Annotated in this window: 51 protein-coding genes, 7 tRNA genes and 2 pseudogenes (1 of these 60 running past the window's edge); 27 read left to right on the top strand and 33 right to left on the bottom strand. The window is 72.1% G+C overall.

Translation table 11 applies throughout. From position 1 onward, the window contains the following. A protein-coding gene (locus ABD352_RS56745; RefSeq protein WP_344621017.1) for an HAD domain-containing protein crosses the window boundary here: on the top strand, positions 1–377 show its 3' portion. It extends 172 nt beyond the left edge of the window; the window shows 377 of its 549 coding nt (coding positions 173–549); its start codon lies beyond the left edge, outside the window; its stop codon occupies positions 375–377. Here ABD352_RS56745 and ABD352_RS56740 read toward each other — a convergent pair. Beyond that, a complete protein-coding gene (locus ABD352_RS56740) occupies positions 352–1,791 on the bottom strand; it encodes a fibronectin type III domain-containing protein (protein ID WP_344621016.1) in 1,440 nt (479 codons plus the stop codon). The two genes, ABD352_RS56745 and ABD352_RS56740, sit on opposite strands and share 26 nt — an antisense overlap. Positions 1,792–1,906: 115 nt before the next feature. Here ABD352_RS56740 and ABD352_RS56735 point away from each other — a divergent pair, with 115 nt between their 5' ends. From ABD352_RS56735 to ABD352_RS56725, 3 genes are all read left to right on the top strand, one after another. Further along, entirely contained in the window at positions 1,907–2,386 is a 480-nt protein-coding gene (locus tag ABD352_RS56735) for a GNAT family N-acetyltransferase (RefSeq protein WP_344621015.1), read from the top strand. A gap of 88 nt (positions 2,387–2,474) precedes the next feature. Further along, entirely contained in the window at positions 2,475–3,233 is a 759-nt protein-coding gene (locus ABD352_RS56730; protein ID WP_344621014.1) for a hypothetical protein, read from the top strand. Positions 3,234–3,330: 97 nt separating this feature from the next. After that, a protein-coding gene (locus tag ABD352_RS56725; protein WP_425554019.1) for an IS5 family transposase occupies positions 3,331–4,211 on the top strand; the annotation gives its coding sequence in 2 pieces (ribosomal slippage) (positions 3,331–3,666 and positions 3,669–4,211; 879 coding nt in all). A gap of 19 nt (positions 4,212–4,230) precedes the next feature. Here the strand turns inward: ABD352_RS56725 and ABD352_RS56720 are convergent. The 9 genes and pseudogenes from ABD352_RS56720 to ABD352_RS56680 form a co-directional block, all read right to left on the bottom strand. Continuing rightward, a complete protein-coding gene (locus ABD352_RS56720; RefSeq protein ID WP_344621013.1) occupies positions 4,231–4,626 on the bottom strand; it encodes a VOC family protein in 396 nt (131 codons plus the stop codon). Positions 4,627–4,865: 239 nt separating this feature from the next. Continuing rightward, positions 4,866–5,054, bottom strand: a pseudogene (locus ABD352_RS56715) (transposase); the annotation flags it as partial. A gap of 44 nt (positions 5,055–5,098) precedes the next feature. Further along, the gene (locus ABD352_RS56710) at positions 5,099–5,536 is read right to left on the bottom strand and encodes a hypothetical protein (protein WP_344621012.1); all 438 of its coding nucleotides are present in this window, start codon (positions 5,534–5,536) and stop codon (positions 5,099–5,101) included. A gap of 41 nt (positions 5,537–5,577) precedes the next feature. Then, a complete protein-coding gene (locus tag ABD352_RS56705) occupies positions 5,578–6,582 on the bottom strand; it encodes a transmembrane transport protein (RefSeq protein WP_344621011.1) in 1,005 nt (334 codons plus the stop codon). Positions 6,583–6,587: 5 nt separating this feature from the next. Then, positions 6,588–7,394 (bottom strand): ABC transporter ATP-binding protein, encoded by an 807-nt coding sequence (locus ABD352_RS56700; protein ID WP_344621010.1) that lies wholly within the window; start codon positions 7,392–7,394, stop codon positions 6,588–6,590. A 78-nt stretch (positions 7,395–7,472) separates the two neighbouring features. Continuing rightward, a complete protein-coding gene (locus tag ABD352_RS56695; RefSeq protein WP_344621009.1) occupies positions 7,473–7,730 on the bottom strand; it encodes an ATP-binding protein in 258 nt (85 codons plus the stop codon). 15 nt (positions 7,731–7,745) lie between these two features. Next, positions 7,746–8,642, bottom strand: coding sequence for a septum formation family protein (locus ABD352_RS56690; protein WP_344621008.1), 897 nt, complete (start codon positions 8,640–8,642; stop codon positions 7,746–7,748). Next, positions 8,597–9,211, bottom strand: a complete 615-nt coding sequence (locus tag ABD352_RS56685) for a thioredoxin-like domain-containing protein (RefSeq protein WP_344621007.1) — start codon at positions 9,209–9,211, stop codon at positions 8,597–8,599. Before ABD352_RS56685 ends, ABD352_RS56690 begins: the two co-directional genes overlap by 46 nt. After that, positions 9,208–12,120 carry a DEAD/DEAH box helicase gene (locus ABD352_RS56680; RefSeq protein WP_344621006.1) on the bottom strand — a complete coding sequence of 971 codons (2,913 nt, stop codon included), beginning with the start codon at positions 12,118–12,120 and terminating at the stop codon, positions 9,208–9,210. Before ABD352_RS56680 ends, ABD352_RS56685 begins: the two co-directional genes overlap by 4 nt. A gap of 130 nt (positions 12,121–12,250) precedes the next feature. On the opposite strand from ABD352_RS56680, the gene ABD352_RS56675 reads away from it, so the two are divergent. Further along, positions 12,251–15,397: a penicillin acylase family protein gene (locus ABD352_RS56675; RefSeq protein WP_344621005.1), complete on the top strand. Its 3,147-nt coding sequence runs from the start codon at positions 12,251–12,253 to the stop codon at positions 15,395–15,397. Here the strand turns inward: ABD352_RS56675 and ABD352_RS56670 are convergent. Both ABD352_RS56670 and ABD352_RS56665 read right to left on the bottom strand, forming a co-directional pair. Then, complete coding sequence (locus ABD352_RS56670) at positions 15,394–15,579, bottom strand: hypothetical protein (protein ID WP_344621004.1); 186 nt, start codon at positions 15,577–15,579, stop codon at positions 15,394–15,396. The two genes, ABD352_RS56675 and ABD352_RS56670, sit on opposite strands and share 4 nt — an antisense overlap. Positions 15,580–15,592: 13 nt before the next feature. After that, on the bottom strand, positions 15,593–16,117 hold the full coding sequence (locus ABD352_RS56665; protein ID WP_344621003.1) for an AAA family ATPase: 525 nt from the start codon (positions 16,115–16,117) through the stop codon (positions 15,593–15,595). A gap of 85 nt (positions 16,118–16,202) precedes the next feature. Here ABD352_RS56665 and ABD352_RS56660 point away from each other — a divergent pair, with 85 nt between their 5' ends. The 10 genes from ABD352_RS56660 to ABD352_RS56615 all read left to right on the top strand — a co-directional run bounded on the left by ABD352_RS56660 (position 16,203) and on the right by ABD352_RS56615 (position 27,718). After that, entirely contained in the window at positions 16,203–16,586 is a 384-nt protein-coding gene (locus ABD352_RS56660) for a response regulator (protein WP_344621002.1), read from the top strand. 301 nt (positions 16,587–16,887) lie between these two features. Then, the gene (locus ABD352_RS56655; protein ID WP_344621085.1) at positions 16,888–17,898 is read left to right on the top strand and encodes a LacI family DNA-binding transcriptional regulator; all 1,011 of its coding nucleotides are present in this window, start codon (positions 16,888–16,890) and stop codon (positions 17,896–17,898) included. A gap of 19 nt (positions 17,899–17,917) precedes the next feature. Continuing rightward, the gene (locus ABD352_RS56650) at positions 17,918–18,733 is read left to right on the top strand and encodes an exodeoxyribonuclease III (protein WP_344621001.1); all 816 of its coding nucleotides are present in this window, start codon (positions 17,918–17,920) and stop codon (positions 18,731–18,733) included. A gap of 492 nt (positions 18,734–19,225) precedes the next feature. After that, complete coding sequence (locus ABD352_RS56645; RefSeq protein ID WP_344621000.1) at positions 19,226–20,227, top strand: ABC transporter permease; 1,002 nt, start codon at positions 19,226–19,228, stop codon at positions 20,225–20,227. A gap of 174 nt (positions 20,228–20,401) precedes the next feature. Next, complete coding sequence (locus ABD352_RS56640; protein WP_344621084.1) at positions 20,402–22,165, top strand: ABC transporter substrate-binding protein; 1,764 nt, start codon at positions 20,402–20,404, stop codon at positions 22,163–22,165. Between the two features lie 151 nt (positions 22,166–22,316). After that, complete coding sequence (locus ABD352_RS56635; RefSeq protein ID WP_344620999.1) at positions 22,317–23,318, top strand: ABC transporter permease; 1,002 nt, start codon at positions 22,317–22,319, stop codon at positions 23,316–23,318. Between the two features lie 52 nt (positions 23,319–23,370). Further along, the gene (locus tag ABD352_RS56630) at positions 23,371–24,450 is read left to right on the top strand and encodes an ABC transporter ATP-binding protein (RefSeq protein ID WP_344620998.1); all 1,080 of its coding nucleotides are present in this window, start codon (positions 23,371–23,373) and stop codon (positions 24,448–24,450) included. Between the two features lie 104 nt (positions 24,451–24,554). Further along, complete coding sequence (locus ABD352_RS56625; RefSeq protein WP_425554018.1) at positions 24,555–25,589, top strand: ABC transporter ATP-binding protein; 1,035 nt, start codon at positions 24,555–24,557, stop codon at positions 25,587–25,589. Between the two features lie 81 nt (positions 25,590–25,670). After that, positions 25,671–25,916 carry a ribosomal protein L7/L12 gene (locus tag ABD352_RS56620; protein WP_344620996.1) on the top strand — a complete coding sequence of 82 codons (246 nt, stop codon included), beginning with the start codon at positions 25,671–25,673 and terminating at the stop codon, positions 25,914–25,916. Between the two features lie 98 nt (positions 25,917–26,014). After that, positions 26,015–27,718 carry a S8 family serine peptidase gene (locus ABD352_RS56615; protein WP_425554014.1) on the top strand — a complete coding sequence of 568 codons (1,704 nt, stop codon included), beginning with the start codon at positions 26,015–26,017 and terminating at the stop codon, positions 27,716–27,718. Positions 27,719–27,747: 29 nt separating this feature from the next. Here ABD352_RS56615 and ABD352_RS56610 read toward each other — a convergent pair whose 3' ends face one another. After that, on the bottom strand, positions 27,748–28,146 hold the full coding sequence (locus ABD352_RS56610; protein ID WP_344620995.1) for a response regulator: 399 nt from the start codon (positions 28,144–28,146) through the stop codon (positions 27,748–27,750). A 17-nt stretch (positions 28,147–28,163) separates the two neighbouring features. Between ABD352_RS56610 and mgrA the strand changes: the two genes are divergently transcribed. Further along, entirely contained in the window at positions 28,164–29,168 is a 1,005-nt protein-coding gene (gene mgrA / locus ABD352_RS56605) for an L-glyceraldehyde 3-phosphate reductase (protein ID WP_344620994.1), read from the top strand. A 40-nt stretch (positions 29,169–29,208) separates the two neighbouring features. Here mgrA and ABD352_RS56600 read toward each other — a convergent pair whose 3' ends face one another. Then, complete coding sequence (locus ABD352_RS56600; protein WP_344620993.1) at positions 29,209–29,799, bottom strand: hypothetical protein; 591 nt, start codon at positions 29,797–29,799, stop codon at positions 29,209–29,211. A 77-nt stretch (positions 29,800–29,876) separates the two neighbouring features. Between ABD352_RS56600 and ABD352_RS56595 the strand changes: the two are divergent. After that, positions 29,877–31,088: pseudogene (locus tag ABD352_RS56595) on the top strand (MFS transporter); the annotation flags it as partial. 1,339 nt (positions 31,089–32,427) lie between these two features. On the opposite strand, the gene ABD352_RS56590 reads toward ABD352_RS56595, so the two are convergent. Further along, positions 32,428–32,898 carry a DUF2334 domain-containing protein gene (locus ABD352_RS56590; RefSeq protein WP_344620991.1) on the bottom strand — a complete coding sequence of 157 codons (471 nt, stop codon included), beginning with the start codon at positions 32,896–32,898 and terminating at the stop codon, positions 32,428–32,430. Continuing rightward, a complete protein-coding gene (locus ABD352_RS56585; RefSeq protein WP_344620990.1) occupies positions 32,844–33,746 on the bottom strand; it encodes a DUF2334 domain-containing protein in 903 nt (300 codons plus the stop codon). Before ABD352_RS56585 ends, ABD352_RS56590 begins: the two co-directional genes overlap by 55 nt. 642 nt (positions 33,747–34,388) lie before the next feature. On the opposite strand from ABD352_RS56585, the gene ABD352_RS56580 reads away from it, so the two are divergent. Further along, complete coding sequence (locus ABD352_RS56580) at positions 34,389–37,148, top strand: collagen-like domain-containing protein (protein ID WP_344620989.1); 2,760 nt, start codon at positions 34,389–34,391, stop codon at positions 37,146–37,148. Between the two features lie 314 nt (positions 37,149–37,462). Beyond that, entirely contained in the window at positions 37,463–38,371 is a 909-nt protein-coding gene (locus ABD352_RS56575) for a glycosyltransferase family 2 protein (protein WP_344620988.1), read from the top strand. A gap of 16 nt (positions 38,372–38,387) precedes the next feature. Here ABD352_RS56575 and ABD352_RS56570 read toward each other — a convergent pair. From ABD352_RS56570 to ABD352_RS56515, 12 genes are all read right to left on the bottom strand, one after another. Continuing rightward, positions 38,388–38,473: transfer RNA gene (locus tag ABD352_RS56570), tRNA-Ser, on the bottom strand. Between the two features lie 4 nt (positions 38,474–38,477). After that, a tRNA-Arg gene (locus ABD352_RS56565) sits at positions 38,478–38,550 on the bottom strand. Between the two features lie 25 nt (positions 38,551–38,575). Then, a tRNA-Ser gene (locus ABD352_RS56560) sits at positions 38,576–38,660 on the bottom strand. Between the two features lie 10 nt (positions 38,661–38,670). Further along, positions 38,671–38,743: transfer RNA gene (locus ABD352_RS56555), tRNA-Leu, on the bottom strand. A 1-nt stretch (position 38,744) separates the two neighbouring features. Next, positions 38,745–38,817 (bottom strand) — tRNA-Ala (locus ABD352_RS56550). 48 nt (positions 38,818–38,865) lie between these two features. After that, positions 38,866–39,309, bottom strand: a complete 444-nt coding sequence (locus ABD352_RS56545; RefSeq protein WP_344620987.1) for an HNH endonuclease — start codon at positions 39,307–39,309, stop codon at positions 38,866–38,868. Positions 39,310–39,363: 54 nt separating this feature from the next. Then, positions 39,364–39,437, bottom strand: a tRNA-Leu gene (locus ABD352_RS56540). Positions 39,438–39,471: 34 nt separating this feature from the next. Beyond that, positions 39,472–39,544: transfer RNA gene (locus ABD352_RS56535), tRNA-Trp, on the bottom strand. A 57-nt stretch (positions 39,545–39,601) separates the two neighbouring features. Next, positions 39,602–39,727 carry a hypothetical protein gene (locus ABD352_RS56530; protein ID WP_344620986.1) on the bottom strand — a complete coding sequence of 42 codons (126 nt, stop codon included), beginning with the start codon at positions 39,725–39,727 and terminating at the stop codon, positions 39,602–39,604. 97 nt (positions 39,728–39,824) lie between these two features. Continuing rightward, positions 39,825–40,445 (bottom strand): hypothetical protein, encoded by a 621-nt coding sequence (locus tag ABD352_RS56525; RefSeq protein WP_344620985.1) that lies wholly within the window; start codon positions 40,443–40,445, stop codon positions 39,825–39,827. A 93-nt stretch (positions 40,446–40,538) separates the two neighbouring features. Continuing rightward, complete coding sequence (locus ABD352_RS56520) at positions 40,539–40,949, bottom strand: response regulator (RefSeq protein ID WP_344620984.1); 411 nt, start codon at positions 40,947–40,949, stop codon at positions 40,539–40,541. A gap of 52 nt (positions 40,950–41,001) precedes the next feature. Continuing rightward, positions 41,002–41,697, bottom strand: a complete 696-nt coding sequence (locus tag ABD352_RS56515) for a hypothetical protein (RefSeq protein ID WP_344620983.1) — start codon at positions 41,695–41,697, stop codon at positions 41,002–41,004. Between the two features lie 321 nt (positions 41,698–42,018). Here ABD352_RS56515 and ABD352_RS56510 point away from each other — a divergent pair, with 321 nt between their 5' ends. Together ABD352_RS56510 and ABD352_RS56505 are read left to right on the top strand one after the other, a co-directional pair. Continuing rightward, positions 42,019–42,984 (top strand): sodium:calcium antiporter, encoded by a 966-nt coding sequence (locus tag ABD352_RS56510; protein ID WP_344620982.1) that lies wholly within the window; start codon positions 42,019–42,021, stop codon positions 42,982–42,984. A gap of 35 nt (positions 42,985–43,019) precedes the next feature. Then, entirely contained in the window at positions 43,020–43,409 is a 390-nt protein-coding gene (locus ABD352_RS56505; RefSeq protein WP_344620981.1) for an STAS domain-containing protein, read from the top strand. On the opposite strand, the gene ABD352_RS56500 is transcribed toward ABD352_RS56505, so the two are convergent. The 3 genes from ABD352_RS56500 to ABD352_RS56490 form a co-directional block, all read right to left on the bottom strand. Continuing rightward, positions 43,406–44,110, bottom strand: a complete 705-nt coding sequence (locus tag ABD352_RS56500; RefSeq protein WP_344620980.1) for a hypothetical protein — start codon at positions 44,108–44,110, stop codon at positions 43,406–43,408. The two genes, ABD352_RS56505 and ABD352_RS56500, sit on opposite strands and share 4 nt — an antisense overlap. A 527-nt stretch (positions 44,111–44,637) precedes the next feature. Then, positions 44,638–45,294, bottom strand: a complete 657-nt coding sequence (locus ABD352_RS56495) for a hypothetical protein (protein ID WP_344620979.1) — start codon at positions 45,292–45,294, stop codon at positions 44,638–44,640. A gap of 122 nt (positions 45,295–45,416) precedes the next feature. Continuing rightward, on the bottom strand, positions 45,417–46,700 hold the full coding sequence (locus tag ABD352_RS56490) for a citrate synthase (protein ID WP_344620978.1): 1,284 nt from the start codon (positions 46,698–46,700) through the stop codon (positions 45,417–45,419). 234 nt (positions 46,701–46,934) lie between these two features. Here ABD352_RS56490 and ABD352_RS56485 point away from each other — a divergent pair, with 234 nt between their 5' ends. Together ABD352_RS56485 and ABD352_RS56480 are read left to right on the top strand one after the other, a co-directional pair. Beyond that, positions 46,935–47,381, top strand: coding sequence for a hypothetical protein (locus ABD352_RS56485; protein ID WP_344620977.1), 447 nt, complete (start codon positions 46,935–46,937; stop codon positions 47,379–47,381). Continuing rightward, positions 47,378–48,040, top strand: a complete 663-nt coding sequence (locus ABD352_RS56480; RefSeq protein ID WP_344620976.1) for a class F sortase — start codon at positions 47,378–47,380, stop codon at positions 48,038–48,040. The genes ABD352_RS56485 and ABD352_RS56480 overlap by 4 nt, the downstream gene beginning before the upstream one ends. Here the strand turns inward: ABD352_RS56480 and ABD352_RS56475 are convergent. After that, positions 48,030–49,328: a hypothetical protein gene (locus ABD352_RS56475; RefSeq protein ID WP_344620975.1), complete on the bottom strand. Its 1,299-nt coding sequence runs from the start codon at positions 49,326–49,328 to the stop codon at positions 48,030–48,032. The genes ABD352_RS56480 and ABD352_RS56475 overlap by 11 nt on opposite strands. Before the next feature lie 91 nt (positions 49,329–49,419). On the opposite strand from ABD352_RS56475, the gene ung reads away from it, so the two are divergent. The 3 genes from ung (at position 49,420) to ABD352_RS56460 (ending at position 52,953) form a co-directional block, all read left to right on the top strand. After that, complete coding sequence (gene ung, locus ABD352_RS56470; RefSeq protein ID WP_344620974.1) at positions 49,420–50,094, top strand: uracil-DNA glycosylase; 675 nt, start codon at positions 49,420–49,422, stop codon at positions 50,092–50,094. Between the two features lies 1 nt (position 50,095). Beyond that, positions 50,096–51,919, top strand: coding sequence for a DUF5931 domain-containing protein (locus ABD352_RS56465; protein WP_344620973.1), 1,824 nt, complete (start codon positions 50,096–50,098; stop codon positions 51,917–51,919). 389 nt (positions 51,920–52,308) lie between these two features. Then, positions 52,309–52,953, top strand: coding sequence for a response regulator (locus ABD352_RS56460; protein ID WP_344621082.1), 645 nt, complete (start codon positions 52,309–52,311; stop codon positions 52,951–52,953). A gap of 3 nt (positions 52,954–52,956) precedes the next feature. On the opposite strand, the gene ABD352_RS56455 is transcribed toward ABD352_RS56460, so the two are convergent. After that, on the bottom strand, positions 52,957–53,259 hold the full coding sequence (locus tag ABD352_RS56455; RefSeq protein WP_344620972.1) for a hypothetical protein: 303 nt from the start codon (positions 53,257–53,259) through the stop codon (positions 52,957–52,959). Between the two features lie 105 nt (positions 53,260–53,364). On the opposite strand from ABD352_RS56455, the gene ABD352_RS56450 reads away from it, so the two are divergent. Next, the coding region (locus ABD352_RS56450) for a hypothetical protein (protein WP_344620971.1) at positions 53,365–55,886 on the top strand (2,522 nt) is incomplete at its 3' end.

The raw sequence follows: 55,886 nt of genomic DNA, 5'->3' as shown, positions 1-55,886 counted from the left end.
GGCTCACCAGCTGGCTGCCGCAGGCGCGCCGGGCCATGCGCGGGCCGTTCCCCGGGCAGGACTGGGACCAGGTCGAGGTACGCCCGTCCGGCGACGCGTGGCCCAAGCTCCCGGCGCTGCTCGCGTGGCTGGGCCGCAACCCGCACGTCACGCGGGTCGCCTGGGTGGACGACGACCTCGGCGGCACCGCACCCCCGGACCGCGCCCGGCACTGCGCCGAGGAACTGTCCCGCCGCGGCGTCGACCCGCTGCTGATCGCCCCCGCCGCCGCGCACGGGCTCGGGCCGCAGCACATCGCGCGCCTGCGACGCTGGATCCGGCCCGCCGGCCCCGGCGTCGCGCGCCGCGGCGCTACGGGGCGACCAGGAACGGGGTGATCACCTCGACCGGGGCCGTCGCCGGGGACTCGTCGCCGTTGGCGTCGACCGCGGTCAGGCGATATTGGTGCCGCTCGGCGCCGCGGGTGCGCAGGGTCACGGCGCTGCCCTGGTACGTGCCGACCACCGTGGCGCCGTCGTACAGGCGGTACGCCAGCCCGGCGGACGGCGTCCAGGACAGCGGGACGTCGGCGTCGTAGGCGTAGGCGATCGTCGGCTGGCCCGCGTGGAAGCCGAGCGGCGCCGCCGGGCGGCCGGCGGGCCCCGCGAGCGTGGTCACGGCCAGCGGCGCCGAGGCGGGCGTGTCGGGGCAGCCGGGCAGCGAGCCGACCACGCGCAGGCTGTGCTGGGAGGCCGGCGCCAGGCCCGTGAGCACCGCGGCCGGATCGGTGACGGTGGCGACGGGGCTGTCACCGTCGAGCACCGTGTAGGAGCCGGCCGTCGACTCGAGGGTCCAGTCCAGGCGCAGGGTCGACGCGCTGACGGCGGTGGCGGTCACCGCGGCCGGCGCCGGCGGGCCGGTCGGGCACTGTGCGGTCGAGGGCGACAGCACGGTGCTGTGCTCCGACTCGTTGCCGGCCACGTCCAGCGCCGCCACGGTGAAGCGGTGCACGGTGTTGTGGAACAGCCCGGCGACCGTCGCCGACGGGGTCCAGGTCGTGGCGACCCGGTAGGCGCCGTCGTAGACCGCGTACTGGTGGACGTAGGAGCCGTCGGTCGGCCCCGACCAGGCCAGGCCGATCGAGCGGTCGGCCTGGGCGGTGACCGCGAGGTTGCGCGGCGCGGCGGCCGTGTTGGTCGCGCCGGGCAGCGTGCGGGTGGTGGCGAAGCCGACCGCCGGGTCGCGCGAGTCGCAGTTGACCCGGCGCAGGGTGATCCCGTAGGCGGTGTCGGGGCTGAGGCCGCCGACGCGCAGGCTCGTGCCGGGCACGACGCCGTAGTCGCGGCCGTTGACCGTCAGGGCGAGCTGTGGCGAGGACCGGCCCACCGACCAGCGCACCGACAGCCCGGAGGACGTCACGTCGAAGACGGTGAGCGGCGCGGGCTCGTCGCACTGGGGCGCCATGCCGGGCGTCCACGTGGTACCGGTGAACGGCGCCGACGGGGCCGACTCCACGCCGGCCGGGGAGACCGCGGTGACCGTGTAGGTGTGGGTGGTGTTGACGCCGATGTACTGCATCGGGGCCGACGTCGTCGCCGTGCGCCGCACGACCGCGCCGCCCTCGTAGACGCGGAACGACGCGACCGCGGGCCCGCCCGCCGGCTGCCGCCAGGACAGGGCGATGCCGGTGTTGGCGACCGAACCGGTCAGGTCGGCGGGCGCCGGCGGAACCGGCCCGGCCGCGGCGGCCGCGGTGCCGACGGCGCCGGCGAGGACGGTCAGCACGACGGCCGGGACGACGAGCTTGCGCATCGACAATCCTCTCTACGGGGAATGCCGAGAAACAGTAAACAAAGTTACCTGTTGATGTCAACGGCCCGCTGTCCGGTCCGCTCCGTGGTGCCGGTGGGACCGGTAGGGTCGCGGCATGCTGTCCCTGGTCCGGCTGACCGAGGTCGACCCCGCTCACCTGATCGAGCTCATGAACGATCCCCGGGTCCGCCGGCACATGCCGCTCGCCGCCGGCTGCTTCGGCGGCGAGGACTGCGCCGCCTGGGTGGCCGCCAAGGAGGCCATGTGGCGCGACCACGGCTACGGCCCGTGGGCCCTTCTGGTCGACGGCGTGTTCGCCGGTTGGGGCGGCCCGCAGCCCGAGGGCAACGACGCCGACCTGGCCCTCGTGCTGCGTCCGGTGTTCTGGGGTCACGGGCGGGCGATCGCCGAGCGGCTCCTGGCCGAGGCGTTCGGCCCGCTCGGCTTCGACGAGGTGACCGTGCTGCTGCCGCCCTCCCGGGGCACCGCCGCCGTACGACGGTTCGGGTTTCGGCCCGATGGAGCGGTCGAGGTGGCCGGCCGGACGTTCCTGCGCTTCCGGCTCAGCTCACCCGGATCCGCTGGTCGCGCCTGATCACGTACTCGGACCTGCCGCGTTCCTGGCGTGCTTGCCGCCGGTGCCGGCCGACGGCAGAGAGCACATTCGTGGTATCAATGCCCGCGTGTCTGATGATCACGGGGATGAGTACGACGAGGACGGCGAGGCTCCGCCGGCAAAGGGTTCCTGGCGGATCCTGATCGTGTCAGGGATCGTGGCCGCGCTGGTCCTCATCTCGGCGGCGGTCGTCATCGGCTTCGAGCTGCGGGCCGCCAACCAGGTGTCAGCCGATACTTCGGCAGAGGCTGGTCCCGCTCCGTCGCTGGGACCCGACGTTCGCGCGGTCCGCTCCGAATGCCCGAAGTGCATCCATTCGATCGCCGTCGTCGACGGAATGTCCTGGGCCGACCGGCTTCCCCAGAAGGTGACGCTGAGCCCCGACAGCCGGGACACCACCGCCCAGGGCGAACGGCCGAACGCCACCACCGTCCACGGCGAACTGCAGCTCGACAACGCGCGGGTGTCCGTCACGGCACACTACGTGGACACCTGGTTGCTCGGGGCCGAGTGCCAGCTACGGGCTGTCGGCGACGCCCCGCTGACGCAGACCGGGCTGGACTTCCTCAAGGGCTGCGTCACCGCGGCCATCCCCGACAGCGAACCGGACCTGCTGTCGGCGACCCGCGACTGGGTGGAGGCGCGGTTCCGCCCCGCGGACACCCGGCAGCCACAGATCGGCTGGGTCTGCGGCCAGGTCGCGGTGGACTTCCTGCTCGACCGCCGCGGCGCCGACGTCGTGATCTCCGGCCGGGAGCTTCCCTTCAACGAGGCCAACCCCACGGACGTGGTGATCCCGGACGGCTGCCAAGAGCACCAGGCGTGATGCGGTCCGGTCTTGCTGGAGTGGTACCCGCTGCCGATCCCCCGGCCTAGGGCGTGTCCTGCCGATCATGTAGTGGTTGATCGCTGACGATGTATCGGTGGTTCGTCGTGGCGAGCTGACTGATGCGGCCTGGGCGGTGATTGCTCCGCTACTGCCGGAGCCTGGTGCCAGGTCGGGGCGGTGGCGTGATCACCGCCAGGTGATCAACGGGATCTTGTGGAAGTTGCGGACCGGGGCGCCGTGGCGGGACCTGCCGGAGCGGTACGGGCCGTCGAAGACCTGCCATGAGCGGTTGCGGCGGTGGACCGCGGACGGCACGTGGGATCGAGTCCTGACCGCGGCCCAGGTCCACGACGATGGTCAGCCGGTGGAGTGGGTGATCAGCGTGGACTCCTCGATCGTCCGGGCCCACCAGCATTCGGCTGGCGCCCGGAAAAAGGGGGAGCCACCGGCGTCGGGGGTGGCTGCGGGCCGGCGGTTGGTGCGCAGGACGGTGAGGCGATCGGCCGGTCCCGCGGCGGGCTGAGCACCAAGATTCACCTCGCGGTCGACGGGCGTGGCAGACCGTTGTCGATCCTGCTGACCGCGGGCCAGGCCGGCGACAACCCGCAACTACTCAACGTGCTCGACGCCATCTGCGTGCGCCGGCCCGGTCCGGGCGCACCGCGCAGGCGTCCTGACATGCTCATTGCCGACAAGGGTTACGCCCACGACTCGACCCGCGCGGCGCTACGGCGCCGCGGCATCCGCCACACCATCCCAGAACGCGCCGACCAGGTCGCCCGCCGGACTGCCAAGGGCAGCGCCGGCGGACGACCGCCGACCTTCGACCGGCACCTCTACCAGCGTCGCAACGTCGTCGAACGCCGCTTCAACCGGTTCAAGCACTGGCGCGACCTGGCCACTCGCTTCGCCAAACGCGCAAGCATCTACCGAGCAAGCCTCGTCATCATCGCTGCCCTGATGTGGTTGCCATGATCGACAGGACACGCTCTAACTAGTCGGTCGGCTCCGGCTCGAGGAACTCCAGCCGGTTGCCGAGCGGGTCGAACGCGTAGAAGCGGCGATGGCCCGGGAAGGTGTCGTCCCAGTTCACATCGACGCCGGACTCGGTCAGGTGCTTCGCCAAGGCGTCGATGCCGCTGATCAGCAGCCCGGGGTGTGCCTTGCGGGCCGCGACGAATTCCTTCTCGACACCGAAGTGCAGCTCCAGGGCGCCACCGCGGAACCAGCAGCCACCACGGGCGGCGAGGACCGGGGGCTTCTCCAGCTCCACCATCCCGAGGATGCCGCCGTAAAACGCCCGGATTTGGTCCTCGGCGCCCGGCGGGATCGCCAACTGGGTGTGGTGCAGGCCGTTGAACGAGTACTGCGGTTCTTCCTTCGTGCTCACGGACTTCCTTCCACGACGACTGCCAGCAATCTAGGTGGCCCCGACGGTCACCCACCGGCTATCGGTCACTACACCGGTTATCCGCATTTCGCGCACGGGGTCACGTCTGTCGCGGCGTAACGGTTTCACGGTTTGGTGGCAGGTGGGGCATGCGCCGGTCCAGGTGGCGAGCAGGAACCTGGGCCGCGGCCAGAATCCGCTGCCAGGCACCGTCCCGCAGTCCACCGCCGCAACCGCTAATGACAGGTTTTCCACGGCCCATACCGTTCCGGCACGTCACGCCACGGCGCGCCAGAACGCAGCTTCCACAGGATCCCGTTGATCACCTGCCGGTGATCACGCCACCGCCCCGACCGCGACCCAGCCTCGGGCAACAACGGCGCAATCACCGCCCACGCGGCATCAGTCAGCTCACCCCGGCGAACCACCGATACATCATCGATCAGCTACTTCATGATCGGCAGGACAGACCCTAAGGCCATGGGTCCGGCAGCGGGCCGGCCGCAGGCGACGGCCCGTACGGGGTATGACCCGCCCGGAAGCGTCTGAGGTCGTTGACCACGCGGATCAGCACGCGTTCGAACTGCATCGGCTCATCGGACAGCTTGCCCGTGTGGCGATCCGGGTGCTGCTCCACCTTCAACCCGGTGAGCCGGGCGGTGATCACCCGCGCCTCGTAGACCTGAAAACCGGTCCACGATCGCCACAGCCGCAGCGTGGCGGTGTCGTCGAGGTGGGCGAGCCATCGGATCTCCATGTCGAAGGTGCCCAGCCCGTCGCGGAGCAGACCGGCGGCGTCCGCGTCGAGGGCGAGCCGTGGGGCCTCGGCGACCGGGACCATCGCCAGGCCGGGCCGCACCTGGGCGGCGCTGCGTTCGGTGAAGAGGGGCCGCAGGTCGTGCACCGACATGGCGCCATTCTGGCCGCGCAAGGCCCGTGAGCACAGCGCGGTCAGGTGCGGTGCCGGATTCGCCACAGGGACAGGGCCGCGACCAGGGCCGACAGCAGCAGGTACAGGCCCGTCTCCGTGAGCTGAAAGCGCCAGAAGCGGTCGTTGGGCTGGAAGGCGATGTTCAGGTGCAGGTCGTGCGCCGCCAGGCACGGCGAGGAGTCGCCGAACGTCCCGGTCGCCCCCGTCTTCGGCGCGCGCATCAGGCAGTCGTCGAAGACTCCCGGGTCCAGCGGGCGGCCGTCCGGGGTGAGCAGCTCGCTCGTCGACGTCACCCAGGCGCCCGGCACGTCGATGCCCTTCACCACCGGGGCACTGCCCAGGGTGCCGAGGCTGTGCGCGCGGTCGATCTCCTCGGCCGTCATCGCGCGGGTGACGTGCAGGGCGGGCATGAGGTGGGGGCGGACCGCGTTCGGCATCACGAACAGGACCGTCAGCACGGCCACCGCGGTCAGCGCCATCGCGGGGAGGGTGCGGCGCAGGAAGAGCCCGGTCGCGGCGCCCAGCGCGGCCGCGAGGGCGGCCTGGCCCACCGGTGAGAGGAAGCGGGCGCCGAAGTTGACGGTGCCGAAGCGGTCGCCGGCGACGGCGTCGACGGGGGCCGCGGCCCAGGTCAGCAGGGCGGCCGCGGCGCCGGCCACGAGCATCGCGGCGAGGACGACCGTGGCCAGGCGCACGGCCAGCCAGCGGCGGCGGGGGACGCTCTGGTTCCAGGCCAGGCGGTGGGTGCCGGTCTCCAGCTCGCGGGCGACCAGCGGGGCGCCCCAGAACATGCCGATGAGCACCGGGACCAGGCCCAGGACGCCGGCCAGGAGCAGCAGGCGGGTGCGGTAGTCGCCGACCAGGCGGGCGAGCACCGGGGCGCAGCCGGCGGTGGCGTGGCACTGGGCGAGGTACCCGTCGCGGGCCGCGCGGATGTCCAGGCCGGTGCTGATCAGGTACGCGGCCAGCGCGGCCAGGGCCAGCGCGCCGGCGAGGGCCGGGGTGCGGAACAGCCGCCAGCTCATCCAGGTCATCGGGCGGCCCGGTTCAGGTAGGCCAGCACGAGGTCCGCGAGCGCGACCGGCGCGCCGGCGGTGCCGCGCACCACGTCGCCGTGGATGCGCTCGGCGTCCGGGGACAGGGGCGCGCCGGGCGGCACGCGGCGGTGGGCGGCCAGCAGGGCGGCCACGTCGCCGGCCAGCTGCACGCGGGCGCCGGCCAGGACGATGAGGTGGTCGCAGACCCGCTCGACGTCGGCGAGCAGGTGCGAGCTGAGGATCGCGCCCGCGCCGAGCTGCGCGACGGACTCCAGCAGGCCGCGCAGGAAGGCGTCGCGGGCCAGGGGGTCCAGCGCGGCCGCGGGCTCGTCGAGGATGAGCAGCTCGGGGCGCTTCGCCACGGCCAGGGTCAGGGCGAGCTGGGCCCGCTGGCCGCCGGAGAGGCGCCCGGCCCGCTGGTCCGGGGGCAGGCCGGCCCGCGCGACGCGGTCCCGGGCCATCGGGTCGTCCCAGCCGGTGTTCATCCGCGCGCCCATGCGCAGGTGCTCGGCGACGGTCAGCCCGGCGTACAGCGGCGCGTCCTGCGCCACGAAGCCGACCCGGGCCAGGTGCGCCGCGTCCGCCGCGGGCCGGGCGCCGAGCACGCGCAGGGTGCCGGCGCTGGGCTCGATGAGCCCGCAGGCCAGCTGCAGCAGCGTCGACTTGCCCGCGCCGTTGGGGCCGACGAGCCCGACGACCCGGCCGGGCGGCACGTCGAGGTCGACACCGGCGAGGGCCTCGCGCCGGCCGTAGTGCTTGGTCAGGCGTTGCGCCTGCAGTACCGCGTGAAGCGTTGACATGCCGGCAATGCTCCCGGCGCGCCCGTGCGCCGGCATCGTGCCGAAGCAGGGGTGGAGTCGTGCTTTCGGCCGGTTCGCTCAGCGGTGCAGGTGCACGCGGATGGCCGTCTCGCCGGGCGCGCTGAAGGTCTCCACCAGGTCGCACAGCTGATGGGTGAGCAGCAGCCCCCGCCCGCCGGGCTGGTCCGGCGGGGCCGGCCGCCGCCCGGCCAGCGGGCCGGTCAGGTGGCCGGCGTCGTTGACCTGGCAGATCAGCGACCCGCCGGCCGCCCACAGGTGCAGGGTGCCGCCGCCGGCGGTGTACCGCAGCGTGTTGGTCGCGAGCTCCGTGACCACGAACTCGAGGACCGGTCAGGACGGCAGCGGGCCGCTCCCGAGCCCCCGGACGGACGTGTGCAGGGGGTGGGTCGCGGGGACGTTGAGGAAGCAGTGCGCGACCCGGTCGCCCAGCTGCCACTGGGACCGGGTCAGGCCGTCCCAGAAGATGTAGATGTCCTTCCTGCCGTACAGCTGCGGCTCCGTCGTCCCCAGGAAGGCCGCCACCTGCGTGAAGCAGGCCCTGCTCACGGTCTCGTTGAGCGCCGCCGCGTCGGCCGGGAACGGGCCCTCGGGGGCGGTGTAGAGCCCGGCGAACTCGGTGTCGTGCGCGTCGGTGCACAGGACCGGGACGACCGCGTCGATGCTGGTGTAGAAGCCCTCCGGGGTGACGCCCGAGCCGTCGAGGTCCACGCAGCCGAGGGCGAGGGGGCGCGTGTCCTTCAGGCCGTCGCGCAGCGAGCCGGTGCGGGCCAGCGGGCCGAAGAGGTCGTCGGCGGCCACGGCCAGGCCGCAGACCCAGGTCCGCACCCCGGCGTTCCAGGCCGGCGCGCCGGGCAGGGACAGGTACGGAAACACCCGCCCCGTGTGCCAGTCGCCGCCCAGATACTCGCTCGCGGCGGTGCCGCAGGCGGCGAAGGCGGCCCGGACCGGGTCGGAGTCCCAGGCCGGCGGGGCGCCATCGGCGGGCAGATCGCCGGTGGTGACCACCTCGACGGTGTGCTCGGCCGTGCACGGCACCGTGCCGGCCACCGCGCGGTCCGGCTGCTCGAAGGCGCTGAACGCGCCGGTCAGGCAGTCGCCCGGGCGCGGCGTCGCGTAGGACGGCGCCGCCGGGGCGGACCAGCCCCGCGTGATGTCGCCGGGGGCGGAGCACCCGGCCAGCGTCAGGACGGCGACGAGGGCGAGGACGAAGTGGTGCCGTTGCTGCACGGGACGCCCGCCTCCAAAGACGCGGTCTGGCGGTACTTGCGGATGAACGCGTCGATGCGCGAGTCCTTGGTCGAGTCGAGCTGCAGCTGGTAGCCCCACGCCTGCAGCGAGACGGCCGTGGACTGGCCCTCGTAGGGGCTCATGAACATGTAGTCGTTGTCGCGCACGCGCTTGGCGAGGTCCTCGACCGACGCCGGGGCGAGGCCGGGCCGGTAGGTGATCCACACCGCGCCGTGCTCCAGGCTGTGCACGGCGTTGCCCTCGTCGACCGGGCTGGTGTAGACGTCGCCGAGGCAGCGCATCCAGACCGGGTGGTGGTTGCCGCCGGCGGCCGGCTTCATCGGGTAGTCGACCTGCACCGACGGGTCGATGTGGTTGCGCTCCAGCCACTCCGGGTGCGTGGTGCGGTAGTCGATCAGGCCGGGGATCGCCCCGTCGGTGGTGGCGGACGGGCCGGCGGCGTCCTTGCGGGCGACGTACCAGGCCACGCCCACCACGCCGGCGGCGCAGGCCAGCGCCAGGACCCCCACGATGCTGACCAGGGTCACGACCAGCGTCCGGTTGTTCATGCCGGCGACATTACCGCCCCGGGGTCCAGGGTCAGCAGGCCGCGCAGCTCCGCGGTGGACAGCTCGGTGAGCCAGCCCTCGCCGGTGCCGACGATCCGGGCCGCCAGCCCGCGCTTGTCGCTGATCAGCCCGGCGATCTTCTCCTCGACGGTGCCGGCGGTGACGAACTTGCGCACCTGGACCGCCCGGCGCTGGCCGATGCGGAAGGCGCGGTCGGTCGCCTGGTCCTCCACGGCCGGGTTCCACCAGCGATCGGCGTGGATGACGTGGTTGGCCGCGGTGAGCGTGAGCCCGGTGCCGCCGGCCTTGAGCGACAGCACGAACAGCGGCGGCGAGGACGGGCCGGCCTCCTGGAAGCGGGCCACGAGCGCGTCGCGGGCGGCCTTGCCCAGCCCGCCGTGCAGGAAGGCGACCTCGCGGCCGAAGCGGGCGGAGAGCTCGGCCCGCAGCATGGCGCCGAACTCGGCGTACTGGGTGAAGATCAGCGCCCGCTCCCCCGCGGCCAGGATCTCCTCGGCGATCTCCTCGAGGCGGGCCAGCTTCCCGCTGCGGCCCGGCAGGCGGCTGCCGTCGCGCAGGGCCAGCGCGGGGTGGTTGCAGATCTGCTTGAGCCGCGTCATGGTGGCCAGCACCAGGCCGCGCCGCTCGATGCCCTCGCTGCTGTCGATGCGGGCCAGCATGTCCTCGACCACGGCCTGGTAGAGGCTCGCCTGCTCGGCGGTCAGGCCGCAGACGACGTCCATCTCCAGCTTCTCGGGCAGGTCGGCGATGATGCCGCGGTCGGTCTTGAGCCGACGCAGCACGAAGGGCTGGGTGACGCGGCGCAGCCGCTCGGCCGCCTCCTCGTTGCCGTCGCGCTCGATCGGCTCGGCGTAGCGCTCCTTGAACTTCACGGCGCTGCCCAGCAGGCCCGGGTTGGCGAAGTCCATGATCGACCACAGGTCGGCGAGGCGGTTCTCGACCGGCGTGCCGGTGACGGCGATGCGGTGGCGGGCGGGCAGGTGACGTACCGCCGCGGCCTGTTTCGTGGCGGCGTTCTTGATGGCCTGGGCCTCGTCGAGCACGATCCGGTGCCACGGCACGGCGCGCAGCTTCTCGGCGTCGCGGGTCGCGACGGAGTAGGTGGTGACGAGCAGGTCGAACGCGGCCGGGTCGAGGGCGAGCGCCCGGTCGGCGCCGTGGTGGACGTGCACCCGCACCTCGGGGGCGAACTTGGCGGCCTCGCGCTGCCAGTTGCCGACCAGGGACATCGGGCAGACCAGCAGCGTCGGGCCGGGCGCGGCGGCGGCGATGAGCGCGAGCAGCTGCACCGTCTTGCCCAGGCCCATGTCGTCGGCGAGGATGCCCCCGAGGCCGGCCGCCTCCAGGAAGCGCATCCAGTTCAAACCCCGCAGCTGGTACGGCCGCAGCTGCCCCGAGAACGCATCGGGCACCCCGGCGTCGCCGATGCGCAGCTCGGTCTCCCCGCTGAGCAGGTCGCCCAGCCAGCCGTCGGCGGTGACCTCGACGACCGGCAGCCCGCCGGGCCCCTCGGCCGCGCCACCGGCCAGGTCGAGCAGGTCGGCGACGGTCATCGCCTCCTGCTCGCGCTGCCGCTGCAGGAACGTCAGCCCCTCGGCCAGGCGGCGCGGGTCGAGCTCGACCCACTGCCCGCGCAGCCGGATCAGCGGCGCCTTGAGGTCGGTGAGGCTGCGCAGCTCGTCCTCGGTGAGCGGCTCGTCGCCGAGGGCCAGCTCCCACCTGTAGTCCACGACGGCGGCAAGGCCCAGGCCACTGTCCACGGCGACGGTGCCCGGCGCGGCCCCGCCGGACTTGGTCTTGGCGGTGAGCCGGGCCCCGAGGCGGGCCGAGGCCTTGCGCCACCAGCCCGGCAGTACGACGCCGAAGCCGGCCCCGGCCAGCAGCGGGGCGGCCTCGCTGAGCAGCCGGTGGGCGCCGTCGGTGTCCAGGCGCAGCGCGGTCGGGCGGGCCTCGCGCAGGGCGTCCTCGAGGGCGGGGTAGAGCCGGCTGGCCCGGCCGAGCTCGGCCAGCAGCGTCTCCTGGGGGGCCGGGATGTGCCGCTGCAGGGCCTGCAGCGCACCGCGGGAGCGCCAGACCCGGTCGGCGTCCACGACGAGGCTGGGCTCGTCGGCGGCCTGCAGCGCGAACTCGAGCGTCCAGTCCGGGTCCTCCTCCTGGGGCTCGACCAGGCGGAAGCAGGCGCGGACGGCGCCGCCCACGGCGTCGGCCTCCCAGGCGGTGAGGGCCGTGGCGAGCCGTTCGAGCTCGGCCGGACCGCGGCCGACCCGCCGGTCGCGGCCCGTGAGGGCGGCGAGCCAGCCGGTCGCCTCCTCGGTGCCCAGCGTGGCCCGGGCGGCCGCGTCGACCAGGGCGTCGAGGATCCCGGCGGTCGCCTCGGCGCGGGTGGCGGCCTGACCGGCGGCGAGCGCGGCCGAGGGCAGGGCCAGGGCGAGCGCGCGGGCGTGGGCGGCGTCGCGGCCGGTGAGCACGGGCCGCCAGAGGGCCTCGTCGCCCACCACGGCGGGGAGCATCCGGCCGCGCGCGACGAGGGCGGCGGCGAACCCGCCGGCGGTCGCGAACCAGCGGGTGGACTCGGCCAGGACCAGGTCATCGCCGGCCATGGCGGCCAGGCCGCGCAGCACGCCGAGGGCGTCGTCCGGGTGGTACTCCACGGTGTCGACCAGCCACGGCCGCGGCTTGGCGGTGCCGGTGACGGCGGGCGAGGCCTCGGGGCGGCGGTTCAGGGTCGGCAGGGTCAGGGTGCGCTCGGCGGTCACGCCGGCGTCGCCGTCCAGCCGCAGGCCGGCGACGGCGAACGGGTGGCGGCGGCCGCCGGGCGCGGGCAGCGACGGGTCCTCGGCCCACAGGCCGACCCGGCCTTCGACCCAGAGGGCGTGGACCACGAGCACCCGCAGAAGCGTAGTGGAACCCCTGCGTATCGAGGGCGCGAGACCTCTATCCAGTGACGGGCGTCGTTGTTACCATCCGGTAATCCGAGTCATTTTCATATTGACTCGCAACCCCCGGAAGGGATCCGCCATGTCCCTGCCTCTCGTCAAACGCGCCCTGGGGGCCTTACTGCTGGCCTCCGCCGCGCTCGTCGCCCCCGCCCTCGCGAGCCCGGCCCAGGCGGCCGTGCTCGCCCCGAACGACTACTGCCTCGAGCAGTGCAACGACATCCTGCCGCCGGGCCAGAACGGCAACGCCACCCTCGCCGACATCCTGGCCCACCAGGCGCTGGGCTTCCGGCCGGCACACTCGGCCGACCAGCTCGGGCCGTACGCGAACCTCGTCGCCGCCTACACCGGGCTCACCGACGAGCAGATCTCGTCCTTCTACAACAGCGCGTCCTTCGGCGTGCCGGCCGGTCAGGTCGCGCGCAGCTACAGCCCGCGCTCCGACGTCACCATCGTGCGGGACAAGGCGCTCGGCGTGCCGCACGTCACCGGCGCCACCCGGGCCGGGACCATGTTCGGCGCCGGCTACGCGGGGGCCGAGGACCGGCTGTTCGTCATGGACCTCATGCGCCGGGTCGGGCGGGGCAAGCTCACCCCGTTCGCGGGTGGCGCGCCCGGCAACCGGGAGCTGGAGCAGAGCATCTGGCGCAACGCCCCCTACACCGAGGCCGACCTGCAGGCCCAGGTGGAGGCGCTGCGGACCAAGGGGGCGCGGGGCGCGCAGCTGTACGACGACGTGCAGTCGTACGTGGCCGGCATCAACGCCTACATCGCGGCCTGCATGGCGGGGCGCAACTGCCCCGGGGAGTACGTGCTCACCGGGCACCTCGACGCGGTCACCAACGCCGGCGGCCCGGAGCCGTTCCAGATGACCGACCTGATCGCGATCGCCGGCGTGGTCGGCGGCCTCTTCGGCGGCGGCGGGGGCGGCGAGGTCGAGTCGGCGCTCGTGCGGGTGACCGCCCGGGCCCGCTACGGCGCCACCGAGGGCGATCGGCTGTGGGCCGCCTTCCGCGAGCAGAACGACCCCGAGGCGGTGCTGACCCTGCACAACGGGCAGTCCTTCCCCTACGGCGCGGCCGACCCGGACGCGCCCGGGGTGGCGCTGCCGGACGCGGGCAGCGTGAGCGCCCAGCCGGTGGTGTTCAACCCCAGCGGCTCGGCCACGACGACCGCCGGGCTCGCCCCCGGGACGGCGACGAAGCGCGGCATGTCCAACGCCGTGGTGGTCGACGCGGCCCACTCGGCCACCGGGCACCCGATCGCCGTCTTCGGGCCGCAGACCGGGTACTTCTCGCCGCAGCTGCTCATGCTGCAGGAGCTGCAGGGGCCGGGGGTCAGCGCGCACGGGGTCGCCTTCGCCGGGCTCAACCTCTACGTGCTGCTCGGCCGCGGGCAGGACTACGCGTGGAGCGCCACCTCGGCCGAGCAGGACATCACCGACACGTACGCGGTGCCGCTGTGCAACACCGACGGGTCGGCGGCGACGACGGCGTCGAGCGCGTACCTCTTCCACGGCGCGTGCACGCCGATGGAGGCGCTCACGCAGAACAACTCCTGGACGCCGACCGTCGCCGACTCCACGCCGGCCGGGTCGTACCAGCTGATCACGTACCGCACGAAGTACGGGCTGGTGGCGTACCGCGGCGCGGTCGCCGGGCGGCCGGTCGCCTTCACCCAGCTGCGCTCGACCTACCGGCACGAGGCCGACTCGGCCATCGGGTTCCAGGCGTTCAACGACCCCTCGGCCATGGGCACGCCGGCCCAGTTCATCGCCTCGGCGTCCGACGTGGGGTACGCCTTCAACTGGTTCTACGTCAACGCCACCGACACCGCCTACTTCAACTCGGGCGCCGACCCGGTGCGCAAGTCCGGGGCGAACCCGAACCTGCCGACCAAGGCGGAGGCGGCTTATGAATGGTCCGGCTGGAATGCCGATACGAATACGGCCGACTACATTCCGGTGACCCAGCATCCGCAGTCGACCGGGCAGGATTATTTCGTCTCTTGGAATAACAAGCAAAGTAAGGACTTCTCCGCGGCGGACGGAAACTTCAGTTTCGGCGCCGTGCAGCGCGCGGATCTGCTCGACAAGCGGGTCAAGACCGCGCTCTCCGCGGGCAAGGTGGACCGGGCCGGGGTGGTCAAGGTGGTCGAGGACGCCGCCGTGACCGACCTGCGGGCCGAGAACCTGCTGCCCGAGCTGCTGCGCATCCTCGACCCGGCCGGGACCTCGACCGATCCCGCCGTGGCCGGGCTGCGGGCCTGGCTGGCCGCCGGGAGCAAGCGGGTGGAGACCTCCCCCGGCTCGCACGTCTACCAGCACGCCGACGCGATCCGCACGTTCGACACCTGGTGGCCCAAGCTGGTGGAGGGCACCTTCCGGCCCGGGCTCGGCGACGACGTCTACGCGGCGCTGACCTCGGCGCTGCAGATCGACGAGTCGCCCTCCGGGTTCACCGGCCCGACGAACGCCGGGTCGCTGAACCAGACCCAGAGCCACAAGGGGTCCTCGTTCCAGTACGGCTGGTGGGGGTACCTCGACAAGGACCTCCGCACGGTCCTGGGCGACCCGGTGCAGGGCGGCCTGGGCCGCACCTACTGCGGCGGCGGGAGCCTGGCCGCGTGCAGGCAGGTGCTGGCCACGACGCTCGCCACGGCCGCCGCGGTGCCGGCCACGAGCACCTACCCGGGCGACAAGTACTGCTCGGCCGGCGACCAGTGGTGCGCCGACACGATCGTGCAGTCGCCGCTCGGCGGAATCACCCACGACAAGATCTCCTGGCAGAACCGGCCGACGTACCAGCAGGTCGTGTCGTTCCCGGCCAAGCGCGGCGACAGCCTGACCAACCTGGCGCAGGGCCGCGGCGTGAGCGCCAACGGCACGTTCCTGGGCTACTCGGCCGGGGCCGCGGTGGACGGGGACCCGACCACGCGGTGGAGCAGCTGGTGGACCGACAACCAGTCGATCACCGTCGACCTGGGATCGGCGAAGCCGGTGCGCCGGGTCATCCTGCGGTGGGAGTCGGCGTACGGGTCGCGGTACCGCATCGAAACCTCCGCCAACGGGAGCTCCTGGAGCACCGCCGCCACCGTCGACGCGGGCAACGGCGGGCTCGACAACGTCACGTTCGCGCCGGTCAGCGCCCGCTACGTGCGCATGACGGGCGTGGCCCGCGGCACGAGCTACGGCTACTCGCTGTGGGAGTTCGAGGTGTACGGCAGCTAGACCACCGCACGGTGGCGGCCGGCCCGCAGCTCGCCGAGCCCCGGGTCGGCCGCCGCCCAGGTGACGTGCCGCCCTTCCCGGCTGAGCACGCACGTGCCGACGAGCAGCTCGACGAGCACGTGCCGGCCGAAGCCCGGCGGGGGCGCGGCCGGCGCCCGCTCGGCCACGAACGCCGCGGCCACGCTGCGCCGCAGCTCAGGCCGCCCGCCAGCCGTTGATCAGCGCCTCCGCCTCGTCCGCGACCTCCTGCGCGACCAGGTCGTCGGTGTCCACGACCGCGCCGAGCGCCCGCAGGTCGCGCCGGGCGGTGAGGTAGGCGCCCAGGTCGTCCAGGCGCCAGCCGCCCGCATCCGGGCGCTCGTCGGCCTCGACCCGCTCGACCAGCGCCGGCCCCGAGATGTCCAGCAGCAGGTGGCGCGCCTCGTGGCCGCGCTCGCGCAGGCCGCCCAGCAGCTCCTCCAGGTGCCTGCGGCGCAGCACGGTCATCGGCACCAGCAGTGGGTCGGCCCCGCGGGCCTGCCGGGCCACCGCGGCCACCACCGCCGCCCGCCAGCCGGGCAGGTCCTGGTGGTCGCCGTGGCGGACCAGCCCGGCGGTGCGCCGGAACACCCGGTCCACCCGCTCGGCGTCGAACGTGCGGGCGCGGGCCGCCCGCCGGCACAGCTCGGCCGCGAGGGTCGCCTTGCCCACGCCCGGGGGGCCGTTGAGCCACACGATCACGGGCGCCTCCTGACGTCGGCCGGCTTCCAGGATTCTCGCAGGTGGGATCGAGGGGGATGCCAGCCCGACACGGGATAAAGGAAGCATGACGATCCTGACCCTTCCCCGGCGCACCCCCGCCACCGCCGAGCACCACCGCATCGACGTGCTGATGATCACCCCGGCCGGACGCTTCACGGAGCTGGACCGGCACCTGCCAGCGGGCTGGTTCGTGACCCGCCGCGCCGAGATGCCCGCCGGCTGCCGCGAGCCCGACATCGTGGTCCTCGACGACCCCGGCCCGAGGACGGTCACCGCCGCCTGCCTGCGCCACCCCGCCGCCTCGATCGTGGCCGTGCTCAGCCCCTACAGCGACCACCAGGCCGTGGTCGACGTGCTGGAGGCCGGCGCCGACGCCTGTGTGCGCTCGGCCACCCCGGCCGTGATCGCCGCGCACCTGGAGGCCTGCCGGCGACGCCAGGCGGCATAACGGGATTTGGCGTTTCCCACAACATATTCCAGAGAGCGCTCTCAACCGATTCTGTGATTGACATTGGGCTAGTCATGGGCCAGTCTGATTCCAGTCTTGAGAGCGCTCTCCGGCCGAGGCGGCGGTCCGGCAGACCGGCGGATCGGACCGGCGAAATCGTGATCAGGGTGTAACCGGTGTGAGGGTGCGACGGGCGATGGAGCGGCATGCTCCATCGCCCGTCATTGTTTGTGCGCTACACATTGCTGAGCTTCAGTCATGATGGTCCGGCAGAACAGATATGGGGGACACCACAATGGTGATGTCGGGGCGGGACCGGCCCACACTGGAAAACGTCGCACAACGCGCCGGAGTGTCGCGGGCCACGGCCTCTCGCGTGGTCAACGGGTCGACGTCCGTCGCGCCGCACATCCGCGACAAGGTGCTCAGCGCGGTCGAGGCGCTCGGCTACGTGCCCAACCAGGCCGCCCGCAGCCTCGTCACCCAGCGCACCGACTCGATCGCGCTGGTCGCCTCCGAGACGGCGAGCCGGGTGTTCTCCGACGACCCGTTCTTCTCCAGCATCATCCGGGGCGTGAGCCTGGAGCTGGAGGCCGTGGACAAGCAGCTGGTGCTCATGATGGTCGGGCCGTCGGGGCCGAGCCACGACCGGGTCGAGCGCTACGCGACCGGCGGGCACGTCGACGGGGCCATCATCTTCTCGATGCACGGCGCCGACCCGCTCCCCGAGCGGCTGAGCCGGGCCGGGGTGCCGGTGGTCTGCAACGGCCGGCTGCTGATCCAGTCCTCCGTGCCGTACGTCGACGTCGACAACGAGGACGCGGCCCGCACGGCGGTGCACCACCTGCTCGACACCGGCCGCCGCCGGGTGGCCACCATCGCCGGCCCGCAGGACATGAGCGCCGGCATCGACCGGCTCAAGGGCTACCGGGCCGCGATGCAGGACAGCGGGCGGCGCTCGCTGGTGGCCGTCGGCGACTTCACCCGGCAGTCCGGCGCCCTGGCCATGAGCCAGCTGCTCGGCGACGACCCGGACCTCGACGCCGTCTTCGCCGCCTCCGACGCGATGGCCGAGGGGGCGCTGCGGGCGCTGCGCCAGGCCGGCCGCCGGGTGCCCGACGACGTGGCCGTGGTCGGCTTCGACGACATGGACTTCGCCCGCGACACCGAGCCGCCGCTGACCACCGTGCGCCAGCCGATCACCGACCTCGGCCGGATGGCGGCCCGCCAGGTGCTGCGGATGGCGTCCGGCGAGCAGATCGAGCCCGTTCTGCTCTTACCTACGGAGTTGGTGAAGCGCGAATCGGCGTGACAGTGGCAAGCTGGCTTGGGTGAGACTTGCCACCTGGAACGTGAACTCGGTCAAGGCGCGGCTGCCCCGCCTGCTGCCATGGCTCGAGCAGACCAAGCCCGACGTCCTGTGCGTGCAGGAGACGAAGGTCGCCGCCGACGCCTTCCCGGCCGCCGAGGTGGCCGAGCTGGGCTATGCGACGGCCCACCACGGCGAGGGGCGCTGGAACGGCGTCGCCCTGCTGTCCCGGGTGGGCCTGGACGACGTGCGCCGGGGATTCGACGGGGACCCGGGCTGGGCCGGCGAGCCGGGCGGCGACGAGGCGCTCTTCGACGAGCCCCGGCGGGAGGCCCGGGCCGTCTCGGCGCTGTGCGGCGGGGTGCGGGTCTGGTCCGTCTACGTGCCCAACGGGCGGACGCCGGAGTCGGCGCACTACGGGTACAAGCTCACCTGGCTCGGGGCCCTGCGCGCCGCGGTGGCGGCGGACCTCGCGGCGGGCGAGCGGGTCGCGGTCTGCGGGGACTACAACGTCGCCCCGGCCGACTCGGACGTGTTCGACCCCGCCGCCTTCGCCGGCTCCACCCACGTCACGGGGCCCGAGCGCGACGCTGTGGCGGCCCTGCTGGCCACCGGGCTGTCCGACATCGTGCCGAAGCCCATGAAAGGCCCCAATCCATTCACATACTGGGATTATCGGGCGGGCATGTTCCATCAGGACAAGGGGATGCGAATCGATCTGGTCTTCGCGAGCCCGGCCATAGCGGACGCGGTCAGCGACGCCTACATCGACCGGGAGGCCCGCAAGGGCAAGGGCCCGTCCGATCATGCGCCCGTGGTGATCAATTTCGATATTTGAGCACGCTGTGTCACCATCATCTCTGACCGGACCGTACTGTTAAGTGTGAAACGATCAACGATCGTCCTGGATAGCCCGTTCTCTGTGGTCTTGCCGCGATGTTTCGGGCACGTTGCGTGATCACACCGTTACGATTCGCCGGTAATTCGCCCGTTTAGGGAGTGTATGATCCAAAAGTCGCTGTGCTTGGATCACGCCCTCATCACGGCGCGGCGTGGACTTGGTTACAGGACAGGGGGTGACCCTTGACGATCGGCCAAACGGGAGACAGGGTTCCTCCAACGAAGGCGACACCACCAAGTCGGCTTCGTGCACGCTCTGCCCGTGGACCGAACCTGCGGATAGGGCACCAGGAGTCCACGAAGACACAGCCGATCGGCTGCTGACTGCCACGGGCCCCGGTCTGGCCGACGCATGCTCGCTTCACGGTGCGACGGCCATCGCTGGCGGTTTTGAGGCGGGCAGACGGCCGGGGAGAGGGGCACCACGCCCATGACTATGGGACCCGTCACGTCGAAGAGCGACGAGCAGGTGCCGACGGTCGAAGAGGCGACCGCCACGCCTGCCGGTGTTCCCGCGAAGGCCATCGAAGGCCGCTCGCTCAGTCAGATTGCGTGGACCCGGCTCAAGCGCGACAAGGTCGCGCTCGTTGGAGGCGGGTTCATCATTTTCCTGGTGCTGGTCGCGGTGTTCGCCCCCTTGATCAACAAGGTGTGGGGCCACCCGGTCAACGAGTTCCACCAAGACAAGATCGACTCGAACCTCGGCGGTATCCCGCCGGTCGGGACCTGGGGCGGCGTCAGCAAGGAATTCCTGCTCGGCGTGCAGCCGGTCTCCGGTCGCGACCTGTTCTCGCAGATCATCTACGGCGCCCAGGTCTCCCTGCTCGTGGCGCTGGCCGCCACGATCGCGGCGGTCACGATCGGCGTGGTCCTCGGCATCGTCGCCGGCTACTTCGGTGGCATCGTCGACAACCTGCTGAGCCGCCTCATGGACCTGATCCTGGCGTTCCCCTACCTGCTCTTCTCGATCGCGCTGATCTCCGTCGTGCCGGCCTCGACCGGCTGGCGCATCGGCGTGGTCATCTCGGTGATCGCGTTCTTCAGCTGGCCGTACATCGGGCGCATCGTCCGCGGCCAGACTCTCTCCCTGCGGGAACGCGAGTTCGTCGAGGCGGCGCGCAGCATCGGTGCGGGCTCGAGCCGCATCCTCTTCCGTGAGCTGCTGCCGAACCTCGTCGCGCCGATCCTCGTCTACGCGACGCTGATCATTCCCACGAACATCCTGTTCGAGGCCGCGCTGTCGTTCCTGGGCGTCGGCGTGCTGCCGCCCACTCCCTCATGGGGCCGGCTGCTCTCGGACGCCGTGCAGTACTACGAGTACGACCCGATGTACATGTTCGTGCCCGGCTTCGCCATCTTCCTCATGGTCCTCGCCTTCAACCTGTTCGGCGACGGCCTGCGCGACGCCCTCGACCCGAAGGCCAACCGCTAACCCCTAGCCGGTTGGGCTTCGGGCCCTTCGCGCACCACCAAGGCACCACCGTGTCCGACCGCCGTCACCCGGTCGACCCTGTGCAGACCCCGGACTTCAACTCGCACAGCAGCACAGCTCGGACGGCCCGTCCCTCGGCGGGTCGCGCCAAACAAGGAGGGAAACCCAGTGAGAATGAGGACAGGGGCACTGGCGGCCGGTTCGGTCGCCTTCGCCCTGGTGTTGTCCGCCTGTGGATCAGGCAACGACAGCGCCAAGCCCGCCGAGAGCAGCGGCCCCCAGGGGGTGTCCGGCTTCAACGCCGCCACCAAGGGTGTGGTGAACCCGTCCGACAAGAAGGGCGGCACGCTCAAGCTCGTCAACAGCGCCGACCCGGACTCGTTCGACCCGGCTCGCGCCTACTACGCGTACGTGTGGAACTTCATGAAGGGCTACTACGTCCGCTCGCTGCTCACCAACGAGTCGAAGCCGGGCGAGGACGGCCTGAAGCTGGTTCCCGACCTTGCCCAGGCGCTGCCCGAGATCACCGACGGCGGCAAGACCTACACGTTCAAGCTCAAGTCGGGCATCAAGTTCGAGGACGGCTCGCCGATCACCTCGAAGGACATCAAGTACGGCGTTGAGCGCGTGTTCGCGCAGGACGTGCTGTCCGGTGGCCCGACCTACCTCGTCGACGTGCTCGACCAGGGCCAGAAGTACCCCGGCCCGTACAAGGACACCGACCCGAACAAGCTGGGTCTGAAGTCCGTCGAGACGCCGGACGACAACACCATCGTGTTCCGCCTGAAGGAACCCCTGTCGGACTTCAGCTACCTGCTCGCCATGCCCAGCGCCGCGCCGGTTCCGGCGGCCAAGGACACCGGTGACAAGTACGGTGAGAAGCCCGTCTCCAGCGGCCCCTACAAGTTCCAGTCGTACGACCAGGGCAAGAAGGCCGTCCTGGTTCGCAACGACCAGTGGGACCCGAAGACCGACACGGTCCGCAAGGCTCTGCCGGACCAGATCGATCTGACCATCGGCACCGCGCCCGAGGAGATCGACAACCAGCTGCTGAGCGGCGAGATCGACATCGACACCGCGCAGACCGGTGTCCAGCAGGGTGCGCAGCCGAAGATCCTGCTCGACGCCGAGAAGAAGAAGAACGCGGACGAGCCGAACACCGGCTTCATCCGGTACTTCTCGATCAGCACCAAGGTCGCCCCGTTCGACAACATCCACTGCCGCAAGGCCGTCGAGTACGCGACCGACAAGGTCACGATGCAGACCGCGCGTGGTGGCGCCGACGCCGGTGGTGACATCGCCTTCAACATGCTGCCCCCGACCATCGCGGGTCACGACGACTACGACCCGTACAACACCAAGTCGGGCAAGCCGCAGATCGACAAGGCCAAGGAAGAGCTCGCGGCCTGTGGCAAGCCGAACGGCTTCGACACGGTGATCGCCACCCGCAACTCGGGCAAGGAGCCGAAGACGGCCGAGGCCCTGCAGGCGGCGCTGAAGAACGTGGGCATCAACGCCCGCCTCGACCCGACCGAGCCGTCGCTGTACTTCCGCTCGACCATCGGTTCGCCGTCGAACGTCCACGCCAAGGGCTACGGCCTGATGATGGCCGGCTGGGGCGCCGACTTCCCGACCGCGTACGGCTTCCTGCAGGTGCTGGTCGACGGCCGCATGATCCAGCAGTCGGGTAACAACAACTACTCCGAGCTGGACGACCCGGAGATCAACAAGCTGATCGACCAGGCCAAGGCGGAGACGGACCCGAAGAAGGCCGCCGACATCTGGGCCCAGATCGACCACAAGGTCATGGACTCGGCCGTCATGGTGCCGTTCGTCTACGACAAGGCGCTCAACTACCGCAACCCCCGCGTCACCAACGTCTTCGTGACGCAGTACTACGGCATGTACGACTTCGCCAGCCTCGGCGTCGCGAGCTGACCTCCGGGTCGGCAAACGTCACCAGCTGACGAAGCACCAAGCCTGAACAGCCGGTAACCCGCCCTTCACGAGTACAGAAGGCAGGTGAGGGCCACGGCGCCGGCCGGTGCGACGGGAACCCCGTCGAGCCGGCCGGCGTCAGGCCGCACACGTGATCAACTACATTCTGCGCCGCCTGGTCACCGCGGCACTGCTCATCGTGGCCGTCTCGATGGTCACCTTCGCGATCTTCTTCCTGATCCCGAAGGCGGCGCACGCCGATCCCGCTGAGATGTACGTCGGTAAGTCGGCGACCCCGCGCGACGTCGAGCTGACCCGGATCAAGCTCGGTCTGGACCAGCCCATCTACATCCAGTACTCCAAGTTCGTGAAGGGTCTCGTCGTCGGGCGGGACTACAACAGCGGCCCGACGGTCACGCACTGCTCGGCGCCGTGTTTCGGCTACTCCTTCCGCACCGACCGGGAGGTGTGGCCGCTGCTGCTGGACCGCCTGCCGGTCACCATCTCCCTGGCCATCGGGGCGGCGCTGATGTGGCTCATCGGCGGCGTCTCCGGCGGCGTCATATCCGCGCTGAAACGCGGCAAACTCTCAGACCGAGTCGTGATGGTCATCGCGCTCGCCGGCGTGTCCCTCCCGGTGTACTTCACCGGTCTGGTCTTCCAGGCCCTGTTCGTACACCAATGGAAGATCTTCAGGGGCGGCGAGTACATCAACTTCGTCGACGACCCCCTCGGCTGGGCCAACAAGCTCTTCCTCGCCTGGGTCAGCCTGGCCCTGCTCTTCGCCGCCACCTACGCGCGGCTGACGCGGGCCACGATGCTGGAGACCCTCGGCGAGGACTACATCCGCACCGCCCGTGCCAAGGGTCTGAAGGAGCGGGTCGTCGTCGGCAAGCACGCCATGCGCGCGGTGCTCACCCCGATCGTGACGATCTTCGGCCTCGACCTCGGCACGCTGCTCGGCGGCGCGATCCTCACCGAGCGCGTGTTCAGCCTCCCCGGCATCGGCAAGCTGAGCGTGGACGCGGTGACCCAGAAGGACCTGCCGATCATCCTCGGCGCGACGCTGTTCGCCTCCTTCTTCATCGTCATGGCCAACCTGGTCGTGGACCTGCTCTACGCCGTGATCGACCCGCGGGTGCGGCTCTCATGACCCTTCGCGCGTCCCGGTCCCCGCTTCACGGCACCCCTGGAAAGGAGTGAGCATGTCCAGCAGCCTGCTCACCGACGCCGGCCCCAACCCGGGCGGCAGCGGCCCGCAGTCCGCGCAGTCCTTCCTGGACGTGCGCGACCTGCGCATCCACTTCAAGACCGACGACGGCGTGGTCAAGGCCGTCGACGGGCTGACGTTCCAGCTCGAGCGCGGCCAGACCCTCGGCATCGTGGGCGAGTCCGGCTCCGGCAAGAGCGTCACCAGCCTGGGCATCCTGGGCCTGCACCGGCGCGGCTCGGCGCAGATCTCGGGCGAGGTCTGGCTCGACGGCGAGGAGCTCATCGGCGCCGCGCCGGAGCGGGTGCGCCTGCTGCGCGGCAACAAGATGTCGATGATCTTCCAGGACCCGCTGACCGCGATGCACCCGTACTACACGGTCGGCGCCCAGATCGTCGAGGCCTACCGGGTGCACCACAAGGTCAGCAAGTCCGAGGCCAAGAAGCGCGCGATCGAGATGCTGGACCGGGTCGGCATCCCCCAGCCCCAGCGCCGGGTGGACGACTACCCGCACCAGTTCTCCGGCGGTATGCGCCAGCGGGCGATGATCGCCATGTCGCTGGTGAACAACCCGGAGCTGCTCATCGCCGACGAGCCCACCACGGCGCTCGACGTGACGGTCCAGGCGCAGATCCTGGACCTGATCCGCGACCTGCAGTCGGAGTTCAACTCCGCGGTCATCATCATCACGCACGACCTCGGCGTGGTGGCCGAGGTCGCCGACGACATCCTGGTGATGTACGGCGGCAAGTGCGTCGAGCACACCACCGCGGAGAACATCTTCCGCCGCCCCGAGCACCCGTACGCCTGGGGCCTGCTCTCGTCGATGCCCCGCGTCGACCGGGAGGTGCGCGACCGGCTCGTGCCGATCAAGGGCAACCCGCCGTCGCTCATCAACCTCCCGAGCGGCTGCTCCTTCCACCCGCGCTGCCCCTACGCGGAGCGCAACGGCATCCCTTGCAAGACGGTCGAGCCGACCCTGGCGGAGGGCACGCCCGAGCACGGCGTCGCCTGCCACATCCCGCCGGCGGAGCGCAACGCCGTCTTCAAGTCGGACATCGCCCCGAACCTCTGAGGAGCACGACAGTGTCGACGAGCACCCAACCCCAGCCGGCGGCGGCGCAGCGCAGCACCGAGAACCTCCTCGAGGTGCGGGGCCTGGAGAAGCACTTCCCGATCATGCGGGGCGCGTTCATCAAGCGGAAGGTCGGCGCCGTCCGCGCGGTCGACGGCATCGACCTCGCGGTCAAGGCCGGCGAGACGCTCGGCCTGGTCGGCGAGTCCGGCTGCGGCAAGTCCACCACCGGCCGGCTCATGACCCGCCTGCTCGAGCCCACCGGCGGCCAGGTGCTGCTGGAGGGGCGGGACATCTCGCACCTCGGCGTCGGGCAGATGCGCCCGCTGCGGCGCGAGGTCCAGATGATCTTCCAGGACCCGTACTCGTCGCTGAACCCGCGGCACACGGTCGGCTCGATCGTCGGGGCGCCCCTGCAGGTGCAGAACATCAAGACGGCGCACGGGCAGAAGCGCGAGGTCCAGCGGCTGCTGGAGCTGGTCGGTCTCAACCCCGAGCACTACAACCGGTACCCGCACGAGTTCTCCGGCGGCCAGCGCCAGCGCATCGGCATCGCCCGGGCGCTCGCCCTGCAGCCGAAGCTGATCATCGCCGACGAGCCGGTCTCCGCGCTGGACGTGTCGATCCAGGCGCAGGTCGTGAACCTGCTGGACGACCTGCAGCGGGAGTTCAACCTGACGTACGTCTTCATCGCGCACGACCTGTCGGTGGTCCGGCACATCTCGGACCGGGTCGCGGTGATGTACCTCGGCAAGGTGGTCGAGGTCGGCGGCAGGGACAGCCTGTACACCACCCCGCTGCACCCCTACACCTTCGCGCTGCTCTCCGCGGTGCCGGTGCCCGACCCGAGCCGCCGGGACAAGGCGCAGCGCGAGCGCATCCTGCTCACCGGCGACGTGCCCAGCCCGATCGACCCGCCGTCGGGCTGCCGCTTCCGCACCCGGTGCTGGAAGGCGCAGGACAAGTGCGCGCAGGAGGTGCCGGAGCTGCGTGAGCTGGCCCCGGGCCAGGTCGTCGCCTGCCACTTCCCGCTCACCGACGAGGAGCGCTCGGCCCGCGGCTCGGCGGCGGCCCGCGCGGCCGCGGCGGAGATCCCCGTCGCCACGGCCGAGGACCCGTTCGCGGACCCGATCGCCTGACCCTTGCGCAGAACAGTCGGGGAGTCGCCATGTGGCGGCTCCCCGACTGTCGTTTCGGGCCGGACGGCCTACGGTGGCCCGATGTACGCCGACGACGTCTCCCGCCTGGCCCGCCTCGAGCGCCAGGTCGCCTTCCTATACCGCCACTTCGGCCTCGACCCGCAGCTCGCCGACGCCTTCCCGGGGACCGACTCCATGCCGCCGGAGTTCGTCCAGGCGTTGCGCGGCAACAACCTCATCGCCGCCATCAAGATCTATCGTGAGGTGACCGGCTGCGGGCTGGTCGAGGCGAAGGCCGCGGTGGAGCAGATCGCCCGATCCGTCTGAAGCGTGCCCCTTGCCTTTGCCCCGCCGGGCCGGGAAAGGGTTTCCCCCTTGCGGCAACTCTTGTTTCATGTCCCCATCCCCTCGACCAGGGAGGTTATGTGGGATTCAACAAGAGGCTCACCGGCGCCGCGATCTTCACCGCGACGCTGACGGTGACGGCGGCCGGTCTCATGTCGGCCCCGGCCAGCGCCGAGTCCGCCGCGACGACGCAGTACACGGTCGTCTCGGCGGACAACGTCTCGGTCGCCGACGCCACCGCCGCCATCGCCAAGGCCGGCGGCAAGGTCATCGGCACCAACGACTCGGTGGGCATGTTCACGGTGCTCGCGCCGCAGAACGGTTTCGTCGAGAAGGCCGCGGCGACGCCGCAGCTGGTCGGCGCGACCCACCAGGTCGCCATCGGCAAGGCCCCGAAGAAGGACCGGCCCGGCGACATCGAGCGCGAGGCGCAGCAGGCGGCCGCGGCCGCGAAGAAGAGCGGCACCAAGCCGGCGACGGCCGGCATGGACCCGCTCGACGACAAGCTGTGGGGCCTCTCGGCCGTCAAGTCGGACAAGGCGCGGAAGGTCAACGCGGGCGACAAGCGCGTGACCGTCGGCATCCTGGACACCGGCGTCGACGCGTCGAACCCCGACATCGCCCCGAACTTCAACTGGGCGCTGTCGAAGAACTTCGCGCCGGACAAGGTCGACATCGACGGCCCGTGCGAGGTCCCCAGCTGCCTCGACCCGGTCGGCACCGACGACGGCGGGCACGGCACGCACGTCGCCGGCACGATCGGCGCGGCGGCCAACGGCTTCGGCGTCTCCGGCGTCGCGCCGAACGTGTCGCTGGTCGAGCTCAAGGGCGGGCAGGACTCCGGGTACTTCTTCCTGGAGCCGGTCGTCAACGCCCTCGTGCACGCGGCCAACAACGGCATCGACGTGGTCAACATGTCGTTCTACGTCGACCCGTGGCTGTACAACTGCACCGCCAACCCGGCCGACTCCCCGGCCGCGCAGGCGGAGCAGCGCACCATCATCAAGGGGATGTTCCGCGCGCTCACGTACGCGCACTTCAAGGGCGTGACCCTGGTCGCCGCGGCGGGCAACAACCACGAGGACGAGGGCCACCCGCGCACGGACATCTCCAGCCCCGACTACCCCGCCGACACGGCCTACGACCGGCCGATCGACAACCGGTCCTGCTGGGACCTGCCCACGGAGGGCCCCTTCGTCATCGGCGTGTCCGCCCTGGGCCCGTCGCTGAACAAGTCGGACTACTCCAACTACGGTCTCGAGAACATCAGCGTCGCGGCCCCCGGCGGCTACTTCCGGGACGGCCTCGGCACCGACACCTATCGGACCGTGGGCAACGAGATCCTGTCCACGTACCCGAAGAAGGTGCTGCAGGAGGAGGGCTCGGTCGACGCGGACGGCAACGTCCTGCCCGAGTTCGCCAACTCCGTGTTCAAGCAGTGCAACGCGGCCGGGCAGTGCGGGTACTACACGTACCTGCAGGGCACCTCGATGGCCTCGCCGCACGCGGCCGGCGTCGCCGCGCTGATCGTCAGCGCGCACGGCAGCAAGCAGGGCCGCAACGGCTTCGGCCTGGAGCCGTGGAAGGTGGAGTGGATCCTGTACTCCTCCGCGGCCGCGCACGCCTGCCCGACCCCCCGCACGGTCTCCTACGTCAACGTGGGGCGCTCCCCCGAGTTCGACGCGACCTGCGAGGGCGGCACGCAGTTCAACGGGTTCTACGGCTTCGGCATCGTCGACGCCTACGCCGCGGTGACCACCCACGCCTGGTGGGAGCACCACTAGCGGTGTGCTGCCGTCTCGTGCCGCGCGTCTCAGCCGCGCGGCACGAGGCGGCCCCCCAGCAGTGCGTCCACCTTGTCGACGAGCTGGCTGGGGCGCAGGGGCTTCATGAGGTACTCGCTGGCGCCCACCATCGTCGCCTCTTCCCGGCCGCGCAGCCGGCCGTAGGCGCTCAGCATGAGCACGGGGACATCCTGCGTCCCTGGATTGGCCCGCAGCTTCCGGCACAGGTCCAGGCCCGACACGCGTGGCATCCACATGTCGGTCACCACCAGGTCGAACGCCCGCCCGGCCAGCGCTTCGAGCGCCGCTTCGCCGTTCTCGACCGCGACGACCAGCGCGCCGGCCCGCTCCAGCGTCATGGTGAACAGCTCGCGAAGATCGAGGTCGTCCTCCGCGAGCAGCACGGTGGCGACCGGCTCCTCCTCCACTCACCCAGCTTAGGATCATGGGCGTGGCTTACGAGGCGGCTTCGAGCCGATACCAGAACATGCTCTACCGGCGCAGCGGGCGCAGCGGCCTGAAGCTGCCGGCCATCTCGCTGGGGCTCTGGCACAACTTCGGCAGCGAGCGGGCGTACGAGACGCAGCGCTCGATCGTGCGGCGGGCGTTCGACGCCGGCGTGACGCACTTCGACCTGGCCAACAACTACGGGCCGCCGCCCGGCGCGGCCGAGGAGAACTTCGGCCGGATCATGGCCGAGGATCTGCGGCGGTACCGCGACGAGCTCATCATCTCGACGAAGGCCGGCTACGACATGTGGCCGGGTCCGTACGGGGAGTGGGGGTCGCGGAAGTACCTGCTGGCCTCGCTGGACCAGTCCCTGTCCCGGATGGGCCTGGACTACGTCGACATCTTCTACTCCCACCGCCCCGACCCGGACACCCCGCTCGAGGAGACGATGGGGGCCCTGGACACCGCGGTGCGCTCCGGGCGGGCCCTGTACGTCGGCATCTCCAACTACAGCCCCGAGCAGACCGCGGAGGCGGCCCGGATCCTGCGGGAGCTCGGCACGCCGCTGCTGATCCACCAGCCGCGGTACAGCATGCTCGACCGCTGGATCGAGCCGGAGCTGCTCGGCGTGCTCGAGGCCGAGGGGGCGGGCTGCATCCCGTTCTCACCCCTCGCGCAGGGCCTGCTGACCAACCGCTACCTCGACGGCATCCCCGACGACTCGCGGGTGCGCACCAGCCGCTTCCTCAACGAGAGCGACCTGACCCCGTCCCGCCTGCGGCTCATCCGGGCCCTGGACGAGGTGGCCCGCGAGCGCGGCCAGACCCTGGCCCAGCTGGCGTTGGCCTGGGCCCTGCGCGACCCGAGGGTCACCTCGCTGATCATCGGCGCGTCCAGCGTCAAGCAGCTGCTGGACAACCTCGGCGCACTGGAGAACCCGACGCTGTCGGCGGACGAGCTCGCCCGTATCGACGGGCTCCTCGCCCAGGACGCCGCCTAGCTTTACCTGCTCAGGCTTTCTTTATTTGCTCAGGCTTTCTTTACTTGCTCAGGAAGCCGCCGAGCGCGCTGATCACCGGCTGGAGGGCGGGCGGGATGGCCCCGTCCTTCGCCGTGATCTGCTTCCCGGCGTAGGTGATCGTGTAGGTGTACCCGTCGGCCACCGACCCGTTGTCGTTGACGGTCGGCATCTTGTTGAAGTCGGTCGAGAGCAGCGCCGCCTTGAGCGCGGCCAGCTCGTCGCCGCTGAGCTTGCCGTCCTTCGAGCCGGACTTCGTCTGGATCGTGTAGGACCCGTCGGGCCGCACGGTCAGCTTGTCGTTCGCCCCGGCCAGCCCACCCGTGCGGGTGAACGCGACCAGCGTGTCCGTCTGGGTCACGTTGCCCTGGGTGTTCGACGCCGAGCTGGGGTCGGTCTGCGGCCCAGCGCTCGGCCCAGCCTGGCCGGCCGACTCCGTCGCGGTGGCGCTGCTCACAGCGGTCCCCGTGGCCGTGGGCGCGCCGCTGGCCGCGGTGCCGCCCTGGCCGGCGTTGTCGTCCGAGCAGGCACCCAGGGCCAACGTGAGCAGGGCGGCGGCAACGAGCATCCTGGACTTCATCGTCGTGTCACTCCATCCATAGGTCTTGCTCATTGGACCACGCTCGGCCCGGCGGGGTTCCGCCGGTATTTGCTTCGTTTTTTGTCGTACCCCCACGACATGATGACCCCATGCACCTCGCCCCCTACCGCCAAGTCCTCGCACTTCCCGGCGTTCGCTCGCTCATGGTCCTGGCCCTGCTGGCCCGCATCCCGATCACCGCTATCGGGGTGACCATGACGCTGCACGTCGAGCAGGACCTGCACCGGGGGTGGGGGGCCGCGGGCCTGGTCGGCGCCGCCCTGACCGTCGGCACGGCGCTCGGCGGCCCGCTCAACGGCCGCTTCGTCGACCGCCGGGGCCTGCGCCCGATGCTGGTGGTGACCACGCTGGCCGAGGCCGTGTTCTGGTCCGTGGCGCCGTTCCTCGGCTATCCGGCACTGCTGGCCGGCGCCCTGGTCGCCGGCGTCTTCTCCCTGCCGGTCTTCTCGGTGATCCGCCAGTCGGTCGCGGCCCTGGTCCCGGCCGAGCACCGCCGCCAGGCCTACGCCCTGGACTCGATGTCGGTCGAGCTCTCCTTCATGGCCGGCCCGCCCCTGGCCGTCGTACTCATGAGCACGGTGTCGGGCCGGACCGCGATGTGGTCGATCGGCGCCGCCCTGGTCCTGTCCGGCACCGCCCTCTTCATCACCAATCCCCCCGTCCGCGAGCCCTCCTCCGCGACCGGCCCCGCGGCCGCACCGGTCCGTCGCCGCGACTGGCTGACCCCGCGCTTCCTGGCCGTGTGCGCCGCGGCCGCCGCCACCACCGTCGTGCTCTCCGGCACCGACCTGGGCATCGTCGCGACCCTGCTCGGCGCCGACCAGATGGGCGTGGTGGGCGCCCTGCTCGCCGTGTGGGGCGTCTACTCCCTGATCGGCGGCTTCGTGTACGGCGCCCTCCCCCGCGCCGTCCCCCTGGTCGCCCTGCTCGCCGGCCTGAGCCTCTTCACCATCCCGGCCGGCCTGGTCGGCCACGCCTGGCCCCTGCTCTTCCTCACCCTGCTCCCGGCCGGCGCCCTGTGCGCACCCACCCTGAGCGCCTCCGTCGACCTGGTGAGCCGCCTGGTCCCCCCGGCGGCCCGCGGCGAGGCCATGGGCTGGCACGGCTCCTCCCTGACCGTGGGCCTGGCCATCGGCTCACCGCTGGCGGGCTGGGCCATCGACCACGGCTCCCCGTCGTGGGGCTTCGCCGTGGTCGGCCTGCTGGGCGCGGCCATCGCCGCGACGTTGCTCGCCTTCCGCCGCCTGGACGCCCCGACCCCCTCGGCCCCGGACCCGTCTCCTTCCGCCGCGACCGCTGCCGCACCGGCGGACCCCGCCTCCACCCCGGCCGCTGACGGCTCCTCACCCTCCGCCGCCGCGGCCCTCGACGCGTCCTCACCCACCGGCGCCGCCTCCGCCCCGGCCGTTGCCGGGTCCTCACCCGCTGCCGCCGCGGCCGCCTCCCCCGTCCTTGACCCGTCCTCACCCACCGGTGCCGCCTCCATGCCGGCCACTGCCGGATCCTCACCCACTGCCGCGGCCGCCTCCCCTGTCCTTGACGCGTCCTCACCCACCGGCGCCGCCTCCACCCCGGCCGCCGATACGTCCTCGTTCACCGCCACTGCTGCCCCGGCCGCCGATGCGCCTTCGGGTGCCGCTACCACGGCCTCCTCCCTGGTCGCCGACGCGTCCTCGCTCTCCACCGCCACTTCCTCCTCGGCTCTCGACATGTCCTCACCCGCGGCCTCCTCGCTCTCACCCGCGCCTTCCTCGGCCGGCTCCCTCGCCGCTTTGCCCGCCGATCGCTCTTCGGAGTTCGCCGTTCCCGCTGACGCTGGCTTGCCGACGTTCGCGCCTTCCGCGGCCGCGTCTTCCCACGCCGAACCCGGGTCCTCGCGCGCGGCAGGAGATACCGCGTTTCGTGCGCCGGCCGCCGCGCCGTCCGCCGTGGCGGCCAATCCGGCGTGACGCGGCGCTCGGCACCGCCAACGGCCCGCTGAGCTGCGCCATCCCGACCACGCTCGGCACGGCCCGGCACGGCCCGGCACGGCCCGGCCACAGCATCGCCCGGCACCGCCGGGCCGCGGAGCCCGCCCGACCTGCACCGACTCCGTCCCGCCCGATCACACCGCCGCGGCGGACCGCTCGTCCTGCGGCGACGCGCCGGCTTCCGCTGCATGAACCAACACGCCGCCCGCGCTGCAGCGGGGTACGCAATCCCGGCACCGCCCGTCCTGATCACAGCGCCGACGCACCGTTCCTCCCACAGCACCGCGCCGACTCTCGCCTGCATGAACCAACAGCACCGCCGGGCCGCAGGAGCAGCCGGGTTGCGGGCTTGATGCGTAGCGGGCGCCGTGCTTTCTCTCGGCCATTCCGGGGCGCGCTGGCATCGGGCGGACGTGGCGGAAGCGGGCATAACCGAAATTTCTGGAATGCCCAAAGTGGAGGGGGCTGGCTTGCGCCGGCGGGGCCACGGAAGGGGGACTTTGTGCCACGGGGCAAGGAGGTGTGGCGGTAAATGTGGCGGGGGTGCGGATTTGAGGTTCGAGCTGGGATGCGAGCCGGATGAAGTGCTTAAACGTTCAACCAGAAAGGGAGGTTGTCAGTTAAGACTGAAAGACTGGAGGGCTTCCAATCTTTGGACTGCGCACGTCCGTCAGAGGAGTGAAGGGGCGGCGACGAAGGTGTATCCCAGTGACTGTATGCCTTCGATCAACTGCGGTAAGTATTGCAGCGCCAGGAACGGGTGGCAGAAGAAGCTCGTCACGTTGTCGCGGACGACAAACTGGCGCTTGGCTGAGGCCAGGATATCTGGGACAAGTCGGACACCGTGCTGGTTAAATCTTTGTGTTGCAACGTTTCCAAGTGTTTCCGGGATGACCGGCGTACGATATGCGTCTTTTACGAGGTACGGGAAGAACTGGCTCACGGAGCGTGCACCCGGGCCGCCGAGCATGCCGTTGAAGTACAAGACCTGCTCGTACCTGGCCCGGATGCCGGGGGCCGAGGCGATCGCGCGGTAGTCGGCCGCACTGGCCGTGTAGTGCGGGAACTCCCAGATGTCCGGGGGTGTCAGGGCCGCCTTGCGCCACTCCTGGCGGGCCGCCTCCAGCCGGCCAGGGCCCACTCCTGGGAGTCGCCGGGAATCGGGCCGTCCAGCGCCACGTCGCCTTGCGGGTCGACGTGGGCGCGGTAGAACTCGTAGTCCTCGGCGCTCACGCCGTACGGGTTCGGGGCGTCGGCGAAACCGTGCGTGCAACCGTGCATGATCAGGGTTCCGCCGTGCGCGCTCATGTCCTGCAAAGCGGCCACCACCTGCGGCGATTCGCTCAGGGTGCGGCGGATGGGAACGCCGCCGGAATAGACACCCTTGGGGTCTTCGTAAACGGGGAAAACCGCTACGGCGAACGGGACATTACGCGACTGCAGATAATCCGATATCGCGCGCAACTGCGCCGGGTCGGAGTGCGGGCCCACGTCCTCGATGCGGACCAGGGCCCGGTGGCGCTCCTGGGTCTGCGGGGCCAGCAGGTCGAACAGGAGATCGGCGAAGGCCCGGTAGCGGTCGTCGAAATCGGCGTACGGGAACGGGACCTCGGCGACGAAGGTCAGCGCGCCGACGCGCTGGGCCCAGGGGGCCGTCGCGCCGCCGGGCAGCCCGGCCTCGGCCAGCGTCCTGGCGTAGACGCCCTGGGCGGGGGTCGCGCGGACCATGCCGCCGGCGGCCGGATTCCTCGTCAACGCTACGCCGCGGTAATGGATCTCCGCGGGGGCGGCATCGTCGATCATCGCTGTCGAAAAGCCGATTCCGGGGTACTTCCGGATCAGCTGCCACAGGTTGGCGCCGAGCCACAGGACGGGGGTGCCGGCGGCCACGTCGGCCAGGAAGTCCGCGGGCAAGGGCTCGTCATACGTCGATCCGATATAGATCGTCAACTGGTGTTTTCCGGCAGATCCGGACGTGTACTTCGTCACTGGCACGGCCTCCCAGGCACCGAAGTGAGGGGCCAGATTCCCTGCTTGGACCGCATACAGCTCGCCCAACGACCCGTATTGCCCGGTCGTGTCATACAGGACGAGCACCCCGCTCGCCGGGTATGCAGGAGAACGGCCCGGTGATGGGCCGGCCCGGGAAGGACCGATTGGAGAGGCTTTGCAGGCGCTCAGCGAAACTGCTATGGCGACGACCAGCCCGATCCCCATGACCATGACGGCGCGACGCCGTTCGGGCCCGAAGGTGACAGCCAGTATTCGTCGGACTGCGGTTCGATGCATGGGCAACTCTCCGGAAAACTCCTCTTCAATGCCAGCAAATCGGGCGCAATCACCACGCTGGTCGGACATATCTGGCGGGTCCGCCGACAAACAGGATGGTTGCGTCCGTCACTCAGCGCGGTACGATCCGGCAGAGCCGCCCTGCGGGTATCGGTGTGGAACCCCCTCCGCACCGCACCGCTCGTGGCACACCCGACGGAGGGCGATCTTGATTCGTTGCTGCCCGCTCGCAGCTAGCACGCCGGACACGCTGGACCGCTCGCGGCCCCCAGCCGGGACGGCGGCCACGCGGCCGGCAGCCGCCCACGTCGGGGCATGGCTCCATAGTGCTGAGAGGTCCGCATGAGCACGGCGATGCAGGTGCGGCTGCGGCACTGGCCCGGGATGAAGGTTTCCTGGCTCGGTGCCGGTGCTGTCGTCCACTCCGGTGAGGAGCCCAGCGCGGGCGCGGCGGCGCTGGTCGTCTCGCCGCACGGGTCCGCCGAGTGCGCGGTGGTGATCAGCTCCCACACGGTGAAGCTGCAGCCCGCGATGATCGAGGAGCTGGCCGAGGTACTGGCGAACGGGCTGCCGCGCGGGTTCGCCGCGATGCGGTTCGTCGCGTGGGACGGCGCCTGCGCCACCAACGAGCGCCCGGCCGCCGCGCACATGATCGCCATGCGGCTCGGCATCGACGTCATCGCTGCGGCCGGCCCGCTGCTGGGGGTGCCCGGCGGCTCGCTCTTCGCCCCCGTCGGGCGCGGCGAGCAGCGGCCCGGAGGCTTCTGGCGTTTCCGCACCGGCGTGCAGCCGGTCCGGGTCGGCTGGCGCTTCCCCGCCCCGGCCTGGGAGTCCGACCTCTGCACCGAGATGCCCGAGCTGCCCGGCGACCTCGTGCTCGACCAGATCCCGGCCGGTCTGTGGCTGCACCGCCGGCGGGTCGGCAGCGTGACGGACCTGGCCTACTCGGTGCCGACCGACCACGACAACCCGGCGCTCATCCTGGGCCACCCGGGCGACCAGCCGCTGCACCGCGAGGAGCTCGCGCACGCCGTCTCGGCGATCCCGGCGCTGGCGTCCGACCGGTGCGTCTTCACGCCGTACGGCCAGAACCCCATCGCCGACGGCCCGGTCGGCCCCGTCGTCGCCGACGTCCTGGGCCGGGCCGTGCACGTGCGCACCGGCCTGCCGCTGTGCGCGCCCGCCGGGCAGCGCGCGGTGGTCACCATCGACGCCAAGGGCCTGCCCCGCTGGCGCACGTTCGCCCGCGAGCTGTGGCACGCGCCCCGCACCGGCGCGCCCCGCCCGGTCGACTGGATCAACCCCTGCCCCGACGTGCTCGGCACGCCCGCCGGGCAGGCGACCTTCTCGCTGGGCTCGGGCTGGGTTGTCGAGGTCGTCCAGGCGGGCCTGTGGATCCGCCCGGAGCACCTCAACGACCCGGCCGACTGGGTCCGCGGCGTGCCGGTCGACGTGAACCGCTGCGCCGTGATCGTCGGCGCGCCGAACGCGGCCGAGCTGCCGCCGCCGGCGCACACGATCGCCGAGGTGCTCGAGAAGCTGCCGGTGGATGCCCGCAAGCGCGCGTACCTCACCGTGCCGCGCGGCGCCGCCCCGAACGTGTTCATCCTCGCCACCGGCCTGCTCGACTCCCTGCCGGAGCCGGGCGAGGTCGAGCTCATCGCCCCGCCGGCCGCGCCGGCCAACACCGGCTCGTTCCCGGCCGTGCAGGACGCCCCCCGCCACGCGGGCGGACGCCACGGGGACGCCGACGGGCCCTACCTCGTGGACGGCCGGCCCGCCAACGGCCACCCGTCCGGGGCGCACCCGACGGTCGGACGTACTTACGACGCCCGGCCGGACTTCGGCGGGTACCCGGAGCCGCGCACGGGCTCGTTCGAGGAGCCACGCACGGCGTCCTTCGACGAGCCCCGCACCAACGGGTTCGACGAGCCCCGCACCAACGGGTTCGACGAGCCCCGCACCAACGGGTTCGACGAGCCTCGCACCAACGGGTTCGACGCGCCGCGGGTCAACGGCTTCGACCCCGGGCCGCGCACGGGCTCCTTCCCGGCGGCCGGCTACGACAGCAACGGCCACGGCCACAACGGCAACGGCTACGACGACGGCCGGGGACAGCGCACCGGCTCGTTCCCGCCCGTTGCTGACGGACAGCGGACCGGGTCCTTCCCGCCCGTCACGGACGGACAGCGGACCGGGGCGTTCCCGCCGGTCACGGACGGACAGCGGACCGGGGCGTTCCCGCCCGTCGGCGAGCCGACCGGCTCGTTCGCGCCGCTGACGCCGAACGGGTCGCAGCGCCCGGCCCGGCCCGGCGGGTACCCGGCCGAGCCCCCGATGCCGAAGCCGCGCCCGCGGCCGGCCGACGCCACCGGCGCCTTCCCGGCGGCGGGCAACGGCTTCCGGCCCAACCCGGACTCGACCGCGCCGATGGTCCCGGTCGTCCCCGGCCCGACCCCGAACGGCCACCCCGGCCCCAACGGCCCCAACGGCCACCCCGGCCCCAACGGCCACCAGGGCCCGAACGGTCACCAGGGCCCCAACGGTCACCAGGGCCCCAACGGTCACCCCGGGCCGAACGGCTACAACGGGGCGAACGGCTACAACAACGGCCACAACGGGCACCCGCAGAACGGCAACACCTACGGCGGGACGCACCCCGAGCTGCACGTCGCTCCCCCGCGCGCGTTCCACCGCGAGGACCAGCCGCTGCACCCGGCCCAGCAGGGGTACAGCTTCGACGCGCCCAACTACGACGAGCACCACTTCGACCCGGTCACGCCGCCGGCCCGGCAGCACGAGGACCCCACGGGCCGCATGCCGGCCCAGCGGGCGCCGATGCCGGACGAGCAGAGCGAGCCGGCGGAGGACACCTCCTCGATCAACACGGGCCGGGAGATCCGCTCGCACAACAAGAAGGGCAAGGCCACCCGGGCCGACGACAAGACGAGCACGCAGGAGCTCGACCGGCTGCTCGGGTTCTTCGACGAGATCCGCCGGGCGAAGGCGTGGGACGAAGACTCGAACGCCCCGGAGGAGCAGGCCGCCAAGCGCGCCGCGGCGGGCCAGCCCCCGGCCGGTCCGCGGCGAGCCCGACACTGATCAAGACGCTTCGAACCGGCCCGGCCGTTGTCACGGCCGGGCCGGATTTTTTTGTGCGACCCGTCGCATCCGGCAGGCATCGAAACCGGTCCGTGCGGCCCGTAGCGGCCCAGCGGGACCACAGGGGTACCCCGGGGGTGCCGAGCACCGGAAACGCGCGCCCGAGGGCGCTCACAGGTCGCCGAACCTCGATGCGTACATGAACCCGGGCCGAGACGGAGGACCCGGGATGCCGGACGGCCGGTGACGAAGTGGCAGACATATCCGGGTAACGCCGGGAAGGGGCGGATCCGGTGACGGTTACCATCGCACCCGTGCTCGACATCATGCTGCCGCACTACGGCGAGTTGACGCTGCTGAAGATCGCTGTCGAGAGCATCATGGCGCAGACCGACGAGCGGTGGCGGCTGACCGTCTTCGACGACAACCCGGCGGACCGGCAGACCGGCATTGCCGAGTACTTCGCGGCGCTGGGGGACCCGCGCGTGCAGTACCGTCGCAATCCGCAGAACCTCGGGATCACCCGGAACTTCCAGCAGTGCGTCGACCAGGCCTCGGCGCCGTTCATGATGATCATGGGGTGCGACGACGTCCTGCTGCCCCGCTACGTGGAGCGGGTACACGCGCTCGTCGAGGCCCACCCGGAGGCCACGCTGGTGCAGCCGGGGGTGGAGGTCGTCGGGCCCGACGGAACCCACGTACGGACCCTCGCGGACGCGACGAAGCGGCGGGTGTACGCGCCGAAGTTCGCCGGGACGATCACCATGACCGGGGAGGACCTCGCCGTCAGCCTGCTGCGCGGGAACTGGCTCTACTTCCCGTCGCTGGCGTGGCGTACCACGGAGATCCAGGCCGTCGGGTTCGACCAGAAGCTGAAGGTCATCCAGGATCTCAAGCTGATCCTCGAGCTGGTCCGCCGCGGCGGGACGCTGGTCGCCGACGACCAGGTGGTGTTCCAGTACCGCCGGCACGGGGCGAGCCTGTCGGCGTCCTCGGCGGTGACCGGGAACCGGTTCAGCGAGGCGCGGGCGTTCTTCCTGGCCGCGGCGAAGCGCATGGACGAGCACGGCTGGCCGCGGGCGGCCAAGGCGGCGCGCTGGCACCTGTCCTCGCGCATCCACGCGCTGACGATGCTGCCGGCGGCGGCGAAGCAGCGCAGCGGCGGCAGCGTGCGGGTGCTGACCCGGTACGCGTTCGGGCAGGGGCCGATCGCCGGCGGCTGACGGCTGACGGCCGGTGCGGAGAGGGTGGGAGTCGAACCCACACGGGCGTGAACCCAACGCCGTTTTCGAGACGGGTGCCGGCACCAATCGGCTGGCCTCTCCTCGGTACCCCTGGAAGGATTCGAACCTCCGGCCTCCTGGTTCGTAGCCAGGCGCTCTCTCCACTGAGCTACAAGGGCGTGTGCCCGGAATGGGCGTGGTGCGCGGAAAGTGAGGGGATCGAACCCCCGCTGGGTCTCCCCCGTCGACGGCTTAGCAAGCCGCAGCCTTACCTCTCGGCCAACTCTCCTCGAACTGCGTACCCGGAAGAGGATTCGAACCTCCAACCTCCTGACCCTGAATCAGGCGCCTCTTCCCTTGGGCTACCCGGGCGTGGACCAGACCGGACTCGAACCGGTCACCTCCGCTTTGCAAGAGCGGCGCTCTACCTGATGAGCTACAGGCCCTCTGGGGGCCCCGGCGGCGGTGATGAGCCGCCCGCCGGGGCCGCCGTGTCAGCGCTGGACGAGCGCGCCCCACGTCGGGATCGACGGCTTGACGCGCAGCACCATGCCCGCTTCGGCGGGGGTGCGGTCGCCCTTGCGCTGGTTGCAGCCCGTGCAGGCCGCAACGGTGTTCTTCCAGCTGTTCCGGCCGCCGCGCGAGCGGGGCAGGATGTGGTCGATGGTGGTCGCCTCGGCCCCGCAGTAGCCGCAGCGGCGGCCGTCGCGGGCGTGGACGCCGGCGCGCGACCAGGCCGGCCCGCCGCTGAACCGCCAGCGGGTGACGACGTAGGACACGAGCCGCACCACCCGCGGGAGCGGGTAGACCCCGATCAACCGGTCCGGCTCCGCTTCGTGCACGACGGCCACCTCACGCAGGAGCATGCGGATGGCGTGGCGGAGTGAGACCCGGTGCAGGGGTCCGAGGTCGGCGTTGAGCACGAGAACCGCGGTCACCGGGCCTCCTCCCTTCATCTGCACTTCGGACTTGCACAACCAGACGGTGTTGCGTGCCGCGGGCGGGAGTCGAACCCGCACTGGCCCCTTTTTGAGGGGGGTGCCTCTCCCGGTTGGGCTACCGCGGCAATCAATCGATGGTGAGCAATGCATAATGGTACGCACGGGCGGTAGGAATCGAACCCACAACCGCCGGATTTGGAGGCCGGTGCTCTACCTGTTGAGCTACACCCGTATGAAAAAAGCCGCCCGGGTCGACCGGGCGGCTGCGGTGGCTTCGGGGAGCTATCCCCTAATCCCGCAACCTGCCCGAGGACTCCGCCAGGCCGCTGAGCAGCCAGGACGAGACGCCGGCGGACAGCACGGCGCGACGGCGCGCGGCGAGCGCGGCCAATCGTGACTCGCGGTGTCCGGTCATCGTCCCGTTCCCCTTCTGCGTGCTCTTCGCGTTCTTCGTGGTTCCTGTGTCCTTGACGTATTCAAAGATAGGCCCGCCACCGCAGTGGCGCAAGAGATTAAAGGGCGGCCTGGTAATGCGCGAGGTAGAGGTTCATCTCATCGGTGGACTCGTCGCCCTCGTTGACGCTGAACCACAGCGAGTTCTCCAGCCAGAAGCGGTGGACGAACTGTTCGAAGCTGTCGGAGGCGTGGACCATGTTGGCGAGGAGGGTCTCCCGGTCGACCTCCTCGAGGCCGACGATCTCGAGCAGCCAGGGCGAGGCGAGCACGAACGGCTCGGCGCCGGGGCGCAGGTAGAGGTACCAGATGACGGCATCGCGCTGGTCGCGCAGGAACCGCACGAGCTGGGCGCTCGGCTCGACCGGGCTGGGCACCGGGCGCGGGGCGAGGTCGAAGTCGCAGCCCGTGCACGACGGGATGGCGTCCATCAGCACCTGGCTGCTCATGAACCGCTTGAAGGGCGCCGGCAGGGCGATGTGCTCGCCGAGGGCGGCCACCTCCATGGCCCGCAGCGGGTCGTGCGGGGCGTCCGGGACCAGCCAGGAGAAGGTGCCGTCGTAGCGCGACGGGTCGACGGCCGGCAGGCTCTCGGTGGGGTAGAGCTCGTAGGTGCCCACGCTCGCCCGGGCGGTGCCCAGGTCCGTACCCCACCAGCCGTGCGGGAAGTCGATCGTCATGTGTCGCACGGTAGTTCGGCGTCTGGGGTTCTTCCGTCGCCTATCGGACCGAGAACATTGCGTTTCAGGTCATGACCCGGTGGTCGGGCCCGGTCAGGCGCTCACGGCGGGCTCGGCACCCGCCAGCGGGACGAGGCCGAGGTACGTCAGCTTGTCGATGATCGCCTCCGCGGTGAACGGTTTGATCACATACTCGTGGGCCCCGGCGGCCAGGGCTCGCACGATCTGTCCGTGTTCGCTCTCGGTGGTGACCATCATGAGCGTCATCTGGCGCAGGTGCTTCTGCTTGCGCACGGCCATCACGAACTCCAGGCCGTTCATCTCCGGCATGTTCCAGTCGATGAGCGCGAGGGCCGGCTTGAGGTCGTCGTCCCAGATCTGGTCGAGCGCGTCCTTGCCGTTCGTCGCCTCGCGCACCTCGAAGCCGAGCGGGAGCAGGATCCGTTTCAGGATTCCCCTCATCGCGCGCGAGTCGTCGATGACCATGGCGAGCTTGTTGTCCATGCGGCCCTCCTCGGCCGCCAGATCGGCCGCCGGGCGCCCGACCTGAGCAAACCTACGGCCGCGGGCTGGTCCGCTTGAAGTCGATGTGGAGCGTGTCGTTGGCCAGCGTCATGGCCACCGGGCCGCAGTTCATCCGCATCGGGCGCGGGGCGCGCGCCTGCAGCTTGCCGCTCTGCGCGACGCGGCCGTTGACCATGAAGGTCTCGGTGCCGTCGGAGCTGGGCGCGGGCGAGGCGTAGGTCACCAGGCCGCCGTCCATCTTGTACTGGTACGAGATCATGCCGGTCAGGATGTACTCGTACTTGTCGTTGCCGTTGATTTTGAGGTGCAGGCCGTCGCCGTAGTCGACGACGACGCGGCCGCTGTCGCTGTACCGCTGGTAGGCGCCGGCGCCGCTGAACGTGAACTCCCCGACGTTGGCGATCTGGACCTGCTCGTCGTGCTGGGTCTCCAGCCACACGCCGAGCAGGCACAGCGGCGCGCTGGAGGAGCTGGGCTGCGCGGAGCCGGAGGCGTCCGGCTCGGCGGAGGCCGACGCCTCGTCGGTGGTCGGGGCCGGCCGGACGGCCGTGGCGGTCGGGCTCGCGGCGGCGCTGGCCTGGGCGGCGGGGGTGCCGCCGGAGTCGGCGGTGGCGGCGTAGACGATCACGGCGGCGACCACGAGCGCGCAGACGACGCCGAAGATGATGCCGGGGATCAGCAGCGGGTTGCGCCGGGCCGGGGGCGGTGCGAAACCGGGCGGCGGCATGACCGGTCCTCGGTGCAGGCGGCAGTTGACGCAGTACCCGGCGGCGTCGACGCCTTCCGCTCCACACCTGGGACATCGCACCGGCACACCCTACCGTGGGGTCCAAAGTGGAGGCAGTCCCGAAAGGTCGCCGGAAAATGGTGAGACCGGCATCCACGGGGGAAGACGCCGGTCTCGCTGAAAACTGTAGAGCGCTCCGCGCTTTTGCGCCAGCGGTGGAGACGGTCAATCCGCCGGAACCGGTTTCGGATTTCGCGGCGGTCGTCGATCTTCACCGCCCGGGCCGGTATGGTGTCGACCCAGGCGTGCGGGAGGAGGCCGATGTCGACCCTGTTGGTGGCCGTGCTCGGACTCGCCGGCCTGGTGCTGCTGACCTTCGGCGCCGACCAGCTGGTGGTGGGGGCCGGACGGCTGGCCACCGTGCTGCGGGTGGCGCCGGTCATCGTCGGGGTCGTGGTCATCGGGCTGGGCACGAGCGCGCCGGAGTTCGTGGTCTCGGGCACGGCGGCGGTGCGCGGCAACGCCGGCCTGGCGCTGGGCAACCTGGTCGGGTCGAACATCCTCAACGTGACGCTGATCCTGGGCGTGGTGGCGGTCGTCTCGCCCGTGCTGGTGCGATCGTCGGTGCCGGTGCGCGAGGCGCCGCTGATGGTCGCCGGGGTCACCGTGTTCGGCGCGTTCGCGCTGGTCGGGCTCAAGCTCGTGGCCGGGGTCCTGCTGGCCCTGCTCAGCATCGGCGCGCTGGTGCTGCTGGTGCGGCTCTCCCGGGTACCGCCGGATGATCCCCTGCCGGACGACGTCGCCGCGTTCGTCGAGCCGTCCCCGCCGCCCGGCCGCTGGTGGGTGGAGGCGATCCGGATCGCCCTGGGCCTGGCCGCCACCCTGGGCGGCGCGCAACTGGTCGTGGACAACGCCTCCACGCTGGCCCACCTCTGGGGTGTCAGCGACACGGTGATCGGCTTCACGCTGGTGGCCTGCGGCACGTCGCTGCCGGAGCTGATGACGTCGGTGCAGGCGCAGCGGCGCGGCCAGGGCGACCTCATGGTCGGCAACCTGCTGGGCAGCAACCTGTTCAACAGCCTCATCGGCGGGGCGGTGGTGGGGCTGGCGGCCGGGCGGGACCGCATCGCGCCGTTCGGCTTCGCCGCGGTGACCGCGATGGTGCTGGCCGGCGTGCTCGCCTGGCTGCTGCTCAAGCGGGGGAGCCGGATCACCCGGCCGGAGGCATGTGTGCTGCTGTGCGCGTACTGTCTCACGCTGCCGTTGTTGATCTCGGCGAACTCGTGACGTTTTTGGTTCGGGAGGCTGGGTACGCGGTTCAAATGGGCGACGCAATGGTCCGGACGCACCGCTCCGGGGACGTTCCTGGTGGCACAGTCGTGGTGGAAGTACTGGGACCGCTGGAGGCGGCCACGGTGGGGGCGCTGCGCTCCGTAGTGCTCGAGACCGTCGAGACCTGCCGGCCGAGCCGGCTGACCGTCGACCTCCGCCGGGTACCGTTCATGGACTCGATCGGCATCGGGACGCTCGTGGCCATCAACAACAAGGCGCGCGAGGTCGGCGGCACGATGGAGGTGAGCAGCCCGTCACCGTTCGTGCACCGGCTGCTGCAGATCACCGGCCTGACGGAACTGTTCGGGCTCCCTGACATGCCGGACGACGCGCCCGTGTCGGGTGCGCCGGCCGACCTCGGGGAACCGCGCAAGAGCTAGTTCCGATCGAGCGTGATGCTCGAGATGCCGCCGGCCGCGTCGACGTCGAACCGGTCGGCGGCGGCGTCCCAGCCGCCGGTCGCGTAGGTCGCGCCGGCCGTGACGCCGCTGTGGGTGGCGCCGTCGATGCTCACGCCGCCCGCTCCCCCGCCGGCCCGCACGCGCACCGCCGCCTCGTCCGGGGCGTGGACGCGCAGGGTGCTCGCGCCGCCGTCGACCCGCACGGGCACGGTGCCGGAGGGGCCGGGCAGGGCGAGGTCGATGGCGGAGACGCCGCCGACGTACTCGACGCCGGCGAGGCGGCGCAGGCCGCGCAGGTCGGCGGTGTTGCTCTGGGATCCGGCCGTGAAGCGCAGCGTCCAGCGCACGTCCCGGTTGAGCTCGACGGTGACGGATGCGTCGCCGCCGTCGACGCGGACCTCGACGCGGTCGCCGGTGTCGTGGGCCGTGGCGGTGCGGGGGCTCTGGATGCGGTACAGCGTGTCGCCGAGATCGGCGGCGCGGACCGTGACGGCGCCGACGCCGCTGAGCAGGTCGAGCGTGGCCGCGTTGCGCCCGTCGACGGCTCCGGTCACGGTGGGGTCGTGGTGCTGCGACACGGCGACCAGCACGCCGGTGAGGAGGATCGCCGCCAGGATGAGGCCGCCGGCCAGATAGACGGTCCGGGGGCGCGGGCGGGGCGGCGCATCGAGGGCGGTCATGACCCTGGTGGTCTCCGAGGGCTCAGCACGCCAAACGTCGATCCAAGGACCGGGGCCGCCGCCACGGGGGAAGCGGCGGCCCCGGCCGTCCTTGGGTTGGCACGAAATGTACTCCCCCGGCGAGCCGCTGCACAGCCCCTAATTCGTGCCGTCTTCCCGACCGTGTGGATCTGTCCAATGTGGAACACATGACCGCACACGATCGCACAAGTCGTTGCCAGGACTGGGTTTCCTCGTTGAGCTGGAAATAAGGTTTACCATTGCCCCCCGCGGCGGCCGGCGCTCGTGCGGGGCGCGGGGCGCCGGCTCGGCACTGCCCGGCGCGGCGGCCGGGGTCGGCGGCTACGCCTCTCACCATTGCCCGGCGCGGCGGCCGGGGTTGGCGGCTACGCCCCTCACCATTGCCCGGCGCGGCGGCCGGGGTTGGCGGCTACGCCCCTCACCATTGCCCGGCGCGGCGGCCGGGGTTGACGGCCACGCCCCTCACCATTGCCCGGCGCGGCGGCCGGGGTTGACGGCTACGCCTCTCACCATTGCCCGGCGCGGCGGCCGGCCTCGGCCGGGGTGAGGAGCTCGCCGTCGAGGACGACGGCCCAGAAGGCGTCGAGCGGGATGCGCTCGAACAGCGGCGACCCGAGGCCCTCGAAGACGTGCTCGGGCACGAGCTTCAGCGAGGTGGTGACGACGATCGTCGGCACGGACCGGGCCAGCTGCAGGGTGCCCTTGATGTTGAGGACCTGGGTGGGGCTGATCGCGTCGGCGCCGGCCAGCCCGGTGACCGGGGCCAGGCCCTCGGTGCCGGGGACGTCCACGGTGCCGGCGGGCAGGCCGGCCACGGTCGCCTTGACCAGGGCGCTGCTCGGGGCGGTGCGCACCCAGCCGGCGCGCTGCTGCAGGACGCGGACGGCGGTCGCGACCGAGCGCTCGACGTCGCGGTCGAGCTGCTCACGGATGGCCCGCAGGGCCGGGCCCGGGTCGGCGGCGTGGGCCGCCCGGGCGATGTGCCACATCGAGGCGTAGCCGGGGAGCAGTCCGGGCAGGGGGGCCACCATCGCGCGCAGGGTGTCCGGGTCGCACAGGAACTCGGCCAGGCCGTCGAGCACCTGCCGGGCCACCCCGGTGGCACCCGAGGTCCGGTCCTGCACCGCCGCGGTCAGTAACGGCGACAACGTTGGCGCACTCATGCTGCTCCGATTGCTCCTGTCGAAAACGGACAACGACCCCAGACGGACTCATGTATGAGACAGCTGGGGTCGATCTCCGTCAAGTAGACAAACGAGCAAGAACCGCTCGGCGCAGCGGGTCTTTACCGAGCGGCAATCGGGGTGTAATTCCGGGCCGCGTAACCGGTGTAGACCTGGCGGGGACGACCGATCTTGGTGTCCGGGTCGTTGATCATCTCGCGCCACTGGGCGATCCAGCCGGGCAGCCGGCCGAGCGCGAACAGGACCGTGAACATGGTGGTCGGGAAGCCCATCGCCTTGTAGATGAGGCCCGTGTAGAAGTCCACGTTGGGGTACAGCTTCCGGGACACGAAGAAGTCGTCGGCCAGCGCGATCTCCTCGAGCTCCATGGCCAGGTCGAGCAGCGGGTCGGGCTGCGACATGCGGCCCAGCACCTCCTGGGCGGCCTTCTTGACCAGGGCGGCGCGGGGGTCGTAGTTCTTGTAGACCCGGTGGCCGAAGCCCATGAGCTTGACGCCGTCCTCCTTGTTCTTGACCTTGCGCACGAAGGACGCCACGTCGCCGCCGTCGGCCTTGATGTCCTGCAGCATCTCCAGCACGGCCTGGTTGGCCCCGCCGTGCAGCGGGCCGAAGAGCGCATTGACGCCAGCCGATACGGAGGCGAAGAGGTTGGCGTGCGAGGAGCCGACGAGCCGGACCGTGGAGGTGGAGCAGTTCTGCTCGTGGTCGGCGTGCAGCAGCAGGAGCATGTCGAGGACCTTGACCATGACCGGGTCGATCTCGTACGGCGTCGCCGGCACCCCGAAGGTCATCCGCAGGAAGTTCTCGACGTAGCCCAGCGAGTTGTCCGGGTAGAGCATCGGCTGGCCGATGGCCTTCTTGTAGGCGTACGACGCGATGGTCGGCACCTTGGCCATGAGCCGGATGGTGGAGATCTCCACCTGCTCCTCGTCGAACGGGTTGAGGCTGTCCTGGTAGAAGGTGGACAGCGCGCTGACGGCCGAGGACAGGACCGCCATCGGGTGCGCGTCGCGCGGGAAGCCGTCGAAGAAGCGGCGCATCTCCTCGTGCAGCAGGGTGTGGTGCTGGATGCGGTTGGTGAAGGCTTCCAGCTGCTGGGCGCTCGGCAGCTCGCCGTGGATGAGCAGGTAGGACGTCTCGAGGAAGGTCGAGCCCTCGGCCAGCTGCTCGATCGGGTACCCGCGGTAGCGCAGGATACCCTCATCGCCGTCGATGTAGGTGATCGACGATACGCAGGACGCGGTGTTCACGAAGCCGGTGTCGAGGGTGACCTGCCCGGTCTGCTTGAGCAGCGACCCGATCTCCAGGCCGGACGGTCCCTCGGTCGCTTTGCGAACCTTGAGGTCGAGCTCGCCGTCCGGGTATGTGATGTTGTACTCACTCATAAGCGTCGTCCCGTCTCGTCCCGCAGTCCGGCTCCTGGCCGCGGCCGCCTTTGCCCACGACCGGCGCTTATGGCGCCTCGGCGCAGGATTACAGATGAATGTCGCGCAGCTTGCGGCGGGGCGCTCGACTGCGACATTTCCTACTCTCCAGTTTTCCCACTCCCGAGTTTTCATCGTCCCACCGCCCCTGGGGGGTGTGCACCATTCACCCGGGTTTCGGGTGACATGTTGCACATGCAGACTCTCCTCGCTGCGCTCGGTGCCGTCGCGCTCGCCCCTTCCGCCGGCCCGAGCGGCGCGGTCACGCCGGACACCGTCACGGCCGGCAACCCGGTCACGTTCAGCGTCGTCTGTGCCGAGGGGGTACACGAGGCGGACGTGGCCGGCGCGCCGCTGGGGCTGTCCGCGCGCATCCCGATGGAGCCGGGGAAGACCTCGGGCGTCTTCTCCGTGACCGTCAACATCCCGGCGGACACGCAGACGGGGACATTCAACGTCAGCATCGACTGCGGGGACGGCACATCGGCCGTCGTCCAGCTGGTGGTGTCGCCCGCGGGCGGGGTGCCAACCGGCGGGGGCGCCACCTCGCGGCCGACGAACCACGCGCTCATGGCCGCCGGCGGTGGGCTGCTGGTCATCGGCGCGGCGGGCGCGTTCGCGCTGCGGCGCCGGGCGGTGTGACCCCGCCCCACCGCCACCGCCGGCATTCCGGCGCGTCGAGCGCGCTCGTCCGGCCCGACGGGCGCTGGCGGGCGCTGCCCGCGCTGTTCATCATCGCCCTGGTGGTCGCGGGGGTGGCGCTGATCGGCACCTCGCTCGGCACCGGGCCGCCCGTCCTGCCCGTCGTCTCCGGACTGTCCGGGCTCACGGGAGAGGTCATGAGGTCGGCGTCCGTTCCGGTGCGGGTGGCGATCGCCGCGATCGGGGTGGACGCGCCCGTCGAGCGGGTGGACGTCTCCGGCGACGGCATACTCCAGCCGCCTTCGCTGGAAGAGCCGAAGACCGTCGGGTGGTACCGCCGCGGGCCGACCCCCGGGGAGCGGGGCAACGCCGTGCTCGTCGGGCACGTCGACACCGCCGCCACCGGACCGGCCGTCTTCTACGAGCTCGGCCGGCTGCGGCCGGGCGACGCGATCACGGTGACCCGCCAGGACGGGTCGGCGGCGACGTTCGCGGTCGAGGCGGTGCGGCTGTTCGACAAGTCGGCCTTCCCGGCTGACCTGGTGTACGGCCCGGCCCCGGACGCCCGCCTGGAGCTGGTGACCTGCGGGGGATCGTTCGACCGCCGGACCGCCAACTACCTCGGCAACACGGTCGTGACCGCCCGCTTCACAGGGTGACGGCGTGGATGCGGCGGGCTTGCACGCCGCGCTGCAGGAGCATGTTGCGCATGACGCCGACGGCGAGGGGGCTGCCGCTGACGTAGACGTCGTGGGAGGTCCACTCGCCGAAGTCGACGACGACCTGCGGGAGGGAGCCGGACAGGTACGGGTGGGCGGGCCCGCGGGCCACCACCGGGTGGACGGTGGCGTGGGCGCAGCGGGCCGCGTGCTCGCGCAGCGACTCGAGGTCGTAGAGGTCGTCGCGGGTCGACACGCCCCAGAAGAGGTGCACCACCCGCTCGTCGTGCTGCTCGGCCAGCTCCGACAGCAGCGCCTTGATCGGGGTGACGTGCACGTCCTCGGCCACGATGAGCACCGCCCCGGTCGCGCCGCGCTCGATGACGAAGTCCCCCTCGGCCCGGTGCAGCCGGATCGGGTCGCCCGGGTGGGTGTCGCGCACCAGCGCGCCGGTGGCCCGGTCGCCGGGCAGCGCCTGGACGTGGATCTCGATGTGGCTGTCGGCCGCCGGCGGGTCGCCGATCCAGCAGGGCCGCCACGCGCCCGGCACCGACCGGCACTCCACGATGGCCCGCTGGCCGGCCCGGAAGGGGTACGGCAGGTCGGTGCGCACGGTCAGCACGGCCACGTCGTCGCGGCGCCGGTCGTGGCCCAGGACGGTGCCCGTCCAGAAGGGAGTCTCGCCGTGGTGCAGCTGGGCCGCCTGACGCAGCCAGCCGATCGCGAAGCGCCAGCCGTCGCGCCAGGCCGCGGCGTCCTCGTCGGCCCAGCGCTCCCCGCGGGCCTCGCGCACCGCCGCGACCAGCGCGTCGCCGAAGAGGTCGAGCTGGCGGCCGTGCCCGGTGAGCAGCGCGTCGAGCGCCGGTGCGAACCGGGCCAGGGCGGGCACGACGGCACTGGGCTGGCCGAAGTGCTCCAGCAGCCACGCGAGGCCGCGCTCGGCCGCCGCCGGGTCCGCGGCGATCGCCGTGTGCAGGATCGTGCGCTCTTCCTGCGGTACTTCGGACAGCCGCCGTACCACCGCCGGCACATCGTCGGCGGCGTCGCGCAGCCGCGCCTGCAACTGCGGCAGATAGCCCTGATCGCCGTGTTTCGGCCCGTCGACCGGCTCATCCTGTGCGATGCTGTCCCTTGGACCGGCGTTTCGCCCGGCATCTGCGGGATTCCTGCGGCGTTCGCCGGTTGGCTCCTTCTGCTGGCCTTCGTCCGCTTCCTCGAGCCGCTGCCGCCAGGCCCACAGCACGGTGAGCGGCTCACCGCCGCCGCCAACGGGTCCGACCTGCGTCATGGTCCCATTTTATCCGTTTAAATACGGCTTTCAGCCGGTACTCGGAAACGCCGATGCAGAAGTGTCGTACCCGGCTCGTAGAGTTCCGTGCATGTCGTTGGATCTGCTGGAACTCCTCCCCGCCGGCTGGCGGGACGTGATGAAGCCGCACCTCGACCTGGAGGTGGTGCAACGCCTGCAGTCGTATGTCGAGACCGAGTATGCGGCCGGCCCGGTCTACCCGCCGCTGCCCGACCTGTTCACCGCGTTCCGGCTGTGCCCGCCCGAGCAGGCGCGGGTGCTCATCCTGGGCCAGGACCCGTACTTCAAGGAGGGCCAGGCCCACGGCCTGAGCTTCTCGGTCCGCCCCGGCGTCTCGGTCCCGCCGTCGCTGCGCAACGTCTACAAGGAGCTGCGCGAAGACCTCGGCGTCACGCCGCCCGCCAACGGCGACCTGACCCCCTGGGCCGCCGACGGCGTCCTGCTGCTCAACGCGATCCTGACCGTCCGCGCCGGCAAGGCCGGCACGCACGCCGGCCACGGCTGGGAGCACTTCACCGACGCCGCCATCCACGCCCTCAACGCCTTCGAGCGACGCGTGGTGTTCGTGCTGTGGGGCGCCTACGCCCGCAAGAAGGCCGTGCTGGTCACCAACCCCCAGCACCGGATCATCGAGGCCGGCCACCCCAGCCCGATGAACCCGGCCGGCTTCCTCGGCTCCCGCCCGTTCAGCCAGGTCAACGCCGCCCTCGACGAGGCCGGCCTGCCCCCGGTGCACTGGGTCTGACATGGTCCACGGCGGCGAGCGGCCAACCGTGCCGGGCACCGGGTCGGGACTGGAGGGTCCGCTCTGGCGGGCCCTGCTGGTCTTCCGCATCACCGCGCTCGGCTACGCCGCCGTGCTCATGCTCAACAACTTCCGGCACTACGCCTGGCCCCCGGGCGGCTGGCTGATCGTCGGCCTGATGGCCGTGTGGACGGCGGTGAGCAGCCTGGCCTACGCCCGCCCCGAGCGGCGCGGCTGGCCCCTGCTCACCGCCGACCTGGCCGTCGCCGCCGGCTGCCTGCTCGCCTCCCGCTGGATCGTCGCCCCGGCCGGCCTGGGCGTGGGCGCCCCCACCCTCCCCATGGCCTGGGTCGCCGGCCCGGTCGTCGCCTGGGCCATCTCCGGCGGCCGCCGCCGGGGCGCCATCGCCGCCGTCCTGCTCAGCGCCGCCGACGTGGTCGTGCGCAACGGCTTCTCCCAGGCCACCGTCAACGGCCCGGTCCTGATGATCCTGGCCGGCATCGGCGTGGGCCACATCGCCCGCCTGGCCATCGACGCCGAGTCGCGCATGCAGCAGGCCATCGAGCTGGAGGCCGCCACCCGCGAACGCGAGCGCCTGGCCCGCGGCATCCACGACTCGGTCCTGCAGGTCCTGGCCCTGGTCCAGCGCCGCGCCGCGGAGTTGGGCGGCGAGGCCGCCGAGCTGGGCCGGCTGGCCGGGGAGCAGGAGGCCGTCCTGCGCACCCTGGTCACCTCGGCCCCGCCGCCCCTGCGGACGGCGCGCCGCTCGCCCGCCGCGCCCTCCTCCCCCGCGCCTGCTTCCCCGGCTCACGCGCCTTCTTCTCCCGCGCCCTCTGTGGCCCCGCCCGGCTCCCGCGCCACCGGGCCAGCGGCGGCGTCCGCCACCACCGCCGCCACGCCGGCGACCGCTGCGACCCCCGCCACGCAGGCATCAGCCACGACCGTCGCCACACAGGCGACCGCCGCGACGCCGGCATCCGCTACGACCGCCACCTCACCGGCGTCCGCTGCGACCCCCGCCACGCCGGCTTCCGACGCCACCGCCGCCACGCCGGCGACCGCTGCGACCCCCGCCACGCAGGCGTCCGCCGCCACCGCCGCCACGCCGGCGACCGCTGCGACCCCCGCCACGCAGGCATCCGCTACGACCGCCGCCACGCCGGCTTCCGACGCCACCGCCGCTACGCCGGCGACCGCTACTACCGCCGCCGCCTCCGCGCCCGGTTCCGTGGCGGCAGGCGCGGGTCCGTCGCCGGGCACTGCTGACGTGCCGCACGGCGCACCGGGCGGTTCACCGTCCGCCGAACCGCCCGCGTCCGGCTCCTCCGTGGTCGCGCGGGCCGACGCCGCGCTCGCGCGCCGGTTCCCGCGACTGGGGGCCGCCGCCCGGCGAGCCGCGCGGGCGACCCCGCCGCCCGGGACCGGCCACACCCCGGCGGAGCTCACCGATCTGCGGACGCTGCTCGACCCGCACGGCTCGGCCACAGTGACGATCGCCGCACCCGCCACCCCGGTCCTGCTCCCGTACGCGGTCGCCGCCGAGGTGACCGCCGCCGTGGCCGCGGCCCTGGACAACGTCGCCCGGCACGCGGGCGAGGGCGCGAAGGCCTGGATCCTGCTCGAGGACCTCGACGACTCCGTCATCGTCACGGTCCGCGACAACGGCCGCGGCATCCCGGACGGCCGCCTGGCCGAGGCCGAGCGCGCCGGGCGCCTGGGCGTGGCCCAGTCCATCCGCGGCCGGGTACGCGACCTCGGCGGCACCGTCGCCGTCACCTCCACACCGGGCGCCGGCACCGAAGTCGAACTCAACGTCCCGAAATAGCCCGGCACCGGCCACCATCGCCCCGCCGGCCGCCTGGCCAAGGCCGAGCGCGCCGGACGCCTGGGCGTGGCCCAGTCCGTCCGCAGCCGGGTACACAATCTGCGGCACTGTCACCGTCACCTCCACACCGGGCGCCGGCACCGAAGTCGAACTCAACGTCCCGAAATAGCCGGGCCCGGCCGCGCGCCGCGCTCGCTCGACACCGCTCCCGCCGGCCCGTCCCACCACCGCCGGGCACGCGACCAAGGGAGGCGCAGGGTCGCGCGCCGCTCGTGAGCAGGGATCGACGGGTGGAAGTGGCGGGTTCGTGCGGATTGTGGGATTCGGCGGGCGCGGGGCGGAAGGGGTGGGCGGGCGGCGTCTATCGTGCTGGGGTGGACGACGGGGCGATGCTGCGGGTCATGGTGGTCGACGACCATCCGATGTGGCGCGAAGGGGTGGCCCGGGACCTCGCCGAGGGCGGGTACGAGGTGGTGGCCGCCGTCGGGGAAGGCGCCCAGGCGGTGCGGATCGCCGCGTCGGTGCGGCCCGACGTGGTGGTGCTCGACCTGCAGCTGCCGGACCGGTCCGGGGTCGAGGTCATCCAGGGGATTCTCGGGTCGTGCCCGGAGGCGCGCATCCTCATGCTGTCGGCCAGCGGCGAACAGCAGGACGTGCTCGACGCGGTGAAGGCCGGGGCGACCGGGTACCTCGTCAAGTCCGCGGCCCGGGAGGAGTTTCTCGCGGCGGTCAGGCGGACCGCGGACGGGGATCCCGTGTTCACGCCGGGGCTGGCCGGGCTGGTGCTCGGGGAGTTCCGGCGGCTGGCCGGCGTGACGCGGGCCGAGGACCCGGACGCGCCGCGGCTCACCGAGCGGGAGACCGAGGTGCTGCGGCTGGTGGCCAAGGGCGTGACGTACAAGGAGATCGCGGAGCGGCTGGTGCTGTCCCACCGCACGGTGCAGAACCACGTGCAGAACACGCTCGGGAAGCTGCAGTTGCACAGCCGGGTGGATCTGGTGCGGTACGCCATCGAGCGGGGACTCGACGAGTGAGGCTCAGGCCACGCCGAAGATGTCCAGGAGGTAGTGGCCGAGGACCTCGGTCCGGTCGAGGTCGAGGACCAGGACGAGGAAGACGTTCGGCTGCTCGCAGTCGACCAGGACATGTTGCAGGTTGCGGGCGGGCATGTGCCACGCGTAGGTGACGTTGCCGGCGGAGAAGTCGTGGCCGCCCAGGTCCGCCTCCGGGATCTCGTCGACGTATGTCCAGAAGTCGAACGGGGGCTCGGCCTCCGCGCCGATGCGGATCGGCTCGGGCTCCATCGTCGCCCGGTACTCGGCCTCGCTCAGTAACCGCATCCCGACAGCATGCCGCTCCGGCGACGGCGCAGGAAGACGTACTCAGACGGTTTTGAGTAGCGCGCCGGATCCGCCGGATGGCCGTCTGAAGGCACCCTGATGGGCATGGTGAGCTACCCCTGCCCGTTCTGCGGCGCCGCCGCCGGGCTCGAGACCGGCTGCAGCGGCTGCGGCCGGCCCCCGTACCCCGAGGCCGCGGAGGTCGTGCGCCTCAATGCCCGCGCGATCGAGCTGTACGCCGAGGTTGAGGCGGCCCGCGCCGGCTACGGGGTGGCGGTGCAGCGGTACACGGCCGCGCAGTCCCAGCGCAACATGCTCGCCGCCCGGGTGAAGGCCGCGGTGGCCGCCGCGGCACCGCCCGCCTTCTCGCCGCGGGACACCGCGGCCCGGCCCGCGGCCAACGTGACCGAGGCGCAGGCCGCGCCCGGGGCGATGCCCGCCGGGACCGCGCCCGCGGGCGACGCGATCCTCGGGCAGCGGCCCGAGGCGGCCCCGCGCACCGTGCAGAACGTCCTGTTCATCCTCGGCGGCCTGCTCCTGGGCAGCGCCGCGATCGTCTTCGCCGCCGTCGCGTGGGCGAGCTTCGGCGTCCTCGGCCGGGCGGCCATCCTCGCCGTCGTCACGCTGCTCGCCCTCGCCGTCCCGCCGGTGGCCCTCGCCCGGCGGCTGCGCGCGACCGCGGAGACGTTCGCCGCGCTCGGGGTGCTGCTCGTGCTCCTCGACGGGTACGCCGCCTGGTACGTCGACCTCGCCGGGCTCGCCGGGGTCACCATCCCGGCCACGTACGCCGGGCTGACGTTCGCCGTCACCGCGGCCGTCGCCGGCGGGTACGCGCTGGCCACCCGCCTGCGCGCGCCGCGGCTGGCCGCCGTCGTGGCCGTCCAGCCCGTGCTCCCGCTGCTGGCGCTGCACCGCGGCTTCGGGGCGACCGGCTGGACCCTCGTGTTCGTGGGCATCGCGGCGGTCGGCGTGCTGATCGGCCGTACCGTCGACAGGCTCGCCTGGATCGCGGCGGGCCTCGCGGTGCTGTCGGCGCTGCCGCCCGCCCTGCACGCACTGGCCACTGTGGACGGCGTGGCGGCGGCCGCCCGGATCCTCGCCGTCATGGTGCTGCTGGCCGCGCTGGTCGTGATCGCCGGCCTGACCCACGAGCGGACCGTGCAGCTCGGCGCCGGCATGGCGGTCGGCCTGCTCGCGCCGGCCGGGGCGCGCATGGCCGCCGAGCTGTTCCCGGCCCAGCGCTACGCCGCGTTCGCCGCCCTGGCCCTGCTGATCGCCGGGGTCGCGACCGTGGCGCCGGGGAAGGTTCGCCGCGGGACCAGGATCGGCGCCCTCGTGGTGACGGCCGGGTTCGCCGTGCCGTACGCGTACTTCGCCGCGCTCGGCGCCGTGCAGACCGTCGCCCACTCGCTGCCCGCGTGGCACCCGCAGGCCGATTGGCTGGCGATCCGGCTCTTCGACTGGCAGGAGCCGGCCGGCCTGGCGCTGCTCGGCGTCGCGCTGTGGCTGCCGCTGCGGCACCGCGCCGTACCGTGGACGACCGCCGTCCTCGTCACCTTCGCCGCGCCAGCCGCGCTGACCGCGCCCGCGCCCGCCCTGGTGTGCACTGTGGACGGTGTCGCGCTGGCCGTGCTCGTCGCCGCCGCGCTGCGTTCCGAACGCTGGGCGGTCGCGGTCGCGCCGTTCGTGGCCGTGCACCTGGCGCTGGCCGGGCTGGCCGGACCGGGGGTCACCCTGGCCGCATACACCGTCCTCGGTGGACTGTCCACAGTGGTCGCCGCCCGCGCGGCCGGGCGCCGCCTCCGTCTCCCGGCCGCCGTCGTGGCCCTGCTCTGCCTGCCCGTGGCGGGTGCCGCGGGGTTCCGCCTCCTCGGCCTCGGTACGGCGGGACAGGGCCCCATCCCGCCCGCCCTCCTCGGCGCCACGGCGGGGCTGGCGCTGGTCACCCTGGCCGCGCTGCTGCTCGGGCGGCGGTGCGCCAACGCCGGGACCGTCGCGACCGCCACGGCCGGCGCGGGCGTGACCGTGGCCGCGGCCCTGCACTCGGCCGCGCATGGCGGCGTGACCTGGTTCGGCGTGTACGGCGCCGCCTCCCTCGCCGCCGTGTGGTTCGCCGCCGGCAGCTTCCCGCGCCCCGGCCCGGCCGGCGCGCCGCTCGACGCCGAGCGTCCGGCGCCGCCGGAGGTGGCCCCCGGTGCGGGCGAACTCGTCCCCGGCGGGCCGGCGCGGCCCTGGCATGCGGCCGCGGCCGTCGTGCCGATGCTGGTCGCGGCGGCCTCGCTCGTCCCCGCCGTCGGCGCTGTGCTGGTGCGGCCGCTCGGCTGGCTCGGCTCGGTCTGGCGCGGGGCGCCCGACGGGACGGGGCTGGCCCCGGGCGGTACCGCATGGCTCGCCGGAACCACGACGGCCATGGGCCCGGCCGCGGCCGCGACCACCCTCGCGATCCTGGCCGGGCTCGCGGTCCTGACCGCCCGCCGGATCGGCGCGGACCGGTGGAGCCTCGCGGCGCCGCCGGCCACCCTGGCGGTGATCCTCGGCTGCGTGGCGCTGGCGGCGCCGTGGCCCGTCGTGCCCGCGGTCACGCTCGCCGCCGGGCTGGCCACCGGGCTCGGCGCGGCGCTGCGACG

Origin of the sequence: Dactylosporangium salmoneum (assembly GCF_039532525.1) — a bacterium.
GTDB classification, from domain to species: domain Bacteria; phylum Actinomycetota; class Actinomycetes; order Mycobacteriales; family Micromonosporaceae; genus Dactylosporangium; species Dactylosporangium salmoneum.
Note: the sequence above shows the minus strand (reverse complement) of the source record. Positions and strands in the feature narration are given on the sequence as shown.

What these genes read in the sequence shown, in the direction of transcription:
- ABD352_RS56740 (WP_344621016.1), bottom strand. Translation starts at nt 1,791, where the DNA reads ATGCGCAAGCTCGTCGTCCCGGCCGTCGTGCTGACCGTCCTCGCCGGC.
- ABD352_RS56735 (WP_344621015.1), top strand. Translation starts at nt 1,907, where the DNA reads ATGCTGTCCCTGGTCCGGCTGACCGAGGTCGACCCCGCTCACCTGATC.
- ABD352_RS56710 (WP_344621012.1), bottom strand. Translation starts at nt 5,536, where the DNA reads ATGTCGGTGCACGACCTGCGGCCCCTCTTCACCGAACGCAGCGCCGCC.
- ABD352_RS56705 (WP_344621011.1), bottom strand. Translation starts at nt 6,582, where the DNA reads ATGAGCTGGCGGCTGTTCCGCACCCCGGCCCTCGCCGGCGCGCTGGCC.
- ABD352_RS56700 (WP_344621010.1), bottom strand. Translation starts at nt 7,394, where the DNA reads ATGTCAACGCTTCACGCGGTACTGCAGGCGCAACGCCTGACCAAGCAC.
- ABD352_RS56685 (WP_344621007.1), bottom strand. Translation starts at nt 9,211, where the DNA reads ATGAACAACCGGACGCTGGTCGTGACCCTGGTCAGCATCGTGGGGGTC.
- ABD352_RS56675 (WP_344621005.1), top strand. Translation starts at nt 12,251, where the DNA reads ATGTCCCTGCCTCTCGTCAAACGCGCCCTGGGGGCCTTACTGCTGGCC.
- ABD352_RS56660 (WP_344621002.1), top strand. Translation starts at nt 16,203, where the DNA reads ATGACGATCCTGACCCTTCCCCGGCGCACCCCCGCCACCGCCGAGCAC.
- ABD352_RS56655 (WP_344621085.1), top strand. Translation starts at nt 16,888, where the DNA reads ATGTCGGGGCGGGACCGGCCCACACTGGAAAACGTCGCACAACGCGCC.
- ABD352_RS56645 (WP_344621000.1), top strand. Translation starts at nt 19,226, where the DNA reads ATGACTATGGGACCCGTCACGTCGAAGAGCGACGAGCAGGTGCCGACG.
- ABD352_RS56640 (WP_344621084.1), top strand. Translation starts at nt 20,402, where the DNA reads ATGAGGACAGGGGCACTGGCGGCCGGTTCGGTCGCCTTCGCCCTGGTG.
- ABD352_RS56630 (WP_344620998.1), top strand. Translation starts at nt 23,371, where the DNA reads ATGTCCAGCAGCCTGCTCACCGACGCCGGCCCCAACCCGGGCGGCAGC.
- ABD352_RS56625 (WP_425554018.1), top strand. Translation starts at nt 24,555, where the DNA reads ATGCGGGGCGCGTTCATCAAGCGGAAGGTCGGCGCCGTCCGCGCGGTC.
- ABD352_RS56620 (WP_344620996.1), top strand. Translation starts at nt 25,671, where the DNA reads ATGTACGCCGACGACGTCTCCCGCCTGGCCCGCCTCGAGCGCCAGGTC.
- mgrA (WP_344620994.1), top strand. Translation starts at nt 28,164, where the DNA reads ATGGGCGTGGCTTACGAGGCGGCTTCGAGCCGATACCAGAACATGCTC.
- ABD352_RS56600 (WP_344620993.1), bottom strand. Translation starts at nt 29,799, where the DNA reads ATGAGCAAGACCTATGGATGGAGTGACACGACGATGAAGTCCAGGATG.
- ABD352_RS56580 (WP_344620989.1), top strand. Translation starts at nt 34,389, where the DNA reads ATGAGCACGGCGATGCAGGTGCGGCTGCGGCACTGGCCCGGGATGAAG.
- ABD352_RS56530 (WP_344620986.1), bottom strand. Translation starts at nt 39,727, where the DNA reads ATGACCGGACACCGCGAGTCACGATTGGCCGCGCTCGCCGCGCGCCGT.
- ABD352_RS56525 (WP_344620985.1), bottom strand. Translation starts at nt 40,445, where the DNA reads ATGACGATCGACTTCCCGCACGGCTGGTGGGGTACGGACCTGGGCACC.
- ABD352_RS56520 (WP_344620984.1), bottom strand. Translation starts at nt 40,949, where the DNA reads ATGGACAACAAGCTCGCCATGGTCATCGACGACTCGCGCGCGATGAGG.
- ABD352_RS56515 (WP_344620983.1), bottom strand. Translation starts at nt 41,697, where the DNA reads ATGCCGCCGCCCGGTTTCGCACCGCCCCCGGCCCGGCGCAACCCGCTG.
- ABD352_RS56510 (WP_344620982.1), top strand. Translation starts at nt 42,019, where the DNA reads ATGTCGACCCTGTTGGTGGCCGTGCTCGGACTCGCCGGCCTGGTGCTG.
- ABD352_RS56505 (WP_344620981.1), top strand. Translation starts at nt 43,020, where the DNA reads ATGGGCGACGCAATGGTCCGGACGCACCGCTCCGGGGACGTTCCTGGT.
- ABD352_RS56500 (WP_344620980.1), bottom strand. Translation starts at nt 44,110, where the DNA reads ATGACCGCCCTCGATGCGCCGCCCCGCCCGCGCCCCCGGACCGTCTAT.
- ABD352_RS56495 (WP_344620979.1), bottom strand. Translation starts at nt 45,294, where the DNA reads ATGAGTGCGCCAACGTTGTCGCCGTTACTGACCGCGGCGGTGCAGGAC.
- ABD352_RS56490 (WP_344620978.1), bottom strand. Translation starts at nt 46,700, where the DNA reads ATGAGTGAGTACAACATCACATACCCGGACGGCGAGCTCGACCTCAAG.
- ABD352_RS56485 (WP_344620977.1), top strand. Translation starts at nt 46,935, where the DNA reads ATGCAGACTCTCCTCGCTGCGCTCGGTGCCGTCGCGCTCGCCCCTTCC.
- ABD352_RS56475 (WP_344620975.1), bottom strand. Translation starts at nt 49,328, where the DNA reads ATGACGCAGGTCGGACCCGTTGGCGGCGGCGGTGAGCCGCTCACCGTG.
- ung (WP_344620974.1), top strand. Translation starts at nt 49,420, where the DNA reads ATGTCGTTGGATCTGCTGGAACTCCTCCCCGCCGGCTGGCGGGACGTG.
- ABD352_RS56465 (WP_344620973.1), top strand. Translation starts at nt 50,096, where the DNA reads ATGGTCCACGGCGGCGAGCGGCCAACCGTGCCGGGCACCGGGTCGGGA.
- ABD352_RS56460 (WP_344621082.1), top strand. Translation starts at nt 52,309, where the DNA reads ATGCTGCGGGTCATGGTGGTCGACGACCATCCGATGTGGCGCGAAGGG.
- ABD352_RS56455 (WP_344620972.1), bottom strand. Translation starts at nt 53,259, where the DNA reads ATGCGGTTACTGAGCGAGGCCGAGTACCGGGCGACGATGGAGCCCGAG.